Genomic DNA, 57,671 nt, shown 5'->3' with positions numbered 1-57,671 from the left:
CGACCACATGGACTGGATGACCACTTCGCCCGAAGCCATCAGGTTGACGCTTTCGTCGAAGGATTTCCAGAAGGCACGGAATTGGCCGTCGCCCTTGGTCTTGATCAGGAACTCGATGGTCTTGTCGATTTCCGCCTTCGTCATGTTGCCCTTGTCGGCATATTTGATCTTGCCGGCGGCTTCCATGATCATCGCGGCATCCATGATGCCGATCGACGGGATGTTGAGGATCGCGGTCTTGCCCTTGAAGGCGGGATCGAGAATATCGGCCCAGCTGTTGATCGGACGGCCGGTGAGATCGGGACGAATGCCGAGCGTATCGGCGTTGTAGATGGTCGGGACCATCGTCATCCACTGCGTCGGCTCCTTGGCGAACTTGCGGGAGGCCTGTCCCTCGACGAAGCCGACCGTGTGCGGCGCCGTGCCCTGTGCAATCACGCTATCGGGCTTCAGCTTGCCATTGATGAACAGTGGCACGATCTTGTCGTAATATTTCAGCTTCTTGACGTCCATCGGCTGCAAGACGCCGGTCGGGAACACCTTCTTGGCGATCCAGTATTCGATGTCGGCGATATCGTAGCTGTTCGGCTGCGTCACGGCGCGCTGGGCGGCGGCATCGGAATCGGTCGCGGTCATCTCGAGCGTGATGCCGAGATCGGCCTTGCACTTCTCCGCAATGGCATTGATGTTCGAAACGCCGGTGCCGAACTGGCGCAGCGTGATGTTCGATTGCGCCCAGATGGTCGGAAAGCCGGTGATGGCACCGGAGCCGGCCATGGCGCCGAGCGCGGCCGCGCCGGTCTTCAGTAGCGAGCGGCGGGAAATGCCTTTCGTCGTCTTGGTAGTCTTGGTTTCAGTTGTCATGTCAGTTCCCCTTTTTTGATGCTTCGGATTTTCATGCGGACATACGGCCGAGAAGGATCGCGTCCTCCTGGGCCCAGCTCAATGAGACGGCGTCGCCGACCGTTATGGATTTGGCGGCGTCATCGTCATTGCTTGCGATCACTGTGAAATCGTCGCTTCCCGCACCGATAACGGTGATCTTCAGCGTCGCACCGCGATATTCGACATTGGAGACCACGCCGTTGAAGCCGAGGCCTTTACCATCAGCCTGCGAAAGCCGGACACGATCGGTGCGGATGGCGATATCCACGGCTTCGCCGGCCTGGCGTCCCGTTCCTCTCACGGAAAAGCCCTGCCCTTCGGGCACGGCCATGGTGATGAGGCCGTCTTCGCTCGCGGTTACCCGCCCCGACAGGACGTTGTGGTCACCCATGAAGCGGGCGACGAAGGCCGTTGCGGGGTGCTCAAAGACCTCCCGTGGCGAGGCGGCCTGCTCGATCCGCCCGTCATTCATGATGACCATGATATCGGCGAGCGCCATCGCCTCTTCCTGGCTGTGCGTGACATGGACGAAGGTGATGCCCAATGTCTTCTGCAGCTTCTTCAGTTCGGCGCGCATGCGGATCTTCAGGAATGGGTCGAGCGCCGACAGCGGCTCGTCCAGCAGCAGCGCTTCCGGATCGGTGATCAGCGCGCGTGCCAGCGCGACACGCTGCTGCTGGCCGCCTGAAAGCTGTGCCGGGCGCCGGGTCGCATAGGCTTCCATCTGCATAAGCTTCAGCATTTCGAGCGCCTTGGTCCGACGCTCATCCTTTGCGACACCCTTCATCTTCAGGCTGAAAGCCACGTTGTCGATGAGGTCCAGATGAGGAAACAGCGCGTAAGACTGGAACATCATCGCCGTGCCGCGCCTGGCGGGCGGGAAGTCCGTCACGACGGTGTTTCCAAGGCGGATGTCGCCGGAGGAAATGCCTTCGTGGCCCGCGATCATGCGCAGCGTCGAGGTCTTGCCGCAGCCGGACGGCCCCAGGAAGCAACAATAGGAGCCAGCCGGGATTTTCAGGCTGATCGCATGAACGGCCGTGGTCGCCCCGTAGACCTTCGAAACGGACACTATATCGATCTCTGCCGCTTTCGACATCATCTTCCCCTTTGGTTTGGGAAAGACACTGCATCAATCGTGCCAGTTTCGCTGCGATGCGCTAAATTACTGAAATATTTGTCTTATTCTGAGAGGAATGGTATTCTGCCTTTCTTGAGGCAGTTCGGTGTCTGCTCATCAAATAGGCTATTGTGCTCGATTTGTGCAAATTATTGTATACAATTTAGCATCGTCTTTGCATAAGATTTCATTTAACTTCGGGCCGAAACAAGTTATCATTTTTGGCGACCATTCAGGTAGGCGATTATGGATTCTTCAGCAGACGGGCTTCTGACGCCCATCGACTCCACGGAGACGGGCGCACAGCAAATCCGCGACGCCATTCGTGACGCGATCGTCGAGCGCAGGCTGGCACCCGGTACGAAGCTCTCCGAAAGTGATGTTGGCGGCCTATTCAATGTCAGCCGCACTCTGGCGCGCGCCGCCTTGCAGGCGCTTTCCTATGAGGGGCTCGTCAGCGTTGAAAAGAACAGAGGCGCTTTCGTCGCCTATCCATCGCCCGAGGAAGCCAAGCAGATATTCGCCGCGCGCCGCCTGGTGGAGCCGGGCATATTGAAATCGGCGGCCGAGCGGATTACCCCGGTTCAACTCAGGCAGCTGAGACAGCTTCTCCTGGAAGAAGGCCGCCTGATGGGCGAGCGCGGCCAATCCGCACGCCGCGCCGAGATCAAGGCTTCGGGCGATTTTCATCTGATGGTGGCGGCCATTTCCGGCAATCTTATCATGCAGCGTTTCATGGAGGAGCTTGTCGCCCGCTCGTCATTGGTAATTGCGCTCTACGGACAGTCGAGCGCCTCCAGCTGTGGCCATTCCGAGCACGGTGACATCATCACCGCTCTGGAGCAGAAGGATATCGACACGGCCTGCGATCTGATGCTTCATCACATCGCGCATATCGAGGCGGATCTCGATCTGCGCGAGCGCAAAAGCTTCGGGCTGAAAGAAGCGTTCGAGCGGTGAGACCGCCGTCTTGCAGGCAGTTGCGCTCGGATCGCTGTCTATCGGTTGAAGGGGGAAAGTTGAGTATGACGGAAATCCTCTTTGCCGAGGCCAAGCTCGCTAATGGCTACCCCACTGCAATGAGCGAGGCAGCTTCATGCTCGATCTGGTGATTTCGAATGTCCGTATCGCCGGGCGGGACGGTTGCTACGATATCGGTCTCAGGGATGGCAGGATTGCCGCGATCGAGCATGAGTTGACTGTGGATGCGCCGCGTCACGATATGTGCGGCTGCTTCGCCTTCGGCGGCTTTGTCGACAGCCACATCCATCTCGACAAGGCCTGCATTCTCGACCGCTGCTTCATATGCGAAGGCACGCTGGAAGAGGCCGTCCGCGAGACCGCCAAGGCAAAAGCCGCCTTCACGGTCGAGGACGTCCATGCGCGCGCCGCCCGGGTGGTCGAAAATGCGATCGTCAATGGCACCACGGCGATGCGGACTTTCGTCGAGATCGATCCACGCGCGGCTTATCGGTCATTCGAGGCAATCAAGCAAATCAAGCGCGCCTATGCCTGGGCGATCGATATCCAGATTTGCGCCTTCGCGCAGGAAGGCCTGACCAACGAGGCCGAAACAGAGGGCATGCTGGATCAGGCGCTCCGCGACGGAGCGGATCTCGTCGGCGGCTGCCCTTATACCGATCCCGATCCCCCAGCTCATATCAGCCGGATTTTCGATCTGGCGGAACGTCATGATGTCGACGTCGATTTCCATATCGATTTCGATCTCAACCCATCGGGTTCCGCAATCCCCGCCGTGCTGGCGGAAACGAAGCGGCGGAACTATGGCGGCCGCGTTTCCATCGGCCATGTCACCAAGCTTGCGGCCATGTCGTCCTTCGAAGCCGGCGAGATTGCGAAGCGTCTTGCCGATGCCGGAATCGCGGTGACGGTTCTGCCGGCAACCGATCTCTTCCTGCTTGGCCGGGACAGCGATCATCTTGTCCCGCGCGGCCTTGCCCCGGCGATGCTGCTGACAGGCAATGGGGTTACCGTGACGGTGGCGACAAACAATGTCCTCAATCCGTTCACCCCCTTTGGCGATGCTTCCCTTGCCCGCATGGCCAATTTCTTCGCCAATACAGCGCAGCTGTCGAGGGATGAAGACATCGCCGCGGCATTTGACATGGTCACCATCAATGCCGCGCGAGTGATGGGACGCGACTATGACCTCAAGCTAGGTGTGCAGGCGGATATCGTGGTGGTGGATGCTGCCGATCCGTTGTCGCTGGTTCGTGAAATCCGGCACCCGATTGCCGGCTGGAAGAACGGCAGGCAGACTTTCATGCGCCCACGGGCACGCCTGCTCACACCGGAAGGCTGAAGAGCATGATGCCGAAAGTGTAAGCGGCTTTCGGACAACGTCATGCTTCATCGATCGAAGGCCGATCGCGTCGCGATGCGCCTATCGCTTCAATTCGCGCTCGAATTTTTCGATCTGCTGAAGAACCCACGGATCATCGGCGGAATGTTGAGTTACGTCCTGCTGCAGCCGCGTTTGGCGGCGGCGCAGGATCCAGTCGACGAAAGCGCGAAGCAGCCGCATGCCTATATCCAAGCTCATTTCAATATCTGCGAGGCCCGGCCACCAGGCCCGAAAGCCAATCGGAAGCCGAGCCTCGACAACCGCAAGGCGTTGCGGCCATTGCCTTTCTGCCCGCGCGAAAATGAACGCCAGCTGAACAATGTTGCACGGTAAAATGGTTTACACTTATGTTTCTCGTTAGAGGCAAGTACCCTCTTCCGTGAGTTCGACGGCGTTTACTTCAGAGGAATTGCCGGGATTGATTGCCGATATTTTCCACCAGCTTTCAGGTGTGATTCACGAATGAAAAGCTTTTTTACGCAAGCGTACCGTTATCGGCAAAACTGACCTAGCCGGGAGAGAAGACGACCGTTAGACAATGCCGCGTCGCTTCCGATTTCCCCGGAGCGGCACAAGCTTAGCCTCGCCTGTGCGGGGCTTTTTTCTTTTCGGCCTATGCCTTTCTGCGCCGCGGCTCGCCGCCTGGTGCATAGATCGTGTCCTGCTCGAAAGGAAACACCGAGCCGCACCGGCAGCGGACCATATGCTTGCGCGGATCGGTCGATGGCCGCTCCGTGGAAAAGCCGCGCGGCATCTCGTCTATCTTGAAATCGCGGCTCGTCGCCCGACGATCGTCAGTTTCGGAAACTTCGGCGAAGCCGGTGTGATCGCATTTCGCGCATTCCAGCTTTCGTGAATATCGATCTCTTGCGGCCATTCTCTTCCAGCCCGGGACTCACAACACGTTCCTTCTATCAGCGCTATCGGTGCTCTTGAAGGCCGCAAACAACCTTCGTTGCCGCTCGCTTTGCGTCCTTAAAATTTAAGGGCCGGAAAAATGCGCGTGCCAAGAAAAAGAGATTGACCTGATGGCAGATGTCAGACCAATTTATCGACCCATGACCAAACCGATGCTGACACCCCTTCCCTCCATCGACCGGACGCGGCAAGTCATCGACGCGCTGTCGACCTTCATCGAATCGTCGAAGCTGCAGGCGGGCGACAGGCTGCCGACCGAGCGTGAGCTGATGGCCGCGCTTTCGGTGGGGCGTTCGACCATTCGCGAAGTGCTTACCTACTTCCAGGCACTCGGCGTCATGGAGACGCGCAAAGGCAGCGGCACCTATCTGCTGAAGCCGGTTTCGAAAGCGACGATCCATATGCCGCTTTCCTTCAACCCGTCACATCTGCGCGATGCGCTGCTGCAGACGCTGGAGGTCCGCCGCGGCATCGAATGCGAGGCCGGCATGGTGGCTGCAAGGAAGCGCACCGACGAAGACCTCGTCATCATTGAAGAGAAGCTCAACGAGATGGAGCGCGTCCATATGGCCAAGGGCACATCCGGGCCCGAGGATCTGGCTTTCCATCTTGCCGTCTATGACGCCACCCACAATCCGCTGTTCCGGCAGCTTCTCGAACAGATGCGCGAAACTTTCGAGCGATTCTGGGAGCATCCCTTCGATCGGCAGGATTTTGCTCGCCGGTCCTTCCCCTATCACCGCACGCTGTTCAACGCGATCGTCGACCAGGATCCTGAGGCTGCGCGGGCCGAAACACTGAAAATTCTCGACGTCGTCGAGGAAGACATCAAGGAAATGTCCCAATGACCGACGGGCTAGAGCCGTTCGAACTCGCATCCCTCATTACTGCTCACGACGGCGGCAATTTTGCCGAAGCCGTCGTGCCGCCGATCTTCCAGACATCGCTCTTCACCTTCTCGAACTATGACGAGATGATCGCCTCCTATCGCGGCGAAAAGGTGCGTCCGATCTATACGCGCGGCCTCAACCCGACCGTGCGCATGTTCGAGGAGATGCTGGCAAAACTCGAGGGAGCCGAAGATGCGCTCGGCTTTGCCAGCGGCATGGCGGCGATCTCGTCGGCCGTCTTAAGTTTCGTCGAGCCGGGAGACCGCATCGTTGCGGTCAAGCATGTCTATCCCGATGCCTTCCGCCTCTTCGGCACCGTTCTGAAGCGCATGAAGGTCGAAGTCGCCTACGTCGACGGCCGCGATGAGGAAGCCGTCGCGCGAGCGCTTCCCGGCGCCAAGGTCTTCTACATGGAAAGCCCGACCAGCTGGGTCATGGAAGCGCATGATGTCGGCGCTCTGGCCGCCCTTGCAAAGCAGCACGGCGTCGTCTCGATGATCGACAATAGCTGGGCCACGCCCTACTTCCAGCAGCCTTTGAAGCTCGGCGTCGATCTCGTCATCCATTCCGCCTCCAAATATCTCGGTGGGCACAGCGACGTGGTCGCCGGCGTTGTCGCCGGCTCGAAGGAGATGATCGCGCGGCTGAAGGCGGAAGCCTATCCCTATCTCGGCGGCAAGCTTTCGCCCTTCGACGCATGGCTCCTGATCCGCGGCCTGCGCACCCTGCCGATCCGCATGAAGGCGCATGAGGCGGCGGCGATGACGATCGCCAGGCGGCTGCAGGAGCTCGATGTCGTCGAGCAAGTCTGCCACCCGGGCCTGGCCAACCGGCTGCCATCCGGACTGAATGGCACCTCGGGCCTGTTTTCTTTCATCTTCCGCGAGGGCGTCGATATCCGCGCCTTTGCCGATCGCCTCACGCTATTCAAGCTGGGTGTGAGCTGGGGCGGACATGAGAGCCTGATCGTGCCGGGCGAAGTCGTGCTGCAACAGAAGGCGCAGCCAAACTCAGCGCATACTTTTGGCATCAATCCGCGCTCCGTACGTCTCCATATCGGCCTCGAAGGAACCGAGGCCCTGTGGAAGGAACTCGAGGAGGCAATCGCCGCCGCCTCGTGACATCGTCAATCTGAGAGGAAAACCTAAAAAGGGGGAACCGACATGAAAAGACTGATAACAGCAGCACTCTTTACCGCTCTGATGGGCGGCACCGCCTTTGCCGACACGACGCTCAAGCTTGTGGAAGTCATCACCAGCCCCGAGCGCACCGAGACGCTCAAATCGATCGTCGCCAAGTTTGAGGCCGCAAATCCCGGCACCAAGGTCGACATCATCTCCCTGCCCTGGAACGAGGCCTTTCAGAAGTTCGCCACCATGGTTTCGGCCGGCGATACGCCGGACGTGATGGAAATGCCTGATACCTGGCTGTCGCTCTATGGCAATAACGGCATGCTCGAAAGCCTCGAGCCCTACCTCGCCAAGTGGGAGCATACGGGTGAACTGACGCCCCGCGCGCTTCAGCTCGGCCGGGATGTCAAGAACACCGCCTACATGCTGCCCTACGGCTTCTATCTGCGCGCCATGTTCTACAACAAGAAGATCCTGAAGGATGCCGGCGTCGCCGAGCCGCCGAAGACGTTGGACGAGTTCGTCAAGGCATCCGAGGCCATCTCCAAGCTGCCCGGCAAATACGGCTACTGCATGCGCGGAGGTCCGGGCGGTCTCAACGGCTGGATGATCTTTGCCGCCACCATGGCCGGGGACAATAAATACTTTAAGGATGACGGCACGTCGACGATGAACAGCCCGGGCTGGGCGAAGGGCATCGAGTGGATGGTCGATCTCTACAAGAAGGGCTATGCGCCGAAGGACAGCGTCAACTGGGGCTTCAACGAGGTCGTCGCCGGCTTCTATTCCGGCACCTGCGCCTTCCTCGATCAGGATCCTGATGCGCTGATCGCCGTCGCCGAACGCATGAAGAAGGATGATTTCGGCGTAGCGCCGCTGCCGAAGGGGCCGGATGGCAAGTCCTTCCCGACTATCGGTTATGCCGGCTGGTCGATGTTCGCGACGAGCCAGAACAAGGATCTGTCCTGGAAGCTGATCGCGACCCTTGAAGGCAAGGAAGGCAATCTGGAATGGAACAAGAAGATCGGCGCACTTCCAGCCTATACGGCCGCTGAAAAAGACCCATTCTACGCCGGCGATCAGTTCAAGGGCTGGTTCCAGGAGCTGGCCGACAAGGACACCGTTCCCACTGTCATGCCGACCTATCTTGAGGAATTCGCCTTCTTCAAGGATTCGCTGGCGATCAAGACGTCGCAGCAGGCATTGCTCGGCGATATCTCGGCCAAGGATCTGGCCGACCAGTGGGCCGATTACCTGACCAAGGCCCAGCAGAAATTCCTGGCCAAGAAATAGAACGCACATGCGGCGGCGGAGCGATCCGCCGCCATCTCTGCCCAATTGAAACAGACGGCGTTCGAACGCCGCGAATGGGAACTCTTGCAGATGACTTCGATCACCGACACGCTCGACAGGCGTCACGACCGCAGGCCGTGGCTGAAGCGCCTCGCCGACGCCTCGGAACCCTATCTCTACAGTGCCCCTGCCCTCATCCTCATCATCGCCGTGATGCTGGTGCCGCTGGCAATCGGCATATCCTACGCTTTTCGCGATATTCAGCTGCTCAATCCGTTTTCCGGCGGCTTCATCGGCCTGGAACACTTTCGCGATCTCTCCAAGGATAAGGCCTTCTACTGGGCACTGAAGAATACACTTTGGTGGACCGGCGCCTCCGTGGTGTTGCAGTTCATCTTCGGGCTGATCCTGGCACTTCTGTTGGACAAGCCGTTTTTCGGCAGATCGATCGTTCAGGCGCTGGTATTCCTGCCCTGGGCCGTTCCCTCTTTCCTCGCCGGCCTCAACTGGTCCTGGCTGTTCAATCCGGTCATCGGCCCCATCCCCCATTGGCTCTATGCCATGGGTCTGATGAGTGAGCCGGGCAATATCCTGTCCGATCCGAACTATGCGATGTGGGGGCCGATCATCGCCAATGTCTGGTGGGGCATTCCCTTCTTTGCCATCACCCTTCTGGCTGCTCTCCAGGCGATCCCGCGCGATCTTTATGAGGCGGCTTCGATCGATGGCGCTGGTTGGTTCGAGCGCTTTCGCTCGATCACGCTTCCTTTCCTGGCGCCGACCATCGCCATCACGGTCCTCCTGCGAACGGTCTGGATCTCCAATTTCGCCGATCTGATCGTCGTCATGACGGGCGGCGGCCCGGCGGACCGCACGCAGATCGTCGCCAGCTACATCTTCACACAAGCCTTCAAGCGGCTGGATTTCGGCTATGCCTCGGCCATCGCGCTGGTGTTGCTCATACTCCTGCTTGCCTATTCCATGCTGATCATCCTGCTGCGGCAGACACTGCTGAACAAGGATTGAGCCATGAGACGATCCGTCCTTCCCACCATCGCCCATCGTCTGGCCATTCTTTGCTACGTCGCCTTCGCGCTCTTCCCACTCTTCTGGTTGCTGAAAGTGTCGGTGACGCCGAACGATCTGCTTTATACCGAAGGCGTTCGCATGTGGCCGTCGCGCACGACCTGGGAACACTATGCCTTCGTGCTGCAGCACAGCGACTTTCCGACCTTCTTCAAGAACAGTCTGATCGTCTCCGCCTCGACGGCGGTTGCGGTCACCATTTGCGCGTCGCTCTCCGGCTATGCGCTCTCGCGCTTCAAATTCCGTGCCAAATACTGGATCGTGGCGCTGATGCTGCTGACGCAGATGTTTCCGCTGGTCATGCTCGTCGCGCCGATCTTCAAGATTCTGACGCCGCTGCATCTGACCAACAGCCTGACCGGCCTCGTCATCGTCTACACGGCCTTCAACGTGCCTTTCGCCACCTTCCTGATGCAGTCCTTCTTCGACGGCATTCCGAAGGATCTGGAAGAAGCAGCCATGATCGACGGTGCGACGCAGTTCACCGCCTTCCGGCAGATCATCCTGCCTTTGACGCTTCCCGGCATTGCGGCAACGCTCGGCTTTGTCTTCACGGCGGCATGGAGTGAGCTGCTTTTCGCGCTGATGCTCATCAACGGCAATCAGGCAGCGACCTTCCCGGTCGGCCTTCTCACCTTCGTCTCGAAATTCTCGGTGGATTTCGGGCAGATGATGGCAGCGGGCGTCATGGCGCTCATTCCGGCCGCGCTCTTCTTCCTGCTCATCCAACGCTATCTCGTGCAGGGCCTGACGGCCGGCGCGGTCAAGGGTTAGTCATATGGCATCGATCGATATTCAGAACGTCAAGAAAGCCTACGGCCATGTGCAGGTGCTGCACGACATCGACCTTCGGATCAAGGATGGCGAGTTTGTCGTTCTTGTCGGCCCCTCGGGATGCGGCAAATCCACCCTGCTTCGCATGATCGCCGGCCTCGAGGATATCAGTGGCGGCGAAATCCGCATTGCCGACAATCGCGTCAACGAACTTCATCCGAAAGATCGCGATATTGCCATGGTCTTCCAATCCTATGCGCTCTATCCGCACATGAATGTCGCCGGCAATATGAGCTACAGCCTGCGGCTGCGGAAGATGGCGAAGGACAGCATTTCCAAGGCAGTCGCCAGTGCGGCATCCAAGCTCGGTCTCGACCCGCTGCTGGAGCGCCGGCCGAAGGCGCTCTCGGGTGGCCAGCGCCAGCGCGTCGCCATGGGTCGCGCCATCGTGCGCCAGCCGAAAGCCTTCCTCTTCGACGAGCCGCTATCGAATCTCGATGCTCGCCTTCGTGAACAGATGCGAGCCGAAATCAAGAAGTTGCACGGCGATCTTAAAGCGACGTCGATCTATGTGACGCACGACCAGATCGAAGCGATGACACTGGCGGACCGCATCGTTGCGATGCATGGCGGCGTGGTTCAGCAGGTCGGCAGCCCGCTTGAACTTTACGACCGTCCCGCCAACCTCTTCGTCGCCGGCTTCATTGGCTCGCCCGGCATGAATTTTCTCGATGCAATCTACGAGGGAAATGGTGTCAAGCTCAAGGACGGAACAGTCATCCCGCTTTCGGAGCCGTTGAAAATGGCTGATGGCGCGAAGGTGACGCTCGGCATACGGCCCGAGCATGTCGCGCTATCGTCAGATCAGTCCGGCATGTCCGCCAATGTCGAACTCGTCGAACCCACGGGCTTCGGCATCATCCTGCATCTTTCGCTGCATGGCCTGCCGTTCAAGGTATTCACCCTCGATCGTGGCGCATTGAGCGCCGGCCCCCTCGTGAATGTCGTCTTTCCGGCGCAGCATCTGCATGTCTTCCGTGAGGACGGAACAAGGGCGGCATAGGTCTGTCGCTTTGACCGTGTTATCGCGGCGGCTTCGCAGCCTCCACGGCGTTTCCTATACCAACGAGCGGGCAAAGCAGCCCGGGCCAACCATTCCGTTCCAGGGCTGAGAGTGCCGGCGAATGCAGAAAGCCGATATCGGGGCATTGCCCGGCGCTCGAGCGCCGGGCTGGCCTCTGCCATCAGGCGAAAGGCTCGGTCGGCCCCTTGGACGGCTGGGTAAACCAGCGCGGGCCATCCGCCGTCATATAGATATGATCCTCCAGCCGAATGCCGAATTTCTGCGGAAAGACGATCATCGGCTCGTTCGAAAAGCACATGCCGGGCGCAAGCGCCGTCGCATTGCCGCGCACGATGTAAGGTTCCTCATGGATGTCCAGTCCGAGGCCATGGCCTGCGCGGTGCGGCAGGCCCGGCAGCTTATAGTGGGGGCCGAGTGCGTATTTTGCCAGCACAGCCCGTGCCGCATCATCCAGGCTGGAACAGGCAGCACCCAATTTTGCCGCATCGAAAACCGCTTGCTGTGCCTCGCGCTCGATCGCCCAGGCATCTTCGAAGGCGCTATCGCCGGCCTTCAGCTTGTATGTTCGTGTCAGGTCGGAATGATAGCCGTCGATGCGTGCGCCTGTGTCTACCAGGATGACATCATCTTCACCGAGCGTCTGATCGCCGTCCGCACCGTGTGGCAGCGACGTGGCCTCACCGAAGGACACGATGCAGAAGGTCGAGCCACCATGGGCGCCGGCCTCGCGATGCCGCCGGTCGATGAATTCGATCAGGTCCGAGGCGCGGATGCCGGGCTTGAGCACGGCATGAGCCTGCCTGTGCACGTCAAGCGTCAAGTTCATCGCACATTGGATGAGCGCGATTTCCGCGGGAGATTTGATCCGGCGCAGCCCGTTGATGAGCGGTCCGCCATTGGCCAGTCTTTCAGTTCCAAGCTCGGTCGCCAACGCGTTGTAGAAATAGAGCGGCATATTGTCGTCGAGCGTCAAAACGCCTGAATGTCCAAGCGTGCGAGCGATCAATGCCGCACTGCTCTCCTCCTCCTGCCATTCGAGGATTTCGGCGGGCAGATGCGGCAACGTCTCCACGCGGCTGCGCTCGAAGTCGGGAACGATGTAATAGAGCGCGGTCGGCGTGACGAGTGCGCCCAGAAACCGCTCGCTCGCATGCCAGACGAGCCCGGTGAAATATCGCAGGCTTTCCGTCGGCCCGAGCAGCATACCGGCCAGTCCGTGCGTATCGAGAAGCTGACGAAGCCGCGATAGGCGCTGCTGCCGTTCCTCGTCAGTGATCCGGGATACGGGATGTTGCCACGACATTTTCACTCTCCCTGGTAGACTTGGCCTTACGCTGGTTGGCCTCGACACTATCGTCGCTGTGGGCAAGATGTCGACAATGAAAATACTGGCGTTGCCGCCACTATCCACGATTGTTTGTCGCCATCGCCCACATGGGGTTCGTCGCCCTCGGCTGCCCTGTCGATCGCTAAATTATCTGACAGCGCGGAATCCCTCCCAATGGTTCACTGTCTTCATCGAAACAAGCGGTGGAGTATCGCCATGCAAGTCGCAAACATCACAATTTTTTCCGAGCGCAGCCGTGCCGTCCGCAAGGCCCAGCGTATGCCTCTCTCGATCTTCATCGATATAATGCGCTTCGTCGCGCGCAAAATCGCCGAGAGAAGAAATCGCAATGCGCTGCTTGAGCTTTCCGACGACCAGCTGAAGGACATAGGGCTTTCTCGCGGGCAAGCCGGAAGCGATGTTCATATTTACAGCCGCTACTAAAAATATGAAGCGGAACGTGCTAGGCTCAGGCCATGCAACCTGCTGAAGCGGTGGGATGAGGATTTCGGCATGCTACAATTTTCGACAACCGTACTGCTGAAGACGAAAAGCGTCCTCATCCGCGATGTCGTCTGCAATGGTGAATGTCGGCACAAGAGCGATGAAGAATGCGCCCATAAGACAAGCCTCGTCTATACCTATCGCGGGGTCTTCAAGCGTCACGTCGGCCAAAGCGAGGCCGTTTCGGAAGCCAATCAGGTTGTCTTCTTCAATCGTGGCCAGGACTACAGGATCAGCCACCCCATCGAGGGTGGCGATTCCTGTCTCGATCTCATGATCGATGAGGCCCTGCTTCACGAACTCGCGCCAAAGGAACAGATACAATCCGGCGAAGGCGTCGTTTTCCGCCGCCAGCGCCGTCGTATCGATCCGCGAGCGCAAGCGCTTGTGGCGATGCTTCGTCACGGGCTCAGCCGCAATATTGCCGAAAGTCTGGAGGGCGAAACGCTGGCGTTGACGCTGGTGCGCCGTTCGCTTGGCGAGCGCACCTCGCATGAGGCGGGCGCAAGCTTCGGCCGGCAGAAACTCGTCGACCGGGCGAAGCTCGTGCTGACCTCCGATCTCGCCCGGCGGTGGACGCTTGCCGAGATTGCCAAGGAGGTCGGCGTCTCGCCGGTGTACCTCACCCAGGTTTTCCAGCAGGTCGAAGCCATGCCGCTCTATCGCTATCAGTTGCGGTTGCGGCTGGCGCGAGCGCTCGATCTTCTGGGCTCTTACGACGATCTGACCATGCTCGGGCTCGATCTCGGCTTTTCCAGCCACAGCCATTTCAGCGCAGCCTTCAAGCAGACCTACGGGCAGACGCCGGCGGAATTTCAGCGCTCGGCGCAATTGAAGCCGAAGCGCTACGCGGTTCGCTAAAGATTTTGACAGCACCTATCCGGCAATCGATGCTTTCATGATCCTGCCCCGGCAAGGGGAGAAATCGGGAAAGGATCACGACATGAGGAAAACAACATGCGCCGCCTGTGACTGCGAACTTGGCGCAGACACGATCAAGGTCAACCTTGGCGGCAAATCGGTGGAGGTATGCTGCGAGGAATGTGCGGCTGCCTTGAAGGAAGCCGGGCAATCGACGTCAGCGGCTGCAAGTGGCAAGGAATAGCAAAGCTGCCCCGCCGGCCCGGAGCGGCACGTCGATCAAGTCTCAAAAGAGCCGTATCCAAGGGTGCGGCTCTTTTCATGTGTGACGGCCTCGCTGCACCGAGATCCCTACCTTACGAACTGCAGCTGTTTCGCTACTGCATCCGGCCTTGATGCGGTTGCGATGTTCGCTTTGCGCCTGTTGCGTCAAGAAAAGTTGTAATGAATTGTTGCCGCCGCCGCCCTTGGCAAACTTCGTTCGCAACTTTCCTCCGAGAAGAAATATTCGGAAATGTCGGGACCTATTGCGTTCATATGGCCCCGCTAGCCTCAGCATCCGTCAATCGCAATGAAGGCACTGATCATGAGGCAACGATATATCGTCGCAACTTTGTTGATAACGGCTATCGGCGGCATTGCCGCTTCGGCACTCGCCGGCGAGCCGGCCGCCACGCCAGACGCTCAGACCCCACCCATCGCCCAAATGGCATCGCCACCCCCGCCTCCCCTGTTGCCGGAGGGCTGGGGCTTCCCCGGTCCGCATCCCCAAGGCCCGATGATGGCTTTCGGCGGCGACATGCCCATGCCGCCGCGTGGCTTCCCTTATCCGCCGGATCCCGCCCTGGAACTGGCAGGCAGGTTGTCGGCGATGGAAACCTCGATCGGCATTCGCAGCGCTCAGCTTGATGCCTGGCGGGATTACACCAACGCGCTTATGGATTTTCTGGCCTTTCCTAAGCAACACCCCTCCGGGCTGCCGCCCGCGAATGGTGACACCGTGCAGCAGCCCGATCACGATGCGGACCGGTCGAAAGGGCTTCTTGGCGAGCGGATCGCCGAGCGCTTTCTTAATCGTGCCGCCAAGGCCACGGTCCTCAAGGACAAGGCTGCCGCCCTTCGCAACGTTCTGACAGCAGATCAGCTTGCGAAGCTTGCGGATGCCGAACGATCGCTCGTTCCCGGTCCTCATGCATTCCACTGATCGCAACAGAGGTTCGGTCAGGGAAAAGGCCGCTGCCTAGCAAATTCAGACCATGTCCTCTCCACTTCCAATCGATCGAGATCCCCCCGGACGCGTTGTCGGTTGGAAGGAGCGGCCCCTCCGGGGCTGAATGGTCCGGGAGCGCCCCGCCCGGTGCTCCCGGACCTTCGCGTGCAGCATCGCCAATATCGGCGATCGGGCGAAGAAATCCTCCATCGGATGGACGCCCGGCCCGACGCCGACGATCGTCCATAGCAGCCGGCTGAAAGTCGCCGCCGGCGTGTGTATGGCAGTTGGTGTAGGACGCCAGGACAGCCTACAGCAATTCCTCCTTGAAGCCGTGCGGAATTGCCTGCTCGGCGCTGTGTTCAATTATTTCAGATTTAATTTTACTTTGGTCCATTCTGCGGTCCGATTATCTCGCCGCCACCTGTTTTTGCGCGATGAGTCTTATCTTCAGCGACCTGCCCGCTTGGGCAACGTTCGCTGCCCGCCCGCTGTAGCAACACCATCAAAGTGACTGATTATTCGAGATAAAAATCACGGCAGCATTGCCGGAAAGCAATCCGGCTTCGCCATTCGTGTTGGGGGCGTCATGGCGAAGCCGGGTATGCGGGGCGATCAAAGCCTGCTCGAGCCAAGCTGCTGATCGGCTATAATTTTACATAGGTTGAAGCTCGAAACATTTCCGAATGTTGCTGAATCAGGGCATTTTGACGAATTTTAGTGTCTCGGCTTTTCTATTAGAAAAAACGTTATTTAGTAAGTTCTATGATCTTACTGCAAATACTATTGTTCGTAGAATTTCGAAAATTCTACGTAAGTAAATCCTGTTTAAGGAAAACTTCGCGTACGACCTTGGAGCGTGGCCGAATTTGCATGCTGCTGATTTGTTCGGCCTGTTCCGCTTGATCAGCTCGCGGCCTTGGCCTCGGCACTCTTGAACGATACGACTTGCTCCAGCCCCCGCGGCTGGCGGTTTCGAACGGTGATTTCGCCCTCGAATCGTGTGACGATTTCACGCGCAATGGCCATGCCGAGGCCGGCGCCGGGGAAGGATCTCTGCCTTGCGATGTCGATTCGGAAAAAGGGCTCGAACACCTGATCCAGTCGATCCTCGGGGATGCCGGGACCCGTATCGATAATCCTCACGACGGCCCGGTTGCCAAGGTGCGTGACCGTTACCGTCGCTGACTGGCCATGCGTTGCGGCGTTGATGAGCAGGTTGCGCAAGGCGCGGGTAACGGCCAGCGGCCCCGCGCAGATCGTCGCCTGCTCCAGATCGCCGCTCGCGACGTTCATATCGATCGCCCTCAGTTCCGTGACGATACCGTCGACAATCCTGTCGAGCCGGACCCGCTCCAAGCTGTCCTTGGAAATCTCTTCGCGAACGAGGCCGATGGCGCTGTCTGCGATCCTGTCGAGTTCCTCCAGATCGGCAAACCATTTGCGCCGTTCCTCGTCATCCTGGATGAATTCGGCGCGCAGTCGCATGCGGGTCATCGGGGTTCGCAGATCATGGCCGGCAGCGGCAACGAGCCGCATCCGGCTTTCCGTGGCCGCCTTCACCCTGGCCGAAAGGCCGTTGAGCGCTTGTGCGGTGGCGCGAATTTCACCCGGGCCGCTTTCCGGTATGTGCGGCAGCGTGCCGTCCGGATTGACTGCCGCCACCGCCTGCTCCAGCAGGCGCAGCGGTTTCATGATCTTCGAAGCGGCGAAGATGGAAACGAGTACGCTGCCGATGATGATAAGGCCAAGCCAACCGACAAGGATTTTCCAGCCATCCGGAGGCGGGCCGTGCGGCGTCATCGGCATGACCAGCCATTTGCCGTCGGAGAGCTTCAGCGACGCGATCAACTCGCCTGTCGACTGGTGCGATATGATTGCGTCGCGCATGCCGGAAATGCGAAGCAGCGCCTCCATGAGAAAGCGGGAGAGTTCTTCGTCGGGCGGGCCGCTGGGCGGCATGGGAGCGATGATCAATCCTGCCGATTCCGCCAAGGCTCGATCCTTCTCCGCGAAGGTCGCGAGAATGGCGAGCTGCCGGGCCGTCCGATCGATCGTCATGTCCGGTCGTGGCCCCCGCATGACGAGGCTTGCCACGAAGGAGGAGGAAATGACGACCAGGACGATGGCTGTCAGCAGGAGTAGCGCCAGGCGCGCACCAAGTGACCTCATGAATCGCCTTTGATAGCCGTTACCGGGACAACGAGTTGATAGCCGCCGTTGCGGATCGTTCTGAAAATGGGATCTTCCGTCGTTTCTCCCAGCTTGCGGCGCAACCGGCTCATCAGGACATCGATCGAGCGGTCGGCAGGGTCGCGATCACGCCCCTGCGTCAAGTCGAGCAGCTGATCACGCGACAGCAGCCGGCCGGCGCGCTCGAGAAACGCCTTGAGAAGATCGAATTCGGCACCCGTTAGCGCAATGACCTCGCCATTATTCCGGCTCACCCGACGAAGTTGCGGATCGAGCGTCATATCCGCGAACTGATAGCGCCTTTGCTCGGGCTCTGCCGAAGGGTCCTCGTTCGTACGACGCAGCACGGCACGAATGCGCGCAGCCAGTTCGCGCGGATTGAACGGTTTGCCGAGATAATCATCGGCACCGATCTCAAGACCGAGGATGCGATCTATGTCCTCCTTCAAGGCGGTCAGCAATATGACGGGAATCCTTGGGCGGCGGTTTCGCAGATCACGGCAGAGATCGAGACCGGATCCATCGGGAAGCATCACATCCAGCACGATCAGGTCGGGCTGGCGGCGGTTCAGCGCGTCGTTGCATCCGCGAAGGTCGCTTGCCGTCGAGACGCGGAATCCCTGTTCCTCGAGATATCGGCTCAGGAGCGAACGTATCTCATGGTCATCATCCACGATCAGAATATCCGGCGGTGCGCTGGCGTTCATGGGCTTCATTCCGTTTTCTCAACCCTTATACAAACTATCAATTCGCTGAAAAGAAGGGTTTTACGGCACCAATACGGAATTTCGGCGCAGGAAACGTTGGTTTACAAAATTCCTGGAGCTGGAAATATTCAGCAATAGAATATTGTTCGGCACAGCAGAATAAGACGGCAATCAAGATACCGTCGCCGGCCGGAAGCATATCTTGGCTCATTGTGTGCGAAGCCAGCACGGCGCTCGGATCAGGCGGCTCGCTGCCACTCGACGCTCCAGGCGGAAAGTCGTCCCTCGATGGCGCCGCTATCCATCATCAGGCGAATTTCGATTGGAGCACGCGGATCGACGACATCGACCGGCACTGCCGCTTCGAATGAACCCGTGCCTTGCGGACAGACCCGCAGCTTCCCCAGCAATTCGGTGGCATGAATTTCTATTGTGAAGATCTGCCCGTAACAGTCCTCGTCCACATCGAAATTGAGTTTGGCATTCCAGTGGCCGATCGGCAGGTGCAGATAAGGGCCATAGATCAGACACCGGGCTCCTCCGGTCAGGTCCACGAGCTCGTCCAGACCCTGCTCCAATCTGTCGCCCGAAAAAAACGTCTCCTGCGGCCAGAAGATGGTGCTGCCCTCCCCCCTCGCCGCATCGAACTGCAACGGGTGAAGAACTTTTCTTGCTGTTTCACGCAGGGACTCGCTGAGCTCGGGCACCTCTTCCTGCGGCGTCAGATATCCCGCGATGACCGCCGCCGCGGCCTCCTCCAGCTCCGGCGCTTCGGCGAGCGACAATTGGCCCGACGGCGCCATGCCGACATGCCGCAGCGCCTTTGCAATTTGCTCCAAAGTCAGATCGGTGCTGAAATGGTCATCGATTTCCCTGAGTAGCCGATCGATGCTGCCCTTTTGACTGACGTCGTTGCGGCGCAGGACTAGTGCTGCGGAGGCGTTCGCAAGCGGCTCCAGACAGGCAAGGCTAGCCGACACGGCCCTGACCAGGCCGATATCCCGTTGTTCGGTGGCGCGTGCGAGATAGGAGACCGCGTCGATGGGATCTTCGAGGAACAGCAGAAAGGGCACGTTGACCCTGAGGATCAGTTCCGACAGCCTGGCTTCCGGAAATTGCGAGACGAGCACGGCATGCATCCCGGATCGGCTCTGGACGTGTCGCTTGAGATCCTCGATCGTGTCGGTTGCGATGATTGCGTAGTCGCCGAAGGCTTCGCGTGCGAGCGCGTGGACGGCGGCCACGCCCCAGGAGGACATGACACCCGGCATACCGAAGGCGAAGAGGATGGTCATATCCACGCGCTCCCGTGATCATCCATTGAAAAGCGTGTCATAGAGCGCGCTCACCTTCTGCTGATACCGATCCGGCGAGAAGCGTGCCGCCTGCCTCGGGCCGGCCTTGGCAAACGAGGCGCATAGCGCATCGTCCTGATCCAGGCTGACGATCGCCTTGCGCATTTCTTCGGTATTGTACGGATCGACCAGAAGCGCGGCATTCCCGGCAATTTCCGGGATGGATCCTTCCGTGGAGCTGAGAACCGGCGTTCCGAGCTGCATGGATTCGAGCACCGGCAGGCCAAAACCTTCGTAGAGCGAAGGAAACAGCACGGCGCGCGCGCCTCTGATCAGGCTTATCAGCAAGGGATAGGAGACGAAGTCGAAGCGCTGGATCTGCCGCTGCGGCAGAATGCGGTCTTCGGCACGAAGATAGAAGCGGAACCGATCATCATCGATGAGCTGCTGCGTTTCCGCGCCCTTCCATCCCGGAGCGCCGACGATGATGAGCGGCTTGTTCGTCTTTGCGGCAAGATAGGCTTCGACCAGCCGCGAGATGTTCTTTTTCGGTTCGAAGGCACCGAAGAAGAGGAAATATTCCTTCCAGTCGAGATGGAAGATGCCGGCTATCTCGTTGGCAACCACATCGGCCGGCTTCGCGCGAAGCTGTTCCGGCACGTGAACCGCCTGATAGGTATTGCTGACCCGCGCCTCGTCGGCGCCGAGAACCTTGATGATATCGGCGCGAGACGTCTCGGACACGGTCACGATGTGATCGGCCCGCCGCACGAGGGACCGAAGCATCTTGTAGTGATAGCGCTTGTCGTCCTCGGTGAGATATGGCAGCCGCAACGGAACCAGATCGTGGATCGTATAGATGTTCAATGCCTTCTTTGCAGCAATCGGCATGGGATAGGTGCAATGCAGAAGATCCGGCTGCGTCTCGAACTTCATGGCAAGATTGTTGCCGTAGCGCTTGAAATGATACCTCGCGAGCTGGAACAGGTCATTGGAGGCGTAAACCATGGCGGAATCGCCGAGCTGCGCTTGAAGCGACTTCAGAATGACGGTTCCGCTCAGCGGAATCGGAACGGGCTTGATGCCGAATGGTGCGGCAACGCGCCGGCGCAGCCACCGCTTTGCAGTGGAAAGCGCGCCCGGTACGCGGGCGCTGGTATCGTCAAATAGCAGCACCTCGCGCAATATCGGATCCTTCGGAACGTTTCCGGGCATTCCGTGGACGACTCCGGTCTGATAGCCCAACGCACGCGCCGTCGACATCAAGCTCCTGGTGTAGGTCGCCACACCGGTGCCCTTCTTCAGCGAAAGATTGAGGCCATCGTAAAGGATCGTCTGGCTCACTCCCGTCTCTCCTTCGCCATCTTGCATCCCTCCCCGTCCTCAGGCCGGCTTGTCGCGGGAAAGGACGAGGAGCGAGTCGTCGGCCCCGTATTTCGAGAGCAGGTCCGTAGAGGCGATAGGGACAGCTTCGCCACTGAAGTCGAGACGCCGAAGCGATCCGTAGATGCCGGCAAGGCGCTCGAGAAAACCGCGCGCATCGGCATAGCGGGCGGGATTGAATTCGACGACAAGCATCGGCTTGTGACGGGCAATGGTCTCGCCCATCCCCTCAAGGATGACTTCTTCGGCCCCTTCGGCGTCGATCTTTATGAAGTCGACGCGCGTGCAGGATGCGCTCAACCGGTCGAGCGTCGTTACCGGGACCTTGATGAGGGCCCCATCCTGGGGATGGGGCAGGAAAGTCTCTGCAACGATCAGCGCGTTCTTCGGTTCGCTATGGGGAACATAGAGGGATGCCTCGCCTGATGCCGCGCTGCCGAGCGCCAGCCTCTCGACCCGCGTCCGTCCGAGCAGTCCGTTCAGCTCGACGCTGTGGCGCAGGAAATCCGCAGCATGCGGGTTGGGTTCGACGGCGATCAGTTCGCCCTTGGCTCCGACGAGCTCGGCCAGCAGAAGTGAGTAATAGCCGAAGTTTGCACCGACATCGATCGCGGTCATGCCGCGCCTGACGTTGCGCGCGCAGAACAGGGTCAGCCAGATTTCCCAGAAACCGTCCAGGAGGACATGGGACCCGAACCCCCTGTCGCGGGTATCGATATAGAGCTTATAGCGGCCGAGCACGCGCACTAGAGCCGTATGGTTCCCGAGATAAGCGCTGCTCACTCGCTGCAAAATAGCAGCCTCGGCCTGATGCCGATCGAAAGCCATCAACTCGTGAAGGTGCAGCAGCGGCGAAGAACTCATCTTATCCCTCTCGATCCGGCCTTGATCCGGCATGCCGGCAATGCAATCTGGAGACCGGACAACATCATGAAACTTCCTCGATTCCCGCAGCTCTCTCGCTGCGGGCACGGCTTTCCAGCGATATCCTCAGTTTGCCGTCGATGCGGCTATGCCGACCGATGCGGCAGACAATGCAGTTCCCGTGACGCCCTGGAAGAGACCCATGAATTTCTGAATATCGATCGAGGAAGCATTGGAAATGTAGATGATGTCGCGCGGCTGAACCTCGAAGCTCTGCATGGCGAGCAGTGTCGAGCCGTTTTTCAGGTTGAACCGATAGACGATCGGGACTGGTCCGCCGCGTCTCAGCAATGGATTGTTCGGTGCGACGATGCGGCGGGCAGTGTCGAGCGGCTCATACCGGAAGAGAAAGATGCCCGAAGCATCGGCACGGGCATCCTGAAGGCCTCCCGCACGTGCCACCGCGTTTGCCATGGTCAGGTGTTGCGCGCTGAAGGGCACTTCGCCATTCTGCGCCGATGCGCCAAGGATCGTATAGGTGGTCGGTTCGCGCATGACGGTGACCACATCGTCAGGCCGCAATCTTATGTTCTCGCGCGGGTTCTGGACAATCGCGGTGAAAGGCATGTGCATCGTCCGGCGTCCCCGCGTCAGATAGACGACGCTGTCGTTGACGCTGGCGCGCAGGCCTCCTGCCGCGGCAATCGCATCGAGTACCCGGTCGCCGGCCGGCGACAGCGCGACACGTGCGCCGCCTGCAACCTCGCCCGTAACTGTGACCGTGTTCGAGGCGCTCTGCTGCACCGTCACCAGCGCTTGCGGCTGCACCGCTTTGCCGGCAAGGCCGGAGATTACGGCGCGCTCGACGGAGGCAGGCGTCCGTCCAGCCGCATTGATGCGTCCCACATAGGGAATGCTGATCGTTCCATCGCTATTGATGGTTTGCGGCGGGATCGTAACGGAACTGCCCGTCGCCTGCTGCTGCCCGGAGGTGCTAGCTGCCATTCCGAACAAGCTTCCAGGCGGGGCCTCCCAAAGGCTGACCGAAACGACATCACCGACGGCGATCTTCAGGCCCGGATCACGCGTACCTTCGCCGAAATAAGCCGCCAGACTGGCCTCCGGCCGCGCGGCGCTCCGGACTATTGCCGTCGATATCACGTCGACCAGCGCAAATGGTGGAACGGTACGCGCCGCCGCCTCCTCCAATATGCGGGAGGCCTTGGGTCCGGCCTCCGGCAATGCACAGCCCGTAAGAACGCAGGCGAGAACACACAATAATCCGAACTTCACCGGCATCGACAATCCTGAACGGCATGGAGGCAGTTTTGATGAGGCATCATTGCTCTGAGCACATTAAGCCGTTCCGGCATCGTCACTGCGCTCACGGGTAAACCGAAGGATCGATGATGGGCTGGAGCCATAGGCGTGCTTGTAGAGAACGGAGAACCGCCCGGGATTGGAAAATTGCAGGCTCATGGCGAGGTCGGTGATGCTCTCGGCCTGGCCGCCCTTGATCGCGCCGTGGGCCGCGGCTAGCCTATAGTTGCACAGGATTCCCATCGGTGTGTCACCGCGATAGGTCTTGAACATGCGTTGCAGTGCGCGCGGGCTGCAGCTTGCGGCCTGGGCAAGGTCTTCCAGCATGATCGCGTTATGCAGGTTGTCCCGCATGAAAGCCTCCGCCCTCAGAAGCTGGCGCGGCGCGCTTTCCAATGTTCCGCGATGGAAGGCATCGGAAAGATTGTGCGGAAGCTTGGCAAACAACTTGACGAGAAGAAGCTCGCTGTAGGCCTTTGCGAGCATCACCCTTTCAGCCGGACGAGCTGTCATGAGATCCTTTTCGGCCTGGCGAAGGGTCTGGTATAGCCCCTGCGCGCCGCCTTGACGGAAACTCACCGGTGCCAGGGCGAATTCCTGCACATAGGGCTTGCCCGTCAATTCCTCGAAGTGCTGCCGGATAACCGATTCCGGAATTTGAAACAGCAGCCAGGAACTTCGCGGCTTTATCTCCAGCCGCTTGCCGGCGCGGTCGCTGATGCTGGCGACATTATTGGCAGGAATGCGCAGCGATTTATGCATCCGCTTGTGATTGATTTCCAACTCGCCTGCCAGGACGAATACGATGCTGACACGCGGCACGTCGTGCTTCGCGATAGCCTCCAGGCCAGCAGAGTGCTCCGCACTTATGATGGACGTCGATTGAACGGGCTGCTTGCTGAATTTAAAGGAGTAATCTCCACTGGCTTCCGACGGAACACCCCATTTCCAGTTTGGTTCAAGTACATCGAGATTGCGAACAATTGCATCACGAGAATACACTTCAAAAGTGCCAACGCATTGTTCGGCAACTTTTTCCAACATCGCCATCCGCTATCCTACTCAATATCTCAGATTGCATATTCGCAATCGCCACCACATGATTTTATCGAGCCAGATTTTTTCCAGCGTTCGTTACGAGGACTTCATGGTCTTGCCCCTTGACCACTCCAAATCGTATGATCATTCATCTTAAGTTGTATTATCTGAAAGTAAATTAGCACGACGAATTTTAGCGCGACAGTACAGATAATGACGGCGTTATACAGATTCCTACACCTCCATGCGCTTGCTCAAATTCAGCCTTCGGACGCGACGCCATCGGACAAAAAAGCTTCTACCCGTATAGCCATTATCCCTGTGATATACCGGTGCTGGTTGCAGAAGTAGTTACTGATTTATGCTCCACACTCACCGCGTAATGGTTGTGATGGGGGCATATGTCGTACGCTGCAGAAATATGTGGCGAGAATCGCCGTAATTTCGAAAGCAATCAAAAACGATTTAATTTCGATTAGCCTAATGTATTGGGTGTTTTGACCGGGCGAACCGACGGGATCCGAGGCGTAACGGCATTGTTTCAATGGCTGACGAGAAGATGAGACAATGCCGGCTGACGGGCTTCCGATACTGTCTCATTTTGCAAAATCTGCGCGTGATGTTTGCCATCGACGCTCGAAAAATACAATCAAAGCGGAAGATCTACAATGTAGAGTAGATTCGAAACGCCGTTTCTATGTCATCGAAGACGCGGCCGCGGCCATTTTTCAGGACGAGTGCCGACTTGCACAAATCGCCGATCACATTGAGGTTATGTCCCACGATGATCATTGAACGATCCTTCCGTTTGACAAAAAGTTCTTCGAAGGAGCGCAGCTGGAAACGTTTGTCGCCAACAGCAAGCACCTCATCGATGAGATAACAGTCGAAATCGATCGCAAGCGACATGCCGAAAGCCAATCGCGCACGCATGCCGGACGAGTATGTCCTGATGGGCATGCGCAAATAGCGACCAAGCTCGCTGAAATCCTCCACCAGATCGCGAATTTCGTCGAATGGCTTGTCGTAGATCCGTGAGAGGAAGCGCATGCAGTCAAAACCGGTCATCGAACCGCCGAAGCCGCCGCTCAGCGCTATCGGCCATGACATCGACATATTGCGCACGACCTTTCCGGACGTCGGCTCCTCTATGCCGGCGATCATCCGGACGAGCGTCGATTTTCCCGCGCCGTTATGACCGAGAACGGCGATCTTCTCGCCGCGGCCAATCTTGAAGGTCACGCCGTCAAGCACGCGGCGCATACGCCCATTCACTTCATATTCCTTGACGAGATCGAATACGCCGACAATGCCATCTTCGTGCCAAGGCGCCTCGACCCTCTGGGCCGCGACTTCCGACGGTGCGAATCGCGCGAGACTGGAAGGAAGACTAGTCATTGCTGAGCCGCATGCTCATAGACCTGGATGACGAAGAAGCGCACGATCCAGAATATGGCGAAGCAGATCGCAAGCAGCAGGAGGAATGACTGGAGGCGCTTCGGATAGAGCGCATGGTCCGGCAAGTTCGGATCGGCAATTCGTTCGAGATAGAGTTGCTGCCGTTGCGCATCGATTTTCGCGTTCTCCAGAGAAGCGGTCGCCGAGGTCAGCATTTTCGCGGCCATTTCCCGCTCCAGCAGCAGCTGTTCGTATTGAGCGATACGCGGCGCCATCGAACCGTCGCTGCCGACGATACGTGCCCGTTCGTCGCTGATCTGCCGCTCCATCGCCGCCACTCGTGCCCTTAGCGCGTCATTCTGCGGGCTCCGCGGGGCTTGCTCGTCAAGCGCGGCAAGGCGTGTCTTGCTGTCGGCCAGATCGTCCGAGAGCCGGGCAATCATGTCGAGCGCCGCGGACGACTGCTTGCCCGGATCGACAAGAGCCTCGCGATTGCGGAAGTCCGTCAGTCTCTTCTGCATGTCGGACAGCCTCACCTGACTGTCATTCACCTCGACCTGCGCATAACGGATCGCGTCCTGCCGGGCGCGATCATTCAGGCGATTGATGAGCTCTTCGGCGTGCTGAACCAGGGCGTTCGCCAGACGATAGGCATCATCGGCCTGAAATGCCCTCACATCCAGCGTCGTCACGCCGCTACCACTGTCGGTATGGACGTTTATGAACCGGAGATAATGCTGAAACAGCTCCTCGCTGTTCGCCTCGCGCCACGGCAGAGGATAGCGGTTGAGAAAGTCCGCCTCGGGTCTGGAGAAAATCTCCTTCAGGCCGTCCTTTTCGACGAGCGCGTCAACGGCCGCACGGGACTTGATGAATTCGGTGACGATATAGCTGTCGTCCTGAGCACGAACGAAGCCGGTGCTCTGGAGGAAGCCGCTCAGCAGGCCTGCCGCATTCCTGTTCGGGCTGCGAACGACGAACTGCGTCTCGGAAACATATTGATCGGCAGATATGAAGGCATAATAGACGCCGCCGAGCAGGCCTGGAATGACGACGATCAGTAACAGCAGCAGCTGGGATCTGATCCATCTCACAATTGAAATCGGCCTGGAGACAGGCCGGCCGGTGGTGATGCCGGACGAGCGCGCCGTTACCAATGTGACGAAATCGACAAAATCCTGGTTATTCTCGATACGGCTCATCTGGGACCATCAATCTCTCGGAGAATGGCCGCAACCATTCAATAGTCATCTTGCCGAAGCTCCGCGCGCATCGCGGCAGACTTCCCATTCCGCCTCTCCCAATCGCCACCCCGCCGAGGCGCATGACGCTCGTGACGGCATTTAGTTTCGCAAGAGATTCACATATATCCTTTGAAAGTCAAATATAATTCTCGGTCTATTTGATATTTAACGTATGATCTCAAGAATAATTTGCCTTCTGTCGCAATTAATACTTTGGCGGCGCGATCCGTATGGCGGGGCGAAATTGCGGCGGTGATAACTGCCATTCAATTCGCCATTTCTCCCTCATTGCTGGCTCAAGGAATTCGGAATGGGAAAGCTTGGAGGCATCTTGAACCCTGTCAGCAATCGTGCCGGGCCGAATCGTCGCGAGCGCCCGTGGCTGCAACGCGCAGCCATGAGATATCGGACTGCCATCCTGCAATTGGCGCTTCCCATCTCTCTCGAACCGATCCCGTTCAGGCAATCGGCCGCAGTCCGGCATTGCAGGTCGCTTCGCCCGGGCGGCCGTGACCGCCTCTAGCTTGCATTGGGGGATCTATGCATTTGGATTCGACGATTTTCTCCCAGGACATGCGGGTCTCGACAACAGATACAGGTGAACGGCCGTCCTGGCTGCCTGTGGCGAACGCACAGCTGCTCGCCTTCCTGGCGACCCGGCGGCGTTTTCCCCTGATCGGTCCGGCGATTTCCGCCTCTCTCAGACCGATCGAGCTGATGGCGGGCGCAGCCGCGGATGGCGTCGTGGGTTGGGGGGATGGGCCGCTCGCCCGGATGGCGCGCCTTTATGCGCGCATTCACCGTCTGCCCTTCTGGACCGTCTCCGGCGGCTTTCTGCAATCGCCTGGCGCAAGCACGGCACCGCCGGTTTCCATCGTCACCGACGATCTCGGAATTCATTTCTCCGCCCACCAGCCGTCACGGCTGGAAACTCTGCTCCAGGCAGGGCCGCGGCATAAAGATATTGGTCGTGCGAGCGATCTGCGGCAACGGATCGTCCGCGAGCGGCTTTGCCAGGACAACCATCTGCCGGAGGGTGCCGTACTCCTTCGCCGAAACCACCGCAGGCGTCTGCTGCTCATCGACCAGGCCATCGGAGATCGATCCATCGAAAGCGCCGGCGCCGATGCCGGTGCCTTCGCAAGGATGTGGGCCGCAGCGCGTGCGGACAGAAATGCTGACATCATCATCAAGTGCCATGCCGATGTCGTGGCGGGCCGTGCCAAAGGTTTTCTTCAACCCTATATCCACACAGGCGGAGTGCAGTTCGTCGACAAGGCCGTCTCCCTGCATTCGATACTGGATCTGGTCGATGAGGTCTGGACCGTGTCGAGCCATCTAGGCCTCGAGGCATTGCTGCGCGAAATACCCGTCGTGACCTTCGGCATGCCTTTCTATGCCGGCTGGGGACTGACCGACGATCGCGCCGAAGGCGCTGCAGCAATTGCAGCGCGCGCCCGGCGGACACGGCATGTCAACATCGACGAATTTGCCGACGCGGCATTCCTTCAATATTCCCGTTATGTCGATCCGGTCTCGCGTCATCCGATCACGGCCGAGCAGGCCGTCGAGCGGCTGCTCGAATGGCGCCACCATGCCCGCTCCCTTTCGGGGCGCTATCTTTGCGTCAACTTCTCGCTTCACAAACGCTCGGTAATGCGTCGTTATCTGAGCAGCCCCAGATCCGAGGTGCGGTTCGCCACCGATCCGACGGCCATGCAGATCCAGAATGCAGACACGATCGTCCTGTGGGGGAATGCCGATCCGCCGGAAGAAAGCCTTCTATGGAAAGGTGGCAAGAGATTGCCGATCATTCGGGTTGAAGACGGCTTCATCCGCTCTTCCGGCCTCGGCAGCTCGCTCGTTCCTCCATCCTCTCTCTGCTTCGACAGGCAAGGCATCTACTTCAATGCCTCTGCCCCGAGCCAGCTCGAAACGATCCTGAACGGGACGAATTTCGATGAGGCGCTCCTCGATCGGGCAAAGCGCCTTCGGCAGGCGATCGTCTCGATGGGCATCACCAAATACAACCTGCCGCCGCAGGCCGCGCCGGACTATCGTGCAAAGGCCAAGGGACGGACGATCGTTCTGGTTGCCGGGCAGGTTCCGAACGACGCCTCCCTGCGCTTCGGTATGCCAAGCCATGCGTCCGACGTCGACCTGCTAAAGGCCGCCCGGCGCGCAAGGCCGAACGCGTTCATTATCTACAAGCAGCATCCCGATCTCCTGGCCAGGAATGAAGGCCGTCACCCGCCTTCATCCCCATCGATGAATGCTGCCGATCTTGTCATCGGCAATGTCGGTTTCGACGATCTCCTGCAGGCGGTCGACGAAGTTCATGTCGCGACATCGTTGATCGGCTTCGAGGCTTTGCTGCGCGAAAAGCCGGTATGGTGCCATGGCCTGCCCTTCTATGCCGGCTGGGGTCTAACCCATGACACCGTCGTATCGCTCCGGCGCAAGCGGCTGTTGAGCCTCGACGCTCTCGTTGCCGGCGCGCTCATCCTCTACCCGCGATACTGGTCGAATATCACCGATCTTCCCTGCGAAGCGGAAGATGTGGTCGCCGAGCTCTATCGCGCCCGCCTGGGGGCGGCTCCCAACCCATCAAAACGGCGCTGGCTTGCGCAAGTCATCCACATGCTTGAGGCGAGAAAATCGTGATGAAGCCGATCGTTATGGATATTTCGCGGCTGATGGAGCGGGCGCATTGCCCGACCCCCACAGGCATAGATCGCTACGAGCTTCACTATGCGCACTGGCTGAACGAGCGCCGCAAGCGTGCCGCTATGACCAATGCTTTGGGGGCACCGCAAGCATCCTGGTTTGTCGAAACGGGGCATCACGGCGCGGTATCCGTTGCCACCGAGCGAGCGGACAAGCTCGTCTCCACGCTTGCCCGCCGCTGGGCGGCGAGCGAAGTATCAACCTCTCAGGCTGCTCTTCTCGATCGCATTTTCGCTGCCATCGACGGCAAGATCCAATGGCAGGCGACCGAGGCTAAGCCCGGCGAAGCTCACACCCGGAAGCTGCGCAAGATCGCGCATGTCGTCGCCAATCATTTTGCCCAGGGGCGGACGCTGCCCGGCAACGCATCCTTCGTCCACGTCTCCCATAGTCGGCTGGAGCGAACATCGGCTTTTTCCTGGCTCGAGCAAACCGGGCGGAACGGCGTTTTTTACGTCCATGATCTCATCCCGCTTTCGCATCCCGAGTTCGTCCGACCGGAAGAGCCGGAGCGTCATCGTCGAAGGATGGCGACGGTGCTGAAGCACGCCTCCCTTGTGCTGTGCAATTCCCAGGTGACGGCACGGGCGTTACGCACCTTCGCCCAGGAGTGCAACAGCGCGCTCCCCTCCATCGCCGTGCTGCCCCCGGGGGTGGAGCAATGCTTTTTGTCTCCCCCCGATGACATTGCTCGCACGCAAATTCCCTATTTCGTGACGATCGGCACCATCGAACCGCGCAAGAATCACATTCTGCTGCTGCGTCTATGGCAGTATCTGGCAGAACGGGACGGCCCTAGGGCACCTCGTCTGGTGATCGTAGGCAAGAGGGGATGGGAAAACAGCCATATTCTGGCAATGCTCGAACGGTGCCCTGCCTTGCCCGGGCTCGTTATCGAAGTACCGGGGTTGGAGGATGCCGCCTTGGCGCGGCTGGTCGCCGGCGCCGCCGCTCTCCTCGCCCCCTCGTTTACCGAGGGTTATGGCATGCCGATCGCCGAAGCGATCGCTCTCGGCACGCCCGTCGTCGCATCCAACATCAGCGCGCATCGCGAGGCTGCAGGCGGACATCCGGCAATTTTCCTCGACCCTCTTGACGGGCTGAGCTGGAAAGCCGCGCTCGACATGATCGCCGCCTCGCCCCGGCACCGAACCAGACCGGGGCGGCCAGGCGGATGGGACACACATTTCGATGACTTGGAGGCACTGATCGAGGCCGATCTTTCCGCCCGGCGCTATGCGGCCCAACGAGCGCCGCGGCGCGTCGAAACGATATCACCATCGGCAATTCTACAATGATCGGACGGGGAATGACGCACGGGAATGCAAGTGAAAATCAACAGCAGAATAAGTTCAAATCGTCAGAACGACGGGGGAGCAGCGACGTGACAAGTTTTTACGACATCGAGAACTGCTACAAATTCATCCTCGGCCGTCCGATAAACGACGACGAGCGCAATGCCATCGGGCAGAACCTGCTGCAGCTGACGGACATTCCGCTGGACGAGCATCGCCGACGCTTTCTCAGTTCCAACGAGTTCCACCAACGCTATAGCGAATTGCTGTTCGACAATTTCGTACCGAAGTCGATTTGCGTTCTCTTTGAAACGCAATACGATTTTAAGCTGTATCTCGATTTGCGCCAGTACCATATTTCCTTCGGAATCATGAGTGGAGAATATGAGAAATTCGACATCGAACTTGTCAAAGCCATTCTGCCCGAAACCGGACAATTCATCGATGTCGGCGGTAATGTCGGATATTACTCGCTTTCCGTCGCGGCCCATCCGACTTTCAAAGGGACGATCCTTGCCTTCGAACCCCTCCCCAGACTTTGGGGTCTGTTCAACCGATCGATCCTGGAGAATGGCTTTGAAAATCGCCTGAGCGTCCGCCAGCTCGCCCTTGCCGATGCACCGGGAGAGCTACAGCTGAGTGATGCCGAGGATACGGTTAATGCCGGCGCGACGCGGCTGGTCATGAATACGGCCGATACCAAAGCCGGCCGCATGGCGAAGGTCGAGACATTGGATCATGTGATCGGCAGTCTGCGGCCTGATGTCATGAAAGTCGACATTGAGGGGGCGGAAGGCCTGTTCCTGAAGGGCGCGCGTGAAACCATATCGGCGCATAGACCCTCGCTGCTTATGGAGATCAATCGCGACGTGCTCGCCGTTCTCTCGAAAACGACGCCCGGCGCAATTCACCGTCAGCTTGCCGAATTCGGTTACGGCATCTGGACCAGCTCACAAAATCAGCTGACCAGGATCGAGACGTCGGACGAGCTCGATCGGAGTTTCCAGATCGGCACGGTCGCGAACATTCTTGCAGTTCATGAAGATCGCGCAGAAAGGGTCGGCGAGCGCCTTCAGCGCCTCGGATTGGCGCTAGCCTCATCCAAGTCCCAAAAGCATCGGCAGCAGGAGATCGCACTCTGAAAACAGCGGCAATTGATCTTGCGACTTCGACCTGAAATGCCCGCGCATCGCGACTTTACATGGAGACCGACAACATTTGCCGTCGATTTCGGCCGCAGTACTGCACCCCCGGATCGGGCCGCCGTCATGTCATTCGAACTTGATGTGATTGCGGGCCATATTCACCAGGAAAAGCCCGACGGCCGTGGTGAAGAGGCAGCATTTCGTGATGTAGCCGATATCGTAGAAAGTCTGCACGGTATCACCGAAGAAGCCGGCTCGGAAAAGTTCGAAGCAGTGGACGGTGGGAACGTAGAGGGCCAGTTTCTGCGGGCCGCTCGGCAGCCAGGCCACCATGAAGAACATGCCGCCGATCGGGAGTGTGAGATACTGGAACGGCGAAACAAATTTCTCCACGAACTCGAAGCGCTCGGAGCCGGCGGCAAAAATCAGCCCTACGGCGAAAGAGAACCATGCCATGAACAGCCAGCCCGCCAGAAGCGGGCCGAGGTCCTGATAAGGCGGTATGATATTCGCGAGACGAGCGACCGTGTAGACGATGATGAGCGCCGCCGTCGTACCCGCCACCTCCAGAAGCCCGCGCGCGATCAGCGCGTCGGCGAGACGGATCTGACGATGATACATCAAGGGCAGATTCTGACGCAGACACGAGACGGCATGGCCGCTTATGTGGCGCCAGAGCGTCAACGGCATGTAGCCGCTCAGGACGAAGGCCGCGATCGTCAATCCATGTGCTTCGTGACGCATCAAGGTCCACATGACCATGACGCCGGCAGTCAGAATCATCGGCTCCAGCGCAAGCCAGAGGAAACCAATGTTTTCCCGCCCATAGCGGATGAGCATTTCACGCATGATGAGTGCGCCGAGCACGCGCGCCTGGATCTTCAAGCCGGTTATAAACTGCGAACGGCCGCGAGCGTTCGTCGATACGTGATGCATGCGGAGGCCTCCTGTTCGCCATCCCATCTCCGTCGGATGGTGGAACAACGATACCGGCGAAGGCCGCTTGCTCAATCTTCATTGCGTCGGGCCTGGACAATTACCGCCCCCGGTGCACAGGCGCCGACAGATAACGGCAGGCAGTCATCAGTGGGAACGCAACCATGGCTCTGATAAATTCCGAAACGCAAAGCAAGAAGGTCGATGCACGGCAGCCTCGGTTGCCTTTCCGCGAGATGATTAAGCGATCGATCATCGGGCCGGCAAAAACGGGAAAGCACCTCAGGCGCTCAACGCGCCTGCGCGTCTACATGCTCGCGGTCGTCGGTCCTACCCTCGTCGTGAGCGCCTATTATGCCTTCATGGCCGCGCCGATCTACGTATCCGAAGCCTCTTTCGTCGTTCGTATGGCGGCTCCGCCATCATCGAACGTCTTCGGTTCGCTGCTGCAGAATAGCGGCATAACCCGCTCACAAGACGACACTTTCTCCGTGCAGGAATATATCCGCTCGCGCCAGGCACTGAAGGAGCTCACCGAGCAGCTTCCCGTGCGCACCATTTTCGGCAGCCGGCAGGCGGATTGGCTGACACGCTTTCCGCGGCCTTGGGAGAACAGCAGCGAGGAGGAGCTCTATAACTATTACTCGAATCGCGTCTCGGTCATCCACAACGATACGACAGGCATCACCGTGTTGCGCACGACAGCCTTCCACGCGCAGGATGCCGTAGATCTGAATATCGCGTTGCTTTCGCTCGGCGGCAAACTGCTCGACCGTTTGAACGACAGAGCCCGCGGCGATGCGGTTCGCTTTGCCGACAATGAGGTACAGGAAGCGCAGCAGCGGGTCATAGATGCGCAGAAAAACATTACGAATTTCAGAAACAAGGAACTGATGATCGATCCCAATGCCAGTTCCCTGTCGATGGTCGACCTCATCACCAACCTGACTGCCGAGCTGGCCAACACGCGCGCTCGCCTTGCCGAGACGCGCAAGACCGCGCCCGACAGCAACGCTATCCCCTTCCTGACCAGCCAGATCGCGGCGCTGGAACAACAGATCGAAAACGAGCGCGCCAAGATGGTCGGATCGGACAAATCCGTTGCGCCCAGGATTGCCGATTATGAAAGTCTTGTCCTGATGCGCGAATTCGCCAACAAGGCGCTCGTCGCCGCCCTTGATTCGCTGGAAGCAGCCAGGGCCGATGCCCGCCGGCAGCAGCTTTATCTTGAGATCGTCGTACCATCGCACCTGCCTGACGAGGCGGAGATGCCTTATGCGCTCAAGAACATCGCCGTGGTTTTCCTGTCATTGAGCCTCGCCTACCTTCTGGGCTGGCTCATGCTGACCGCCGTCAGGGATCACGAAAGTGGTTGATCCAGGCTTTAGTGCAGTATCGGCCGGCAATGGCAACCCGTTATCAATCGGCGTGCCAGAAGCAGGTATAGATTTCCGACATGCAGGCGCGGATCTCCTGCCCGGCGGTCGAGTCCGCGGTAATATGGCCATAGAGGCTGAACTCCGCATCGCGTGCGCGGATGTAATATCGCAGGGCCGCCTCCATATCCCGCATGGCCTTATAGAGATGTCCGGTCTGGATCTCGACATCGATGACCGCCGCTGCATCGAGATTTTGCGCATATTCGCGATAGACCTCATAAAGCTTCAATGCCTCGTCGAAATCGCCGGCCTCCTTAGTCACGTTCGCATAGACGGCAATCAGGTCGATTTCTCCGTCCGTAATCACCAGGTCGCGCAATTTCGCCTGCGCTTGCCCCCAGCGTCTCGACTGAACCAATTCCATGGCATTCTGACGCTTGCGCTCGATATCGACACGCGAAAGCCGTAAACGCGCCGTTTCGAGATGGCCGGTTATTTCAGCGTCGTCCGGTGCGAGCTCATGGGCACGTTCGTACCATTGCAGCGCGGCCTCAGGCTCATGCATTCGATTGTAGAGGTGGCCAAGCTGCAGATGGATATCGATATCGTCCGGCTCCTCCTTCAGGAAGCGCCGGTATGCCTCCAGCGCCGCCTCGAAATCGCCATTCTCCTTGTGAGCATGGCCAAGCTGCACGAACAACGAAATCCGCGCGGGATACTGCTCCACTGCCTGCTGATAGTAAAAGGCTGCAGTCGCCCAATCACGACGGTCGCGCGCTGCGTCGGCCTCCGCAAGGGCATTGACAGGTGTACGGGCATCGGCTGTGCCGGCTCTGGTCTGTCCGACACGCAAAAGCGTCGATGCAAATCGCAGCTCCCTTCTCATGACACATGCCGCATCGAGATGTTTCGCGGGCGCAGCCAGCAGTCTTCGGGTGGCCGCTCATGAATGCGGATACGCAATTCTATGAAACGATGCTCTCTCTTGATAGTCACGCATACGCTTCCCGAGAACGAGCCGACCAGCGTCATGGCCTGCAGAAAATCGAGACCGGAATTGGCGACGACCTCGATATCGAGCTTGGCCTCCTTCGGTTGGATAAGCTCAAGATCCAGCAGCCAGTCGCCTTCCTTGAAACTACGTTTGGGGCCTGTCAGCAGCCAGCCCGGCTGGACGCTCCAGTTGCTGTCGTTGATCTGCGGCGGCTGCCGCAGGAGGTCGGAGCCGATCATCCAGCCGGCATTGTCGACCTCCCGTACGAAGATGATCGTCGCCTGCCCCTCTGAATCGACCAGAAATCCGGAGGGGGTAATGCTCGCACGGGAGGAATCGCCGACATCCCGCGGCTCGCTGTCGCTATCGGGCAGCAACGTATCCCAGTAGGCCGTCTGGCCTTCCCGACGCGCAATGGCGACGATCCGCTTCACGACGGTGGCGCGGGTGACGACGCCGCGCCGGAGATCGAACTCCAGTCCAAGTCGCTCGGCGGACGTCGGATCCCTTCCGCAGATGCGTGAGAAAGCATAGCGTAGAAAGGCCGCGTCGTCCTCTCGTGCAAAACGCACGAAGTTCTCCACCATGGCGAACTGATCCGGTTCCCTCCGAAGTGCCTGCATCAGGGAGGGACCGCTGAGCGCTGACGGAATGGGGCGGCGAGCCTTCAACGCGTCGACGATGCGCAGCCGATTGGTACCGCCGCGAATGGCATTTGCAAGCGAGAGACGGTCATCCGATGTGAGGTCAGATTCCGTCAGATCCAATGCCTTTGCCCAGGCATCGACGAAGGATTCCGCAGGCAGGGAGAACACGTCTTTCGGCAGAATACTCAAGGGCTGTCTATGCAACTCGGCGATGGTCAATATTGCCCCCCAACATCTTTTCGATGGCTGTGACATGCCGCGCGGCGGTGCGCGGATAGGAATACCAATGGGCTGCCTGGCTGCGATCGCGATCCAGCATCGACAGCAACGCGGGATTTTGCGCGAGGCTCAGCAATGCCTCCGCTATGCACTCTATCTCGGTGTTTTTGACGACATGGCTGATCGGCCACAGGTCCCGCAGGACCGGCGAGCGGGAGCACAGCAGGGGGCGATTGACGCTCATTGCGATGCGCGCCGCCCCGGTCGCCGTCTCGGTCGAATGACCATACAGGAACGAAAGCAGGTCGCACGTCATCAATTCACGACGCAATTCTCCTTCCGGAATGAAATCGAAACGCGCCGTGACCTTCTCGGATATTCCAAGATACTCGATCAGGTTTTCGATCACGGCGCGCGTTGCCCGGGATTCGTCGTTCGCAACCATGCAGTTGAACAGTTTCAGATGCAGTCGAGGCTCGTAGTTCAATGCCTCCGCGAAGGCCAATACGAGACGGTCGATGTTCTTGTGCGGCATCAGGAACCCGAAGGAACCGATCGTAAAACGCGACAGGTCTGGTCCTGGCGCATCTTCCGGCTCAGAAAGAACGCCATGCGGCAAGACGATCGGGTTCAAATGCCCTGAAGCCGAAAGCGCTGCCGCATCTTCCGCCGAATGCACGAAGACCATGTCGAATGCGCGGGTCCAGTCGAGCGTGCCGCCTCGCAAGGCCTCCTTTACGCTGTGCATGGTCAGCACGCGCAGTCGATGAGCCGTGGCGGAGATCGGCTGGATCAACAGCTCCATGTCCGCCGTCGAAAAATGTCCCGGATGATGCTGCATCCATAAGACATCGCCTCGCCCCTGCTCCAATCGCCCCGCCAGGCGCTTGAGCGAAGCGAGGTCATAGCCCCATAGCCTCGATATGCTGCGGGGAATGTTATCGACGATGTTCGAAGGCGTTTCCGGCAAGGCATCGTCCATGATCCGCCGTGCAAAGACGTGGTCAAGCCTGCCCGCGAAGGCCGGTGTGGCGTACAGATGCTGAGAATAGGTAGCGATGCCGCATTGTTGCTGCCAGGAGGAAATGAGATCCATCGTCCAGTCACGCCGCGCTTCGGCAGCGGTAGGGGCGGGTTTGGCAAGGGCAGCCAGCGTGCGGACGGCAACTGACCTCCAGCTGAAATGTGTCTTCAGAAGGGCCTTTGCTTTCTCCGCTCGGCTGGTGGCTTCAGCGGGACGATCAAGCACCGCGCGCATCTGCGAGCCCAGGTGTTCCACCGATGGTTCTGCCCATAGGCTGTGGGAGCCCGCTACATGAGCCTGGGATGCGGACATGTGGCAATCGACCAGCCAGGCCGTATCGGGGCGGCAGAAATCGAGCTGGCCGCTATAGTTCGTGGTCACGACTGGAACGTCGAGCAGCATGGCTTCGGCCAAAGGCAGGCCAAAACCCTCTCCCCTGCTGGGTGCTACCAGCATCGCGGCGGAACGATAAAGCGCGCTCAGCTGGCTGGCATCATAGTGCTGTTCGATGATGTTTATGGGCGGCGCGTCGGCAAGTCTGTTGCGTTTTTCCGCAAGGATCGATGCCAGTACGTTGTTTGGGTTCGGAAACGTCTTGATCACCAGTTCGACCGGTTCATCCGCGCGGAAAGTGCTCAGGAATGCCTCGATCAGGACATCGACACCTTTGCGTGGAAAACAGGAAGAGACATGCAGGATGCGCCGACGTCCGTTTTCCGGCGGCGGCGAAACATCATTCATGGTGTCGGACAAATGATCGCAGCCGGTGCCAATTACCTCAACCGGTATGGTAATTCCGGATCGCTCGAAGCTGTCGTGAATGAAATTCGAGATTACCGTCACGAGGTTAAGATCGCGATTGAAGCGATCCACCAGATATTGAGGGAATTCAAGCTCTTCCCAGGCAAAGGCGATATAGGCGTTCTGCCGCCCGACCATGTCGTGGGTTGCCGGCGGCCAGGTATTTCGCAAATGAATGTCGAAGGTCTCTTTGAACGGATAGTCATCGCGCATGCGGCGCATGACGTCCGTGGCCGCTGAAAGGTTTGCGTCACCCTGCCAGTCTTCCTCGGCGGTGTGGCAGGTCAGATTGACGCCCAAATCTATGAGCGCCTGCGCGAGATGACGATTGACGATCGCCAGACTGTAGTCGCCCTTGAAAACGCCGTCATAGAAAACAGTCTTGCCGGCAAATCTCTCGATCAAAGACCGTTCGTCTATGCGCCCCGCGTCGAGCGGATAGGGCGAAACAGCATCGTCATGGTGCATCCATTACTCCCAGGCACTGGAGACAAACAAATGAGCGATATGGCAAACGGGCAAACTCGTGGACGCATCACTGATACGGATGACGAGAATGCCGGCTTGCGCTTATCGCCTGCTTCAGCTCCGGGCAGCCGTCGCCGTCCGGAGCTTGCTGCTCGGCTGTATGTCAGGATGCCTGAGCTTCTCGGACGAAATAGCCCATTTCCTCGGCCCGCTTTTCAAGAGACGCGCGCGCCTGTTCAAGCACCTTGCCCGCATAGACCGGAGGATAGCACCAGTCATTCCAGGTCCGCGTCGCCGCATCGGCAAGAGAGCCGAACCGCAATACGCCCGGCTCGAGGAAGGAAAGACGCCCACCAAGATCGAGATAGGTTTCGGTCTGTGCTCCCTCGGCAAGGACGATCGCATGCTGCTCCAACTCGATATGGAAATATTCGAATGGGGCCAGCGTCGCCTCCTGCGTGATCGTCGAGCCGTTGATGAGGAACTTGGCCGGGATCAGCGATTCTTCCAGGAACATGCAATGATCGGGAGAGACATAGAGATCGCGAGCGGGAATATTTTCCGCGATAGCGCCCGCCTGGATACGGATCGGGAGCGTGTCGCGGGGCTTGTCGATCGCCTTGGGATCAATCCGGCGACGGCCGACCCATTTGATCTCAGCCACACCCTTGTGAGTGACGACGAGATCGCCGACCCGCAGATCCTCGACCGGAATATTATCTTCCGGCGTCCGGATGAGTGTGCCGCGCAGAAAGCAGCTCGTAAACGTCAGCGTATCTGTGCTGGGGTCGTAGGTATAAGTGACGCCCGCCGGGATCGTATAGGAGCCGAGCGGGCTCAGGATACCCAACGCGCCGTAAAAGGTGACGGTATTGCCGGACTGCTGGACCGAGTTTGAACCCACGATTTCGATCCTGTCGCCGCTCTGAACGTTCGTGACATTCGGTGGCGTCGAAATGTTCAAATTGACGAGACCGGGATCGTATGAGAACAAGCCGGTGCCATTGGCATTGGCAAAGTCCACGGTGACGCCGTTCAGCAAACCGACGTTGAGCGCACTGGCTTCGACGTTAATGCTGGAGCCAGCGCCGATCGCATAAGTATAGGTCGAACCGGCTCCGATATTCGCAAGGCCGGCATTGAGCGTCACATTGGCACCGTTGATGGCTTCGATCGTTGTGTTCGAAAGCGCGCCAGTACCAACAAGACTGCTGATATTGACGTCCACGCCATCGACTATGACCGTGCCGTTGGAAACTAGGTTCAGTTGGAGCGTGTCGGACGAGTTACCGGCATTGCTGCTATTGATGGTGGTCGTGCCGCCATTGATTAGATTTACGTCAATCAAAGCCATGCTATTGTCCTCTCTCTTAGGCTAACATTTTGTCTTTCAAGGCAAAATGAGTGTCAGAACTTATAGTTCAAGCCGACACGGATGGCGTGAAAGTCGGGGCTGGCCTTGGTAGAGAGCGCGTCACCGCCCATGTTCTTGCTCCCGAAATCCACATACTGATACTCGAGTTTTGCCGTGATGTGGTCGGTGAAGGCGTGTTCGACACCTGCGCCAACGGTCCAGCCCGCCTTGGTTGCGTCGTCGTCGAAGCTGCCGACGCCGGCTAAAGAGCCCTTGTACTTGATGTGACCGTAGGCAAGACCGCCGGTGCCGTAGATCAGGGTATTGTCAAATGAGTAACCGATGCGGGGACGGACTGTGCCGTACCAGTCGATCTTCGATGAGGCGCTCGCTATATCGCTTCTGAAGGAATCACTGATGTCAGCGCCCTGGAAATCGGCTTCGAGGCCGATCACCCAGTTGGGATCGAACTGATAGTTGTAGCCGATCTGGCCACCGCCGAGGAAACCCGATCCCTCGATCTTGCCAAACCTGCCGAGATAACTCCCGAACGAGTGGAAACCAACATTGTCATTGCCGCCAAAACCACCGCCCGCATTCAAACCGACATAGAAGCCTGTCCATGAAAATACCGGTGCCGTCTCGGCGGGAGCCTCTGGCGGTGTCGAGACGGCAAGATCGGCCGCATAGCCCGCACTTGCCGCAACCATCGTCAGAAGGAAAGCGGTAGATCCCAAAAACTTGCGCATTCGAAAATTCTCCTCGAAGGAATTCACGAGATTCAACATGTAACTGGTGAAAGTCCACGTCGACGCCATAATATAGGCGTGTTTATAGCTGTAAATACGCCATCACTAATATATATTTTCGGAATACATACTTAATTTGTACAGAATTGTCGTAATATGTATTGAAGTATGACTTCATATTTACTTGTGAGTCGCGATGGATTCCTTTGTTGCCATAGACCGCAACGGAAGGGGTCGATTTTACACCGCGTCGTTCCAGCATCCTGGAATCAGGATGCAGCAGTTCGCAACACCCCTTCTCGATCAGAGAAAGCCGATTGTTTGTGAGCACTTAGTGGTGACGCAATCCGATACGCGCTGTCGCTTTCGATATGGACAGACGCCGGACTGATCTGCAGCTTTTTGCTGCTACTGCAGACATCGATCCGCTGCAGTGGGAGGCTCGACGGGGCGGACCCTTGAAGGTACGTCGAGCCTCCCCAACGGCCATCCACCCTATTCGTCATCTTCACTGAGGATCGATCAAAGATCGCTTCGAGCAATCCTGGCGCGAACATAAGGCCGTATCATGCGCCATCGACCGGCCGCTGTGACGTTGCGAAACAAACAAGCAGCCAGGGTTAGGTTATTGCTCACTCTAATGTCGGCTTTCCAAAGTCAGGCGCAATCAGACTTCTCACGTCGTTTCGCGTATGGACGATATGCCAGTAGCAGGCGACATCTTTGCAACTATCGCAACCGCCAAATTGCGATGGTCGGGAGGTTCGGTCGTCTGCAACATGCATCGGCCGGACCTCCTCGTATCCCTATGGCCAATTCCCGTTCGGCCGCCTTTTGAAGAGAACCGCCAAGACGGGCCAATGGGCAGTCGGCATCGCTGAAAAACGGCTGGCCGCTCTTCATTCAGAGTTCACGAGGATGCCAGCCGCCTTGGCGGCCGCGATGAATGCAGATCGAACCTGCTGCGGCGACGCCCTGCCCGCGATGCCGTCTATGCAGATGTGAAGCGCGTCTTCGAATGCCTCTCCATAGCGCACCGGCCATTGTGTCGTCAGGCACTCCACCGCACGCGTGACGGAATCGACAATCTGAACTTCGCCATCGTCGTCGAGGCTGATTTCGATCGGCTCGAACGCAAGATTTCGGAGATTGCCGGAATTTTCGCCGGAGAAATCCTGCCGATCCTGAACGGCAGTTCGTTCGATCCCTGCGTATCTTCTTTTCATGACCAGCTTGCTCAACAACGTCATGTCGCGAGCGATATCATCTGCCTTTGGCGCAGGGCTAGGAGTTCTAGAGGGATTCGAACGAACAAACCGTCCGCCGACATCAGGGCCGGCGCCAAAATTCTTACCATTCCGCCCCATGCCAACTTGCCCTATTTAGCGTCCTCAACCCCAGCCCATCACAGGCCTATGCCGCGATACGTTGCATCGATAAAAGTATTACTATTAGAAATCAACAATTTAACGTGACCAAAGTAGAGCCCCAAAACGAGTTTGACCAGTATCGCTACAACAAAAACCGTGAATATCAGCTATGGAAACGTTCCCTGCTTGCTTTATAGTGTATAATTATGGAAATTTCGCCTAAAGGCTCCATGAACGGATTTCCTTGTGAGCTAAGCTACATGTCCCCGAGCTACATTTCTCAGAGCTACATGGCAGCGGACATGTTCTGATGGCTACTAACCACGCACGGCCAACCGCCTTCATCGGAGCCCGGTAAAAAACATATGCGCTTCGCGGATCTGCGAATTCGACCGGAAAGGCTTTCACGCCAATCCGGATCGCAGAACGAAGGTGGGAAGGAATACGAGAAAATGAACATCGCCCTGCGCTATGTCGTGCGCGGCCATATTGCAAGCGAGCTAGAGGCCGGTGTTCTGCGATTTTCCGCGAGAGAAATGAAGGGGCGCACCGAAGTGCGCCGCTTGTTCAGACGACGAAAAAAGTCGATGGCGGAACCTGCAATGCGGTGGCAATGCGGCGAAGTTTCGCCGAATCCGCTTCTGCACCAGCCTCGATTTCAATGATTTCCTCACTGGTGAGACCACAGGTTTCAGACAGATCGTCAACCGTATAACCGATGGCTTCACGCGCCTGCCGTACGGCAGCTGCGATTTCCCCATGGGGAACGGTAGAAACCTTTGAACTATCGATATTATTCGGAGTAATGGACATGAAATTTCTCCTTCCAAAGTCCGCCGGCCAGCTCGTTGCCGGGTGAAGGCAGCTATTGCAGCCATGAGGCATATCGACCTAAACAGACACGGCCGAACGCTGGGTCAATATAGGCATCAATGCGGCAAGGGCAAGCATGGAAGCGCATAGCTGCCCGTCGTCTGGCTCTCGGCTCATGTCATATTTTAATATTAGGTGATACCGCTGCACGTTACGGTCACAAATAGCCGAGTGCTTCTGGAGACCTAGTTTGCGATCGTTCACAGCCACGAAATCCGATGGGCCAGCACCATCCATGGCCACGAAGGCTACTTTTTGCTTCTTGCCTTGCGTATCTTCCGTTCGGCCGCAAGCAGGAGACCCTTGAGCTCCGGCTCGCGCACGCGATTGGCCGCTTCGGTGAAAGAAACCCATTCGACGCGGCGCTGGCCTCGCTCCGGGAAGTCCTGCAGCACCTGATCGACCTCAAGCAGATGCAGCTCGACGATGCAGGGAACGCGATTGCCGTCGGCAAGCTGCTTCAGATAGGTGAAGTAGCCGAAAGGCTTCTTCTTCACTTTTCCGCGCACGCCGGCCTCCTCATAAGCCTCGATGGCTGCGACCTCATGGGGTTTCTTGCCCTTGATCGGCCAACCCTTCGGAATGACCCAGCGCCCGCTTTCCCGGCTGGTGACGACGAGCATCACGGCATCGTCGCATTCGACTTCTTTCCTATAGCAGATCGCAGCATATTGTTCGTGGACGCGGCCATGAAGCAGCGCATCCGCATGGGAAGCAAGTTCTGACAGGAAACTCTCCGAACGCCTCAAGGCCTTATGCTGCGCTGATATTGAAGACGCCATGCGCAGCTACCCGCGGCAAGGCCGATAGAGGCAAATCCGCCCCAAAACCGGCAAGTGTGCGCTCATAAAATCCGTCTCCGACACGCTGCCTCCTGTCCTGCGGCTCCGTCGAATTACACAACTGTCAGTATGATGCTGTGAGCCGTTGCAGTGACAGTTTTATGAAGCCTGCTGTTGATGAGGACAGTTGCACGGCTTGTTGCGGTCGATACACGAAACTGTGACCGGCCGGCTGCCGGAGCTGAAACGGCCCCCGAAGGGGCCGTTCCATCCTTGGGAGGATGATGCGAAGCCTACTCGGCCGCCTGCAAGGCAGGCACCTCGATTTCCTCGCTCAATTGCCCCGCCATGGCGGCCGCAAACTTGGTCTGGTCGAGCTCGTTTTCCCAGCGGGCTACGACGATCGTGGCAACTGCATTGCCGACGAAGTTCGTCAGGGCGCGGCATTCCGACATGAAACGGTCGATCCCGAGGATCAGCGCCATGCCGGCGATCGGAACCGAAGGCACGACCGCAAGCGTGGCGGCAAGCGTGATAAAGCCCGCACCAGTGATGCCGGCGGCCCCCTTGGAGCTCAGCATGGCCACCAGCAGCAGCAGCACCTGATCCCCGAGCGACAGCGGCGTATCGGTTGCCTGGGCGATGAACAGCGCCGCCAGTGTCATATAGATATTGGTGCCGTCGAGGTTGAAGGAATAGCCCGTCGGGATGACAAGGCCGACGACGGAACGCTTGCAGCCTGCACGCTCCATCTTGTTCATCAGGCCCGGCAGTGCGGCTTCAGACGATGAGGTGCCAAGCACCAGCAACAGCTCTTCCTTGATATAGCGGATCAGCGCAAGGATCGAAAATCCGTTATAGCGCGCGACGGCGCCGAGCACGACGAGCACGAACAGCAGCGACGTGGCGTAAAAGGTACCGATCAGGAAGGCCAGATTGGCGATGGTGCCGATGCCGTACTTGCCGATGGTGAAGGCCATGGCGCCGAAGGCGCCGATCGGCGCGAACTTCATCAGAAGCGCGACCATGCGGAAGATCGGGGTGGTCAGTGCCTGCAGGAAGTCAGTCACCGGGCGGCCACGTTCGCCGGCGGCGCCGAGCGCAATGCCGAAGACCACCGAGAAGAACAGCACCTGGAGAATATCGCCCTTGGCGAAAGCGCCGACGATCGTGTCCGGGATGATGTTCATCAGGAAGCCGACAACCGACGCGTCATGGGCTTGTGCTGCATAGTTGTTGACGGCCTTCGTATCCAGCGTCGCCGGATTGATGTGCATGCCGGCGCCCGGCTGCACGACGTTGGCAACGATAAGACCGACGATCAGCGCCAGGGTCGAGAAGGTCAGGAAGTAGATGAACGACTTGCCGACGACGCGGCCGAACTTCTTCAAGTCCGACATGCCGGCGATGCCGGTCGTAACCGTCAGGAAGATGACGGGCGCAATGACCATGCGCACCAGTTTGATGAAGGCATCGCCGAGCGGCTGCAACGATGTGCCGAGCTGCGGATAATAATGGCCAAGCAGGATACCGGCGGCAATGGCGGTCAGAACCTGCACGTAGAGATGCCGGTAAAAGGGAAGTTTGCCGCGCGTTTCGGCGGCAGCGATGGGAGCAATCATGATATCCTCCTTTAAGCCCAACCGATCTCTCGGCCCTCCGGGCGACGACTAGAATTCAACAGCCTCCGACTGTTCCGTTCGCCGTTGCAACGGGCATGCCAATTGAGGGACATGGCATCAACTATTTGATTTCATATGATTTAAATTTCTCGAGCGCGAGCATATCTTAAAACATGTGCGGCAATCCGCACATGTTGAATTGCGGTCAGCGCGAAAACATGCACAATATGGCGATGCTACAACGCGCCGCCACAGATCGACTTTTGACGCCAGAGCAACTGAGCCGGCGCTCCCGTCGCGTTTGGCTCGCCTTCGCATTCCTGTGCGCCGCTATCATTGGAGTCGCCCTTTATGGTGCAAGCTTCTACGGCCGTGTCTCCGCGATCGAGGCACTGCAGAGGCAGGCACATACGGACGCCAATCTCAAGGTCGCACTTTTGCGGGCGGTCCTCGAGCGTCCCCGCGCCTTGCCGCTCTTGCTGGCGGATGATCAGCAAGTGCGTGAGGCGCTCGCGGGACGGCGGATCGACGACATCGTTGCTCTGGACCGCAAACTGGAGAACCTCGTTTCCGGCACCAGCGCTTCGGTCCTCTACGTGATCGGCAAGGACGGCGTCACGATGGCCTCCAGCAACTGGCGGGAGCCCTTGAGCTTCGTTGGCAATGACTATTCCTTCCGCGACTACTTCAGCAAGGCTATGGAGGCGGGAACCGCCGAGCACTACGCGCTTGGTACGATCAGCAACCGCCCCGGCCTCTATATTTCGCGCCGCGTCGGCGATGCCGGTTCGGCACTGGGCGTTGTCGTGGTGAAAATGGAATTCGATCAGTTGGAGGCCGATTGGAGTGAGAGCGGCCGTCCCGCTTATGTGACCGACGAACGCGGCGTCATCCTCATCACCAGCCTGCCTTCATGGCGCTTCATGACGACGACGTCACTTGGCCGAGAAGAAGCGGCGGCCATTCGCAAAAGCTTGCAATTCGGCGCCGCTCCGCTCTCGCCGCTGCCGGTCAGCCGTCCGGAGGCCGTCGGCCCGGATGCGACCATCGTTCGCGCCGTCCTGCCCGGCAGCAGCGCCGCCGAATATTTGCGGCTGACGACCTCAATCCCTTCGACGCCCTGGCAGCTCGGCTATCTCATCCCGACCGATCAGGCCATTGCCTCTTCCATGCGCGAGACGCGCTTCCTGACTTTGACCGTCCTGCTGCCGATCCTTGCCTTCGCCGCCTTCCTGTTGCGGCGGCGCCATGTCTCCGTCATGCAGATCGCCGTCAGCAGGATCGCCCGCGAGGAGCTGGAGCGCCGCGTCCTGGAGCGTACCGAGGATCTCAGCCGTGCCCGCGATCGGCTGGAAGCGGAGATCGCCGACCACCGGGCGACGGAGGCCAAGCTGCAGGGGGTGCAGCAGGATCTCGTGCAGGCCAACCGTCTCGCCATTCTCGGTCAGGTCGCCGCCGGCGTCGCTCACGAGATCAACCAGCCCGTCGCGACGATCCGTGCTTATGCAGAGAATGCGCACATCTTCCTCGACAGGCAGCAGACGGAGCCGGTCAAGGACAATCTGTCTGCGATCGCGGCGCTGACCGAGCGCATCGGCACGATCACCGAAGAACTGAAGGCCTTTGGCCGCAAGGGAAGAACCGCGCCCGAGCCGGTTGACATCAGAAGTGCGATCGAAGGTGCCGTCGTCCTGCTGAGGAGCCGGTTTGCCGGCCGTCTCGACGCCCTGAAAATCGACCTGCCGCCGACAGGTCTCCTCGTCGTCGGTACGCGCATCCGACTGGAGCAGGTCCTGATCAACCTTTTCCAGAATGCATTGGAAGCTCTGGAAGGTCGGGAACAGGCCAAGGTCGAGGTCTCGGTACGTGAGACGTCAGACGATGTCGAGATCGTCGTCTCGGATAATGGGCCGGGCATTCCCGCCGCAATCCTCGATCAGCTGTTCACGCCTTTCAATACATCCAAGGAAAAGGGCCTCGGTCTCGGCCTCGTCATCTCCAAGGATATCGTCGTCGATTATGGCGGCCGCATCGATGTCGAGAGCACCGGCATCGGTACCCGCTTCACTATCCATTTGTGCAAGGCCACAGCATGAACGAAAGCTCCCCCGTCTTCCTCATCGATGATGACAAGGATCTGTTGAAGGCGACAAAGCAGACCCTTGAACTTGCTGGCTTTATCGTCTCCGCCTTCCCTGCTGCGACCGAAGCGCTGAACGCTCTGGATGCCGGCTTTGCCGGTGTCGTCGTCTCCGATATCCGCATGCCGCAGATGGATGGCCAGCAGCTCTTCGCCCGCATCAAAGGGTTCGACCCGGATCTGCCTGTCATCCTGATGACGGGCCATGGCGATATACCGATGGCGGTTCAGGCGATCCAGGACGGCGCCTATGATTTCATCGCCAAGCCTTTCGCCACGGATCGATTGGTGCAGAGCGTGCGGCGCGCGGCCGAGAAGCGGCGGCTCGTTCTGGAGAACCGCGCTCTGCGGCAGGCGGCGGAGCAGGCCCAGGGCGATCTGCCGCTGATCGGCCAGACCCCGGCAATTGAGCGGCTGCGCCACACGTTGCGGCAGATCGCCGATACGGATGTCGATGTCCTGGTGACGGGAGAAACGGGTAGCGGCAAGGAAGTCGTGGCAAGCCTGCTGCATCGCTGGAGCCGCCGCGCCAAGGGCAATTTCGTTGCGCTGAATTGCGGCGCCCTGCCCGAAACAGTGATAGAGAGCGAACTCTTCGGCCACGAACCGGGCGCCTTCACCGGTGCGCAGAAGAAGCGCATCGGGCGCATCGAGCATTCGAGCGCGGGAACATTGTTTCTCGATGAAATCGAAAGCATGCCGCCGGCGATCCAGGTGCAGATGCTGCGCGTGCTGGAAATGCGCGAGGTGACGCCGCTCGGGACGAACGAAATCCGCCCCGTCGATCTTCGCGTCGTGGCGGCAGCAAAGGTCGATCTCAGCGATCCAGGCCAGCGCGGCGATTTTCGCGAAGACCTTTACTATCGTCTCAACGTCGTCACGCTTTCGATCCCGCCGCTGCGGGAGCGGCGCGACGACATCCCCCTGCTTTTCGGTTATTTCGCCGAACGTGCCGCCAGCCGCTTCAAGCGCGATGTGCCGGCTGTTACGGCCACCGTGCGCCGCCATCTGCAGCAGCACGATTGGCCGGGCAATGTTCGCGAACTCTCGCATTTTGCCGAACGCTTCGTGCTTGGATTGGAGGCGAGCGTCCTGCCGAAATCCGGCGACGCGCCGACGGTCGAGGCAGGGCTTTCATTGCCCGTCCGCGTCGAGCGCTATGAGGCAGAGCTCATCCGCGAGAGCCTGCAGCAAAACAATGGCGACGTCAGGAAGACGATAGAGGCGCTGGGTATTCCGCGGAAGACTTTCTATGACAAGCTTCAGCGCCACGGGATCGTGAGGGGCGATTTCGCCGGCCTGGACGGTGACGACCGCAGAAGCTGACGGACCAAGGAGATGTCGGGACCACACCTAGGCGCTTGCAAGCCTCAAGTCCGGCATGGAAGCATGCCGTGCCGCAATCTGCGCCGTCCGGTCAAGCGCCAGCATGGCCTGATCGATAACGTCTGCAAGTGCGTCTGCGCTCTTGGCAGCCTGCACGACCAAGGGCGCGCTCAGGCAAATTCGAAGGGCGCTGGCCGGCATCTCGCCGAAAACGGCGCAGCCTACAGGCTGGCCGATATGCACGGCCGCGAACCCATCTTCCTCAATGACCAGTTCCTTGTAGACCGCCGCGGTCTCTACCGCGTTCAAGACACCTGCATTGCCAGCGTCGCGCAGGTAGAACGAAAAGATCGAAGGGATTTCATCCCAACGGCGCACCGATGGAACGCTCCACAGGCAGCGCCGATCAATGGCACGGCTGTCCAGCAACGCAAAGGCAGGATCGTTGGCAAGCCTGGCTGTCACGGCTTCGGCGAAGGCGGAGAGAACGACTGTGAGCTGCTCCTCCGGAAGAACGACGAAGGATTGCAGCTCGAACAAGGCCGCCTTCCAGCGCAGAAGCAGGCCGAAATTGGCGCGTTCGGGCAAGATTTCACGCGCCGCCCAACCCTGTGGCCATTCGGCCCTGCCGCAATAGTCGGCCAGAGCCGCCGGCAGGGGGCGGTGCTTAAAGCGTTCCGACATCTGCGGCGGGCACAGAAGAGCGCCGCTGAAAATCGGTCCGGCAAGGAACTTCGATCCTGTCAGGGCCACCATGAAGCCATGCGCGAGGTAGGCGCGAATCGTTGCCGCCGAAAGGCGGAACTGGCAGCCATCGATCATGATGTCGAGCACGTCGCCGAAACGTGCCTTGAGGCGCAGCACGCTTTCCAGGCTCGGCGCGAGAAGGCTGGTTTTCGACACATCGGTCACGACGAGCAGGCATCTCAAGCCTGCGGCGCGGCCGAGCTCGATCAGGCCACGCAATTCTTCCTCGACTTCGCTATCGGCACGAAGGGAGCCATCCTTGGTGCGGACGGCGATGGTCGCATTGCGCGTCGCATCCCCGGGCCGCAGTTCCTCGCCCTTGGCAACAGCCCTGTCGCTGCTGACGCGGGCCATGAAGTGGCGGCCGGCCGAGGCAGTCATGACGCCGCTGCCGGTCTCGCTGCCCATCAGCGTGATGGTCATCAAGGCGCGATCATCCTCACGCGCCAGAAGCGATGCAGCAAAGAGATGGATGTCCGTGCCCGACGTTGCGAGGATAACGTCGACATGCGGCTGTCCGGCGACCTGATTGAGACCGAGCAGCCGCAGGAGGTCCTGACGTACTCGTCCAATTTCACGCTCATAGATGGTTGCGGCCGATCCGTTTTCCATTTCGCGGACCAGATCGGCGTAGTAGCTTTCGACTTCGGCAAAGGCAGCGGCGGAGATGGTCGATGCGGTGGAAGAGCCGAAAGCAAGGTCGCTCGGACGAGGTGCCGGGCCGTAACCATACATATTGAGGCCGGTGACGATATCGCAATCCAGTCGCTCGTCACCGCCAGAAACCAGGCACTTTAAAAGCGCCTCTCTTTTCTCGCTCGATTGCTGCGACGACGCGCCTGCGATGACATTGTTGTCCAGGGCATTATCATCAGCAACTTGCTGCATGGAGAAGCATTCCTTTTGCGTCATCGGTAAAACGCATTGCAGGAGCGCCTTGCGTTTTCTGCCGGGCGATAAAGCCTCGGCAGCAGGACATTAGACCCGACAAGATGGAGCGAGGCTGACGTGGCCGCGTGACGAAGATCGCTGGCAAAGCCAATAAAAAACCCGCGATCCGGAGACCGCGGGTTCGAAGAAATAACGCGCAAAACTGCCTGTCAGCTTGCGGCTTCGATCTTATCCTGCGTCTTGGTCTCGAAGTCACTGGCATCGTGGCGCTCACGCAGCTGCTCGGACGGATCGCCAGACATGCGATTGACCATGCGGCCGCGCTTGACGGTAGGACGCGAGTAGACCTGTTCGGCCCAGCGCTGAACATTCTTGTAATCCTGCACCTGCAGGAACTCGGCCGCGCCATACTGCCAGCCTTTGACCAAACCGCCGTACCACGGCCAGATGGCGATATCGGCGATCGTATAGTCGCTGCCGGCGATATATTCGCTTTCGGCAAGACGACGGTCGAGCACGTCGAGCTGGCGCTTCACTTCCATGGCGAAGCGATCGATCGCATATTCGATCTTTGTCGGGGCATAGGCGTAAAAGTGACCGAAGCCGCCGCCGAGATAGGGCGCGCTACCCATCTGCCAGAATAGCCAGGAGAGGCATTCGGCGCGAGCCGGCTGCTCGCTCGGCAGGAAGGCGCCGAATTTCTCGGCGAGATACACCAGGATCGAGCCGGATTCGAAAACGCGGACAGGCTTCGGGCCACTGCGGTCGAGCAAGGCCGGAATCTTGGAATTCGGGTTGACGTCGACGAAACCGCTGCCGAACTGGTCGCCCTCGCCGATCTTGATCAGCCAGGCATCATATTCCGCGCCGCTATGACCGAGTGCCAGCAGCTCTTCGAGCAGGATGGTGACCTTCACGCCATTCGGCGTACCAAGCGAATAGAGCTGGAGAGGATGACGTCCAACAGGCAGTTCCTTTTCGTGGGTCGGTCCCGCGATCGGGCGATTGATATTAGCGAACTGGCCGCCATTGGCCTTGTTCCAGGTCCAGATCTTCGGCGGCGTGTATTCGGCAGAACCGGTCATGGGCATCCTCCTGTTTCGGGGAATCACGTTGGGGGTTGGTCTTCGATGTAGCGCGCTACAGGTGTCGCACATAGTGGCGACTGTTCATTTTTGCGAGAGGTGGTCTTCGGTTTTCAAAACAAGCAGCGATCGGAGGTGGCGCAACGGCAATGACCGCGTCCGACGCGCGATGGGGCCGGTGACGATGAAGCGGAAATCGGTTGAATGCGGCCTGAAACGAAAAAGCCTGCCGCGGGAGGAGGAGCGGCAGGCTTTCTACAAGAACCGAACAGCGGACGGGAGGAGGAATGCCGCTGTTCCCGCAGTCGTCCCTGGGAGGAGGAGAAGGACGTCTGCAAAAACGAAGGGATGCGGGAGGAGATGCATCGCTTCGATGAAAAGCATAATAGCCGATTCTTGCTCATAGGATAGGCATTTCTTTGCAGGGCAGTTATGCGCTATGCGAAAAGCGGCTGGCTTTGCAGATCTGCATGCGGCCCGGGAAAAGAGCCTGGACCGTCCCCTCCCCCGGCAAAACAAAAGCGCCTGCTCGGGAAGAACAGGCGCTGGCATAATGCAGCTTTATAAGGAGCCGTCGAGGCCGTTAGCGAGCGATCGCTGCGCGGGCCACATTGCGGATATCACCGCGATCGATACCCAGATCATGCAGTTCGCGCGTGGACATACGGCCCAGTTCGGCGACCGTCTGACGATACTTGCGCCAGTTATTGAAAGAGCGTGCTACGTTCATGATGATCCCCTTTCCTTGGGCTTTCGAAGCTGAGCGGCCGTGCTTGGCGCTCCCGTCGCTTCGATGAGAAATATATAGTCGAACCCCTCAATCTTTTGCAGAGCTAAGAGATCACTGCACCCATGCGCTAGCTGCATGTCTCGCCCGGAAATAAGGCGCTTCCAATTCGCGACCATCGCGGAGGCCTTTGTGATTTGCTGATGACATCGGCGTCTTTGTCTGCGAAAAGAAGGAGGATGAGAGACAGGGGCGTCCGCTTTCCGGCGGGCTGAGAAGAACCCTTCGAACCTGAACCAGATCATGCTGGCGGAGGGAGTCGCTCGGGACCTTGCAACGCTCAGCACGTCGTCCCTTCGCGTCTCGCCCGCCTGAAAGGGGCGATATGCAAGACCAAATCACAGCCGGCAACCTGCTCGCTGCCGTGCGGGCAAACCCACCGCTGGTGCAATGCATTACCAATTTTGTCGCCATGAATATTACGGCCAATGTGATGCTCGCCGCCGGTGCGTCGCCGGCGATGGTGCATGCCGAAGAGGAAGCGGGCGAGTTTGCCGCGATCTCCGGCGCGCTGACGATCAATATCGGCACGCTCTCGTCGGGCTGGCTTGCGGGCATGCTGAAGGCAGCGCAATCGGCCAACAATGCCGGCAAGCCCTGGGTTCTCGATCCCGTCGCCCATTATGCGACAGAGTTTCGTCGCAAGGCGGTAGCCCAACTGCTGGAGCTGCAGCCGAGGATCATTCGCGGCAATGCATCCGAGATCATCGCCCTTGCCGGCGGCACCAGCCGCGGTCAGGGCGTCGATAGCCGCGACGCCGTCGAGCAGGCGGAAGAGTCCGCCCGGCAGCTCGCGGTAAAGCACGATTGCGTGGTCGCCGTTACCGGCGTCACGGATTTCGTGACGGATGGGCGGAAGGCGAAGCGGATCGCCGGCGGTTCGCCATTCATGCCGCAGGTGACGGCCCTCGGCTGCTCGCTGACTTGCCTCGTCGGCGCCTTTGCCGCAGCAACGCCGGATGAGCCATTCGATGCGACCGCGGCAGCACTCACCGTCTTCGCCGTCGCCGGTGCGCAGGCAGGAGCGGCAGCCGATGGTCCCGGCTCTTTCTCCTGGCGCTTCCTCGACGCCCTCGCAGCGCTTACGCCGGAACTGCTGGATCGCGACGCAAGGATATCGGCAGCATGAAAGACTTCGATCTCTCACTCTACCTCGTCCTCGATCCCGTGCTGTGTGGTGACCTCGGCATGATCGAAACGACCCGTGCGGCCGTTGCCGGCGGTGCCACGATCGTACAGCTGCGCGACAAGCATGCTCCGACCGCAGCCGTGATCGAGACAGGCCGCGCTCTCAAAAAGATCCTGCAGGGAACCAATGCCCGGCTGATCGTCAACGACAATGTGGAAGCCGCCATCGCCATCGGCGCCGACGGTCTCCACATCGGACAGGAGGATATGAACGCCGCCAAAGCACGCCGCCGGATCGGGCCGGACATGATCCTCGGCCTCTCGGTGGAAACCGAGGTCCTCGCGACCCTCATAGACCCTGGTATCGTCGACTATGCCGGCATCGGTCCGGTCTTTGCCACACCGACCAAGCCCGATCACAAGCAACCGATCGGCTTCGACGGTCTTGCCCGCATCGTCGGGCTCTGCCCCGTTCCATCGGTTGCGATCGGCGGCCTCAAAGTGGAGCATACGCGAGAGGTTTTCTCGGTAGGCGCGGACGGCCTTGCGGTCGTCTCCGCCATCTGTGGCCAAGCGGACCCGCGAAAGGCGACGGCCCTCATCGCGAACGCCATCAAGGAGGCTCGCCAATGATCCGCAATGTCCTGTCCATCGCCGGCTCCGATCCCTCCGGCGGCGCCGGTATCCAGGCCGACCTGAAGGCCTTCTCCGCCCGCGGCGTTTATGGAATGGCGGCCCTAACCGCACTGACGGCGCAGAACACGCAAGGCGTCGTCGGTGTCCATCCGGTGCCACCCTCTTTCGTGGCGGATCAGATCAATGCGATCTTCGCCGATATCCGGGTCGATGCGATCAAGATCGGGATGATTGCCAACGCCGCGATTGCGGATGCGGTCGCGGACATTCTGGCGCGACATGGCGATGTGCCCGTCGTGCTCGATCCCGTGATGATCGCGAAAGGTGGCGCCGCCCTGCTTGCCGCCGATGCCGTCGACGTGCTGACCATGCGGCTGTTACCGCTTGCGACAGTCATAACGCCGAACCTGCCCGAGGCGGCAGCGCTGTTGCATGACGTGGAGGCCTCAAACCGCGAAGACATGGCACGTCAGGCGCTTGCTCTGGCAGCGTTTGGGCCTTCGGCCGTCCTCATCAAGGGCGGTCATCTTGCGGGTGACGAAAGTCCGGATGTGCTGGCGGGCGCCGGCGGCCTGACCTGGTTCGAAGCCGAGCGGCTGCCGACGAAGAATACGCATGGGACGGGTTGCACGCTTTCCAGCGCCATCGCCGCCGAGATCGCCAAGGGACTGCCGCTGCCGAAAGCCGTCGCCGCCGCCAAAGCCTATCTCGCCGCCGCGGTCGCCGCCTCGGGCCACCTTTCCGTCGGAAGCGGCCACGGACCTGTGCAGCATTTTCATGGGCTCTGGCACACAAACAAGGAGTAGAGAAATGAGCCTGTCACTCAAGGATCAGATCGTCATCGTTTCAGGTGCCGGGCGCGGTCTCGGCGCGGCCATAGCGACGGCCTTTGCTCGGGAGGGCGCAAAGGTTGCCATCAACTATCGTGCCAGCCGTGAGCGGGCAGAGGCGCTGGCGGCAGACCTTGGCGATCATGCGAAAGCGTTTCGGGCCGATATCCGCGATCCTGGAGATACGAAGCAGCTCGTTGCCGAGGTAACTGCGCATTTCGGCGCGCCGACAACAGTCGTCCATAACGCGCTCGCCGATTTCAGCTTCAATGGCGATGCGCGCTCGAAATTGCATGCCTTGAGCTGGGCGGAAATGGCGATACAGCTGGAAACCGCACTGCAAGGCGCTTTGAACCTGATACAGGCGGCGCAGCCGGCAATGGCAACGGCGGGCTTTGGCCGGATCGTCACGATCGGCACGAACCTCTTCCAGAATCCGGTCGTGCCTTATCACGATTATACCGCAGCCAAGGCGGCACTGCTGTCGCTGACCCGCACGGCTGCGTCCGAACTCGGCCCGCTCGGGATTACCGTCAACATGGTCTCCGGCGGCCTTCTGCGCACGACCGATGCCAGCAGTGCCACGCCGGAAGCCGTCTTCGACATCATCGCCGCCAATACACCGCTGCGTCGCGTCACCACACCCGAGGAAGCTGCCGATGCGGTGCTCTTCTTTGCCAGCCCCTGGGCGCGTGCCGTCACCGGACAAAATCTTATCGTCGATGGCGGTCTCGTTTTTGGATAACGGCCCGGAATGAAAAAGGCGCTACCATGGAGGCAGCGCCGATATTGAAGCTTTGCAGCCGACGGTTCGGACAGCTCAAGCCCATCCCATGGTCAGCACGCCGAAGAGAATGACGACGCCGAGCATGATACGGTAGATGACGAAAGGCCAGGTCGAGAAACGCTCCAGAAAGCGCATCAGTCCCCAGATGGCGACGAAGGACGATATGCTGCCCACAATGAGGCCGACGATCAGGATGGACCAGGCTTCCATCGGAATATGGGCCTTGTAGAGTTCGAACAGCTCCTTCAGGCCGGCAAGCGCGATGGCCGGTAAGCCGAGCAGGAACGAGAACCGTGCGGCTTCATCACGCTTCAGACCGAGGAAGAGTGCACCGGTCAGCGTCGAACCCGAGCGCGAGACGCCGGGAACCAGCGCACCGACCTGGGTGATGCCGACGAACAGGGCATCCATCAGCGTCATCTGCTCGATGCCCTTCCTATGACGGCTATAGAGTTCAGCGACCGCCAGAAGCAAGCCCATGACCAGGCAGGCGATGCCGATCACCCAAAGGCTGCGGAAAGATGTGCCGCAGGCATTCAACGACTTCGAAAGCAAGAGGCCCGCGATTGCGATCGGCACCGTTGCAATGACGATGGCGATCGCAAGCCGCATCGCGGGGGAGCGCCAATCCCTCTGCCTGATGGCATCGAGCGATCCGAAGGTGACGTAACGAACGTCGCTCCAGAAATAGGAGACGATGGCGGCAAGGGCCGCAAGCTGCATAGCGGCCGAAAAGGCCGAACCCGGATCCTGCCAGCCGAGCAAGGCCGGCACCAGGCGCATATGGGCAGTGGAGGAGACCGGCAGAAGCTCGGTCAATCCCTGCACGACACCCAGTATCGCGATCTTGGCATAGCCCAGGGCAACAAAGCCCGTGTCTACGCCTTGTGTACAAACATCAGCCACGTTTTGACATCCTCAGTTCTTCATGGGGCTTGGCACCGGAACGGTGCGATGAACTTGCTGTGGAACCGTTTTCCGACACGAAACCAGCGGCAATCTTGTAGGATGCCGTCAACTCCGCACTATGACAGGACGAGGATATAGCCGCGCAGGCTGAATGCTATCTGAAATTGCCGGTTTTGATTTCCGGGTTTAACGGATTTCTAGCCTTCCTCATCCGGCAGCGACTGCATGTGGCGGATGATGGCATAGAATGCGGCAAGGAGGATCAAGGCACCCACCGCGCGGTGGAGATCATGCAATATCGTGTGATGGTGCCTGACCATGAGGCAAGCCAGATTATAAAGAGTTATGGCGACCGCCGTCAGAATAGCGGCCAGAAAAAGCGGCATATTCCGGTGAATGAAATTGACCATCACGCACACCTCGTTTGCATGCGGCCAGATTTCACAAGGAATGGGGAGGAATTAGGACAATTACCCCTCGCCTGACAGCTGCCGAGGCGAAGATCACTTCGTATAGAGCGCGCGCGACCTTTCAAGATGCTTGAGCATCGCCTGCTCTGCTCCGTCGGCATCGTTCTCCGCCATGCGCGCGAGGATCTCCTCGTGCTCGACCAGCGTGAACTTTTCCTTGCCGGTCCAGATCAGCATGTCGGTATGATAGGCCTTCAGCCATGCCAGCATGGCCTCGCTCACAGCGGCGAAAATCGGATTGCCGGAAATCTGGGCAATGCGCGTGTGGAACTGCATGTCGGCCGAAATGAACTCCTCGGCATCCCCCAGGGAAGCGCGTTGACGTTCGATAATGTCGTAAAGATCGGCGATATCTTTTTCGGTTGCGCGCTGCGCCGCTTCGCGCGCCATGCCGCGCTCGAAGAAGATGCGCGCGCTCTTCAAATGTTCGAGCGAGTCGGACGATTGCGAGAGCATGATCTTGGCGGTCAGGTCGACTTGCCGGAAGATCGACTTCGCCGTGAGCTGGAGCACCTTGGCACGCTCGCCGTGCGAGATATTCACCAACCCCATATTGGCGAGCGCCTGCATGGCTTCGCGAATCGCCGGCCGGCCGACGCCGAAACGCTCCATAAGGACTCGTTCGGACGGCATCTCGTCGCCAGGTTTGAGTTCTCCCGAT

Annotated in this window: 52 protein-coding genes and 1 riboswitch (2 of these 53 running past the window's edge); of the genes, 23 read left to right on the top strand and 29 right to left on the bottom strand. The window is 59.1% G+C overall.

The genetic code is table 11. The annotated features are described in order from the left end of the window. On the bottom strand, positions 1-864 hold the 5' portion of the coding sequence (locus FHT84_RS03135; protein ID WP_112345023.1) for a PotD/PotF family extracellular solute-binding protein. Its footprint begins 435 nt before the window's first position; the window shows 864 of its 1,299 coding nt (coding positions 1-864); the start codon lies at positions 862-864; the stop codon falls past the left edge of the window. A gap of 31 nt (positions 865-895) precedes the next feature. Further along, positions 896-1,984 carry an ABC transporter ATP-binding protein gene (locus FHT84_RS03130; RefSeq protein WP_112345022.1) on the bottom strand — a complete coding sequence of 363 codons (1,089 nt, stop codon included), beginning with the start codon at positions 1,982-1,984 and terminating at the stop codon, positions 896-898. A gap of 267 nt (positions 1,985-2,251) precedes the next feature. Here FHT84_RS03130 and FHT84_RS03125 point away from each other — a divergent pair, with 267 nt between their 5' ends. The 3 genes from FHT84_RS03125 to FHT84_RS03115 all read left to right on the top strand — a co-directional run bounded on the left by FHT84_RS03125 (position 2,252) and on the right by FHT84_RS03115 (position 4,703). Beyond that, positions 2,252-2,965 carry a GntR family transcriptional regulator gene (locus FHT84_RS03125; protein ID WP_112345021.1) on the top strand — a complete coding sequence of 238 codons (714 nt, stop codon included), beginning with the start codon at positions 2,252-2,254 and terminating at the stop codon, positions 2,963-2,965. Positions 2,966-3,101: 136 nt separating this feature from the next. Continuing rightward, positions 3,102-4,328 (top strand): amidohydrolase family protein, encoded by a 1,227-nt coding sequence (locus FHT84_RS03120; protein ID WP_112345020.1) that lies wholly within the window; start codon positions 3,102-3,104, stop codon positions 4,326-4,328. A gap of 42 nt (positions 4,329-4,370) precedes the next feature. Next, on the top strand, positions 4,371-4,703 hold the full coding sequence (locus tag FHT84_RS03115; RefSeq protein WP_162736996.1) for a hypothetical protein: 333 nt from the start codon (positions 4,371-4,373) through the stop codon (positions 4,701-4,703). 280 nt (positions 4,704-4,983) lie between these two features. Here the strand turns inward: FHT84_RS03115 and FHT84_RS31335 are convergent, their stop codons facing one another. Further along, positions 4,984-5,247 carry a hypothetical protein gene (locus FHT84_RS31335; RefSeq protein ID WP_112345019.1) on the bottom strand — a complete coding sequence of 88 codons (264 nt, stop codon included), beginning with the start codon at positions 5,245-5,247 and terminating at the stop codon, positions 4,984-4,986. Positions 5,248-5,440: 193 nt separating this feature from the next. On the opposite strand from FHT84_RS31335, the gene FHT84_RS03110 reads away from it, so the two are divergent. The 6 genes from FHT84_RS03110 (at position 5,441) to ugpC (ending at position 11,524) form a co-directional block, all read left to right on the top strand. Continuing rightward, positions 5,441-6,136, top strand: coding sequence for a FadR/GntR family transcriptional regulator (locus tag FHT84_RS03110; protein ID WP_112345219.1), 696 nt, complete (start codon positions 5,441-5,443; stop codon positions 6,134-6,136). After that, entirely contained in the window at positions 6,133-7,299 is a 1,167-nt protein-coding gene (locus FHT84_RS03105; protein ID WP_113250246.1) for a PLP-dependent transferase, read from the top strand. Before FHT84_RS03110 ends, FHT84_RS03105 begins: the two co-directional genes overlap by 4 nt. Positions 7,300-7,341: 42 nt before the next feature. Then, a complete protein-coding gene (locus tag FHT84_RS03100; RefSeq protein ID WP_112345017.1) occupies positions 7,342-8,601 on the top strand; it encodes a sugar ABC transporter substrate-binding protein in 1,260 nt (419 codons plus the stop codon). Positions 8,602-8,691: 90 nt separating this feature from the next. Beyond that, entirely contained in the window at positions 8,692-9,627 is a 936-nt protein-coding gene (locus tag FHT84_RS03095; RefSeq protein WP_112345218.1) for a sugar ABC transporter permease, read from the top strand. Positions 9,628-9,630: 3 nt separating this feature from the next. Next, positions 9,631-10,461 carry a carbohydrate ABC transporter permease gene (locus tag FHT84_RS03090; RefSeq protein ID WP_112345016.1) on the top strand — a complete coding sequence of 277 codons (831 nt, stop codon included), beginning with the start codon at positions 9,631-9,633 and terminating at the stop codon, positions 10,459-10,461. A 4-nt stretch (positions 10,462-10,465) separates the two neighbouring features. Then, positions 10,466-11,524 carry a sn-glycerol-3-phosphate ABC transporter ATP-binding protein UgpC gene (gene ugpC / locus FHT84_RS03085; protein ID WP_112345015.1) on the top strand — a complete coding sequence of 353 codons (1,059 nt, stop codon included), beginning with the start codon at positions 10,466-10,468 and terminating at the stop codon, positions 11,522-11,524. Positions 11,525-11,705: 181 nt separating this feature from the next. Here the strand turns inward: ugpC and FHT84_RS03080 are convergent, their stop codons facing one another. Next, positions 11,706-12,848: a Xaa-Pro peptidase family protein gene (locus FHT84_RS03080; protein WP_112345014.1), complete on the bottom strand. Its 1,143-nt coding sequence runs from the start codon at positions 12,846-12,848 to the stop codon at positions 11,706-11,708. Between the two features lie 240 nt (positions 12,849-13,088). On the opposite strand from FHT84_RS03080, the gene FHT84_RS03075 reads away from it, so the two are divergent. The 4 genes from FHT84_RS03075 (at position 13,089) to FHT84_RS03060 (ending at position 15,441) form a co-directional block, all read left to right on the top strand. After that, the gene (locus FHT84_RS03075) at positions 13,089-13,316 is read left to right on the top strand and encodes a DUF1127 domain-containing protein (protein WP_112345013.1); all 228 of its coding nucleotides are present in this window, start codon (positions 13,089-13,091) and stop codon (positions 13,314-13,316) included. 69 nt (positions 13,317-13,385) lie between these two features. Then, complete coding sequence (locus FHT84_RS03070) at positions 13,386-14,237, top strand: AraC family transcriptional regulator (RefSeq protein WP_112345012.1); 852 nt, start codon at positions 13,386-13,388, stop codon at positions 14,235-14,237. An 82-nt stretch (positions 14,238-14,319) separates the two neighbouring features. Then, entirely contained in the window at positions 14,320-14,481 is a 162-nt protein-coding gene (locus FHT84_RS03065) for a hypothetical protein (protein ID WP_169643208.1), read from the top strand. Positions 14,482-14,823: 342 nt separating this feature from the next. Beyond that, positions 14,824-15,441 (top strand): hypothetical protein, encoded by a 618-nt coding sequence (locus FHT84_RS03060; protein ID WP_112345010.1) that lies wholly within the window; start codon positions 14,824-14,826, stop codon positions 15,439-15,441. Between the two features lie 912 nt (positions 15,442-16,353). Here the strand turns inward: FHT84_RS03060 and FHT84_RS03055 are convergent. The 9 genes from FHT84_RS03055 to FHT84_RS03015 all read right to left on the bottom strand — a co-directional run bounded on the left by FHT84_RS03055 (position 16,354) and on the right by FHT84_RS03015 (position 26,847). Next, positions 16,354-17,619, bottom strand: coding sequence for an ATP-binding protein (locus FHT84_RS03055; RefSeq protein ID WP_112345009.1), 1,266 nt, complete (start codon positions 17,617-17,619; stop codon positions 16,354-16,356). Next, positions 17,616-18,347: a response regulator transcription factor gene (locus FHT84_RS03050; protein ID WP_112345217.1), complete on the bottom strand. Its 732-nt coding sequence runs from the start codon at positions 18,345-18,347 to the stop codon at positions 17,616-17,618. The genes FHT84_RS03055 and FHT84_RS03050 overlap by 4 nt, the downstream gene beginning before the upstream one ends. Positions 18,348-18,586: 239 nt before the next feature. Beyond that, the gene (locus tag FHT84_RS03045) at positions 18,587-19,642 is read right to left on the bottom strand and encodes a hypothetical protein (RefSeq protein WP_112345008.1); all 1,056 of its coding nucleotides are present in this window, start codon (positions 19,640-19,642) and stop codon (positions 18,587-18,589) included. A gap of 18 nt (positions 19,643-19,660) precedes the next feature. Beyond that, positions 19,661-20,986, bottom strand: a complete 1,326-nt coding sequence (locus FHT84_RS03040) for a glycosyltransferase family 1 protein (protein ID WP_245430476.1) — start codon at positions 20,984-20,986, stop codon at positions 19,661-19,663. Between the two features lie 39 nt (positions 20,987-21,025). Continuing rightward, positions 21,026-21,889, bottom strand: a complete 864-nt coding sequence (locus FHT84_RS03035; RefSeq protein ID WP_112345216.1) for an FkbM family methyltransferase — start codon at positions 21,887-21,889, stop codon at positions 21,026-21,028. A 126-nt stretch (positions 21,890-22,015) separates the two neighbouring features. After that, positions 22,016-23,188, bottom strand: coding sequence for a polysaccharide biosynthesis/export family protein (locus tag FHT84_RS03030; protein ID WP_183760849.1), 1,173 nt, complete (start codon positions 23,186-23,188; stop codon positions 22,016-22,018). Between the two features lie 57 nt (positions 23,189-23,245). Further along, positions 23,246-24,031: an AraC family transcriptional regulator gene (locus FHT84_RS03025; protein ID WP_245430475.1), complete on the bottom strand. Its 786-nt coding sequence runs from the start codon at positions 24,029-24,031 to the stop codon at positions 23,246-23,248. An 879-nt stretch (positions 24,032-24,910) separates the two neighbouring features. After that, a complete protein-coding gene (locus FHT84_RS03020; protein WP_210260432.1) occupies positions 24,911-25,645 on the bottom strand; it encodes an ATP-binding cassette domain-containing protein in 735 nt (244 codons plus the stop codon). Next, positions 25,642-26,847, bottom strand: a complete 1,206-nt coding sequence (locus FHT84_RS03015; RefSeq protein WP_112345004.1) for a Wzz/FepE/Etk N-terminal domain-containing protein — start codon at positions 26,845-26,847, stop codon at positions 25,642-25,644. Before FHT84_RS03015 ends, FHT84_RS03020 begins: the two co-directional genes overlap by 4 nt. Positions 26,848-27,429: 582 nt before the next feature. Between FHT84_RS03015 and FHT84_RS03010 the strand changes: the two genes are divergently transcribed. From FHT84_RS03010 to FHT84_RS03000, 3 genes are all read left to right on the top strand, one after another. Further along, entirely contained in the window at positions 27,430-29,553 is a 2,124-nt protein-coding gene (locus tag FHT84_RS03010) for a capsular polysaccharide biosynthesis protein (protein WP_169643210.1), read from the top strand. After that, positions 29,553-30,914 carry a glycosyltransferase family 1 protein gene (locus FHT84_RS03005; RefSeq protein ID WP_183760852.1) on the top strand — a complete coding sequence of 454 codons (1,362 nt, stop codon included), beginning with the start codon at positions 29,553-29,555 and terminating at the stop codon, positions 30,912-30,914. Before FHT84_RS03010 ends, FHT84_RS03005 begins: the two co-directional genes overlap by 1 nt. 86 nt (positions 30,915-31,000) lie before the next feature. Then, positions 31,001-32,053 (top strand): FkbM family methyltransferase, encoded by a 1,053-nt coding sequence (locus FHT84_RS03000; RefSeq protein WP_113250397.1) that lies wholly within the window; start codon positions 31,001-31,003, stop codon positions 32,051-32,053. A gap of 129 nt (positions 32,054-32,182) precedes the next feature. On the opposite strand, the gene FHT84_RS02995 is transcribed toward FHT84_RS03000, so the two are convergent. After that, complete coding sequence (locus FHT84_RS02995) at positions 32,183-32,992, bottom strand: ABC transporter permease (protein ID WP_112344999.1); 810 nt, start codon at positions 32,990-32,992, stop codon at positions 32,183-32,185. A 164-nt stretch (positions 32,993-33,156) separates the two neighbouring features. On the opposite strand from FHT84_RS02995, the gene FHT84_RS02990 reads away from it, so the two are divergent. Further along, positions 33,157-34,368 carry a capsule biosynthesis protein gene (locus tag FHT84_RS02990; protein ID WP_112344998.1) on the top strand — a complete coding sequence of 404 codons (1,212 nt, stop codon included), beginning with the start codon at positions 33,157-33,159 and terminating at the stop codon, positions 34,366-34,368. 43 nt (positions 34,369-34,411) lie between these two features. On the opposite strand, the gene FHT84_RS02985 is transcribed toward FHT84_RS02990, so the two are convergent. The 9 genes from FHT84_RS02985 to FHT84_RS02945 form a co-directional block, all read right to left on the bottom strand. Beyond that, positions 34,412-35,257, bottom strand: coding sequence for a tetratricopeptide repeat protein (locus tag FHT84_RS02985; RefSeq protein WP_112344997.1), 846 nt, complete (start codon positions 35,255-35,257; stop codon positions 34,412-34,414). Continuing rightward, entirely contained in the window at positions 35,254-36,201 is a 948-nt protein-coding gene (locus FHT84_RS02980; protein WP_245430474.1) for a hypothetical protein, read from the bottom strand. The genes FHT84_RS02985 and FHT84_RS02980 overlap by 4 nt, the downstream gene beginning before the upstream one ends. Positions 36,202-36,208: 7 nt before the next feature. Beyond that, positions 36,209-38,524 carry a glycosyltransferase gene (locus tag FHT84_RS02975; RefSeq protein ID WP_183760855.1) on the bottom strand — a complete coding sequence of 772 codons (2,316 nt, stop codon included), beginning with the start codon at positions 38,522-38,524 and terminating at the stop codon, positions 36,209-36,211. A 163-nt stretch (positions 38,525-38,687) separates the two neighbouring features. Then, positions 38,688-39,878, bottom strand: a complete 1,191-nt coding sequence (locus tag FHT84_RS02970) for a Hint domain-containing protein (RefSeq protein ID WP_113250398.1) — start codon at positions 39,876-39,878, stop codon at positions 38,688-38,690. Between the two features lie 53 nt (positions 39,879-39,931). Beyond that, the gene (locus tag FHT84_RS02965; RefSeq protein ID WP_112344993.1) at positions 39,932-40,627 is read right to left on the bottom strand and encodes an outer membrane protein; all 696 of its coding nucleotides are present in this window, start codon (positions 40,625-40,627) and stop codon (positions 39,932-39,934) included. 899 nt (positions 40,628-41,526) lie between these two features. Then, positions 41,527-41,853, bottom strand: coding sequence for a DUF982 domain-containing protein (locus FHT84_RS02960; protein ID WP_246698446.1), 327 nt, complete (start codon positions 41,851-41,853; stop codon positions 41,527-41,529). Positions 41,854-42,564: 711 nt separating this feature from the next. Beyond that, positions 42,565-42,810: a helix-turn-helix transcriptional regulator gene (locus tag FHT84_RS02955; protein ID WP_112344991.1), complete on the bottom strand. Its 246-nt coding sequence runs from the start codon at positions 42,808-42,810 to the stop codon at positions 42,565-42,567. Positions 42,811-43,118: 308 nt separating this feature from the next. Beyond that, positions 43,119-43,652: an NUDIX hydrolase gene (locus FHT84_RS02950; protein ID WP_113250400.1), complete on the bottom strand. Its 534-nt coding sequence runs from the start codon at positions 43,650-43,652 to the stop codon at positions 43,119-43,121. A 293-nt stretch (positions 43,653-43,945) separates the two neighbouring features. Then, positions 43,946-45,274, bottom strand: coding sequence for a dicarboxylate/amino acid:cation symporter (locus tag FHT84_RS02945; RefSeq protein ID WP_112344988.1), 1,329 nt, complete (start codon positions 45,272-45,274; stop codon positions 43,946-43,948). Positions 45,275-45,492: 218 nt separating this feature from the next. Here FHT84_RS02945 and FHT84_RS02940 point away from each other — a divergent pair, with 218 nt between their 5' ends. Together FHT84_RS02940 and FHT84_RS02935 are read left to right on the top strand one after the other, a co-directional pair. Further along, positions 45,493-47,370 (top strand): sensor histidine kinase, encoded by a 1,878-nt coding sequence (locus FHT84_RS02940; protein WP_112345214.1) that lies wholly within the window; start codon positions 45,493-45,495, stop codon positions 47,368-47,370. Next, complete coding sequence (locus tag FHT84_RS02935) at positions 47,367-48,740, top strand: sigma-54 dependent transcriptional regulator (RefSeq protein ID WP_113250401.1); 1,374 nt, start codon at positions 47,367-47,369, stop codon at positions 48,738-48,740. The genes FHT84_RS02940 and FHT84_RS02935 overlap by 4 nt, the downstream gene beginning before the upstream one ends. A 27-nt stretch (positions 48,741-48,767) precedes the next feature. Here the strand turns inward: FHT84_RS02935 and FHT84_RS02930 are convergent, their stop codons facing one another. The 3 genes from FHT84_RS02930 to FHT84_RS02920 form a co-directional block, all read right to left on the bottom strand. Beyond that, a complete protein-coding gene (locus FHT84_RS02930) occupies positions 48,768-50,375 on the bottom strand; it encodes a hypothetical protein (RefSeq protein ID WP_112344986.1) in 1,608 nt (535 codons plus the stop codon). A gap of 212 nt (positions 50,376-50,587) precedes the next feature. Continuing rightward, the gene (gene yghU / locus FHT84_RS02925) at positions 50,588-51,463 is read right to left on the bottom strand and encodes a glutathione-dependent disulfide-bond oxidoreductase (protein WP_112344985.1); all 876 of its coding nucleotides are present in this window, start codon (positions 51,461-51,463) and stop codon (positions 50,588-50,590) included. Positions 51,464-52,046: 583 nt separating this feature from the next. Further along, entirely contained in the window at positions 52,047-52,193 is a 147-nt protein-coding gene (locus FHT84_RS02920; RefSeq protein ID WP_112344984.1) for a DUF1127 domain-containing protein, read from the bottom strand. Positions 52,194-52,428: 235 nt separating this feature from the next. Beyond that, a riboswitch (TPP riboswitch) is annotated at positions 52,429-52,525 on the top strand. Between the two features lie 50 nt (positions 52,526-52,575). On the opposite strand from FHT84_RS02920, the gene thiM reads away from it, so the two are divergent. Genes thiM through FHT84_RS02900 form a run of 4 tightly spaced genes read left to right on the top strand, consistent with a single transcriptional unit; the run spans position 52,576 to position 55,589 of the window. Beyond that, positions 52,576-53,379: a hydroxyethylthiazole kinase gene (gene thiM, locus FHT84_RS02915; protein ID WP_112344983.1), complete on the top strand. Its 804-nt coding sequence runs from the start codon at positions 52,576-52,578 to the stop codon at positions 53,377-53,379. Next, the gene (thiE, locus tag FHT84_RS02910) at positions 53,376-54,011 is read left to right on the top strand and encodes a thiamine phosphate synthase (protein WP_112344982.1); all 636 of its coding nucleotides are present in this window, start codon (positions 53,376-53,378) and stop codon (positions 54,009-54,011) included. Before thiM ends, thiE begins: the two co-directional genes overlap by 4 nt. After that, entirely contained in the window at positions 54,008-54,820 is an 813-nt protein-coding gene (thiD, locus tag FHT84_RS02905) for a bifunctional hydroxymethylpyrimidine kinase/phosphomethylpyrimidine kinase (protein ID WP_112344981.1), read from the top strand. Before thiE ends, thiD begins: the two co-directional genes overlap by 4 nt. A 4-nt stretch (positions 54,821-54,824) precedes the next feature. After that, complete coding sequence (locus FHT84_RS02900; protein ID WP_112344980.1) at positions 54,825-55,589, top strand: 3-oxoacyl-ACP reductase; 765 nt, start codon at positions 54,825-54,827, stop codon at positions 55,587-55,589. 75 nt (positions 55,590-55,664) lie between these two features. Here FHT84_RS02900 and FHT84_RS02895 read toward each other — a convergent pair whose 3' ends face one another. The 3 genes from FHT84_RS02895 to FHT84_RS02885 form a co-directional block, all read right to left on the bottom strand. After that, positions 55,665-56,537, bottom strand: a complete 873-nt coding sequence (locus FHT84_RS02895; protein ID WP_112344979.1) for an undecaprenyl-diphosphate phosphatase — start codon at positions 56,535-56,537, stop codon at positions 55,665-55,667. Positions 56,538-56,737: 200 nt separating this feature from the next. Next, the gene (locus tag FHT84_RS02890; protein WP_112344978.1) at positions 56,738-56,950 is read right to left on the bottom strand and encodes a hypothetical protein; all 213 of its coding nucleotides are present in this window, start codon (positions 56,948-56,950) and stop codon (positions 56,738-56,740) included. A 93-nt stretch (positions 56,951-57,043) separates the two neighbouring features. Further along, a protein-coding gene (locus FHT84_RS02885; RefSeq protein WP_112344977.1) for a transcriptional regulator NanR crosses the window boundary here: on the bottom strand, positions 57,044-57,671 show its 3' portion. Its footprint extends 77 nt past the window's final position; the window shows 628 of its 705 coding nt (coding positions 78-705); its start codon lies beyond the right edge, outside the window; its stop codon occupies positions 57,044-57,046.

The sequence above is a fragment of the Rhizobium sp. BK289 genome, assembly GCF_014193575.1.
Classification (GTDB): domain Bacteria; phylum Pseudomonadota; class Alphaproteobacteria; order Rhizobiales; family Rhizobiaceae; genus Rhizobium; species Rhizobium tropici_C.
Note: the sequence above shows the minus strand (reverse complement) of the source record. Positions and strands in the feature narration are given on the sequence as shown.

Excerpts from the sequence above, each read along its gene's own strand:
- thiD (WP_112344981.1), top strand. The coding sequence starts at position 54,008 with ATGATCCGCAATGTCCTGTCCATCGCCGGCTCCGATCCCTCCGGCGGC.
- FHT84_RS03045 (WP_112345008.1), bottom strand. The coding sequence starts at position 19,642 with ATGACCATCCTCTTCGCCTTCGGTATGCCGGGTGTCATGTCCTCCTGG.
- thiM (WP_112344983.1), top strand. The coding sequence starts at position 52,576 with ATGCAAGACCAAATCACAGCCGGCAACCTGCTCGCTGCCGTGCGGGCA.
- FHT84_RS03115 (WP_162736996.1), top strand. The coding sequence starts at position 4,371 with ATGCTTCATCGATCGAAGGCCGATCGCGTCGCGATGCGCCTATCGCTT.
- FHT84_RS03010 (WP_169643210.1), top strand. The coding sequence starts at position 27,430 with ATGCATTTGGATTCGACGATTTTCTCCCAGGACATGCGGGTCTCGACA.
- FHT84_RS03060 (WP_112345010.1), top strand. The coding sequence starts at position 14,824 with ATGAGGCAACGATATATCGTCGCAACTTTGTTGATAACGGCTATCGGC.
- FHT84_RS02955 (WP_112344991.1), bottom strand. The coding sequence starts at position 42,810 with ATGTCCATTACTCCGAATAATATCGATAGTTCAAAGGTTTCTACCGTT.
- FHT84_RS02950 (WP_113250400.1), bottom strand. The coding sequence starts at position 43,652 with ATGGCGTCTTCAATATCAGCGCAGCATAAGGCCTTGAGGCGTTCGGAG.
- FHT84_RS31335 (WP_112345019.1), bottom strand. The coding sequence starts at position 5,247 with ATGGCCGCAAGAGATCGATATTCACGAAAGCTGGAATGCGCGAAATGC.
- FHT84_RS03125 (WP_112345021.1), top strand. The coding sequence starts at position 2,252 with ATGGATTCTTCAGCAGACGGGCTTCTGACGCCCATCGACTCCACGGAG.
- FHT84_RS02935 (WP_113250401.1), top strand. The coding sequence starts at position 47,367 with ATGAACGAAAGCTCCCCCGTCTTCCTCATCGATGATGACAAGGATCTG.
- ugpC (WP_112345015.1), top strand. The coding sequence starts at position 10,466 with ATGGCATCGATCGATATTCAGAACGTCAAGAAAGCCTACGGCCATGTG.
- FHT84_RS03105 (WP_113250246.1), top strand. The coding sequence starts at position 6,133 with ATGACCGACGGGCTAGAGCCGTTCGAACTCGCATCCCTCATTACTGCT.
- FHT84_RS03065 (WP_169643208.1), top strand. The coding sequence starts at position 14,320 with ATGAGGAAAACAACATGCGCCGCCTGTGACTGCGAACTTGGCGCAGAC.
- FHT84_RS02890 (WP_112344978.1), bottom strand. The coding sequence starts at position 56,950 with ATGGTCAATTTCATTCACCGGAATATGCCGCTTTTTCTGGCCGCTATT.
- FHT84_RS03015 (WP_112345004.1), bottom strand. The coding sequence starts at position 26,847 with ATGAGCCGTATCGAGAATAACCAGGATTTTGTCGATTTCGTCACATTG.
- FHT84_RS03110 (WP_112345219.1), top strand. The coding sequence starts at position 5,441 with ATGCTGACACCCCTTCCCTCCATCGACCGGACGCGGCAAGTCATCGAC.
- FHT84_RS03020 (WP_210260432.1), bottom strand. The coding sequence starts at position 25,645 with ATGACTAGTCTTCCTTCCAGTCTCGCGCGATTCGCACCGTCGGAAGTC.
- FHT84_RS03070 (WP_112345012.1), top strand. The coding sequence starts at position 13,386 with ATGCTACAATTTTCGACAACCGTACTGCTGAAGACGAAAAGCGTCCTC.
- FHT84_RS02985 (WP_112344997.1), bottom strand. The coding sequence starts at position 35,257 with ATGAGAAGGGAGCTGCGATTTGCATCGACGCTTTTGCGTGTCGGACAG.
- FHT84_RS02975 (WP_183760855.1), bottom strand. The coding sequence starts at position 38,524 with ATGCACCATGACGATGCTGTTTCGCCCTATCCGCTCGACGCGGGGCGC.
- FHT84_RS03005 (WP_183760852.1), top strand. The coding sequence starts at position 29,553 with ATGAAGCCGATCGTTATGGATATTTCGCGGCTGATGGAGCGGGCGCAT.
- FHT84_RS02930 (WP_112344986.1), bottom strand. The coding sequence starts at position 50,375 with ATGCAGCAAGTTGCTGATGATAATGCCCTGGACAACAATGTCATCGCA.
- FHT84_RS02920 (WP_112344984.1), bottom strand. The coding sequence starts at position 52,193 with ATGAACGTAGCACGCTCTTTCAATAACTGGCGCAAGTATCGTCAGACG.
- FHT84_RS03130 (WP_112345022.1), bottom strand. The coding sequence starts at position 1,984 with ATGTCGAAAGCGGCAGAGATCGATATAGTGTCCGTTTCGAAGGTCTAC.
- FHT84_RS03090 (WP_112345016.1), top strand. The coding sequence starts at position 9,631 with ATGAGACGATCCGTCCTTCCCACCATCGCCCATCGTCTGGCCATTCTT.
- FHT84_RS02995 (WP_112344999.1), bottom strand. The coding sequence starts at position 32,992 with ATGCATCACGTATCGACGAACGCTCGCGGCCGTTCGCAGTTTATAACC.
- FHT84_RS02945 (WP_112344988.1), bottom strand. The coding sequence starts at position 45,274 with ATGATTGCTCCCATCGCTGCCGCCGAAACGCGCGGCAAACTTCCCTTT.
- FHT84_RS02940 (WP_112345214.1), top strand. The coding sequence starts at position 45,493 with ATGCACAATATGGCGATGCTACAACGCGCCGCCACAGATCGACTTTTG.
- FHT84_RS03075 (WP_112345013.1), top strand. The coding sequence starts at position 13,089 with ATGCAAGTCGCAAACATCACAATTTTTTCCGAGCGCAGCCGTGCCGTC.
- FHT84_RS03080 (WP_112345014.1), bottom strand. The coding sequence starts at position 12,848 with ATGTCGTGGCAACATCCCGTATCCCGGATCACTGACGAGGAACGGCAG.
- yghU (WP_112344985.1), bottom strand. The coding sequence starts at position 51,463 with ATGACCGGTTCTGCCGAATACACGCCGCCGAAGATCTGGACCTGGAAC.
- FHT84_RS02900 (WP_112344980.1), top strand. The coding sequence starts at position 54,825 with ATGAGCCTGTCACTCAAGGATCAGATCGTCATCGTTTCAGGTGCCGGG.
- FHT84_RS03055 (WP_112345009.1), bottom strand. The coding sequence starts at position 17,619 with ATGAGGTCACTTGGTGCGCGCCTGGCGCTACTCCTGCTGACAGCCATC.
- FHT84_RS02960 (WP_246698446.1), bottom strand. The coding sequence starts at position 41,853 with ATGAAAAGAAGATACGCAGGGATCGAACGAACTGCCGTTCAGGATCGG.
- FHT84_RS03035 (WP_112345216.1), bottom strand. The coding sequence starts at position 21,889 with ATGAGTTCTTCGCCGCTGCTGCACCTTCACGAGTTGATGGCTTTCGAT.
- FHT84_RS03095 (WP_112345218.1), top strand. The coding sequence starts at position 8,692 with ATGACTTCGATCACCGACACGCTCGACAGGCGTCACGACCGCAGGCCG.
- FHT84_RS03030 (WP_183760849.1), bottom strand. The coding sequence starts at position 23,188 with ATGCCGGTGAAGTTCGGATTATTGTGTGTTCTCGCCTGCGTTCTTACG.
- thiE (WP_112344982.1), top strand. The coding sequence starts at position 53,376 with ATGAAAGACTTCGATCTCTCACTCTACCTCGTCCTCGATCCCGTGCTG.
- FHT84_RS02965 (WP_112344993.1), bottom strand. The coding sequence starts at position 40,627 with ATGCGCAAGTTTTTGGGATCTACCGCTTTCCTTCTGACGATGGTTGCG.
- FHT84_RS02970 (WP_113250398.1), bottom strand. The coding sequence starts at position 39,878 with ATGGCTTTGATTGACGTAAATCTAATCAATGGCGGCACGACCACCATC.
- FHT84_RS03100 (WP_112345017.1), top strand. The coding sequence starts at position 7,342 with ATGAAAAGACTGATAACAGCAGCACTCTTTACCGCTCTGATGGGCGGC.
- FHT84_RS02990 (WP_112344998.1), top strand. The coding sequence starts at position 33,157 with ATGGCTCTGATAAATTCCGAAACGCAAAGCAAGAAGGTCGATGCACGG.
- FHT84_RS03120 (WP_112345020.1), top strand. The coding sequence starts at position 3,102 with ATGCTCGATCTGGTGATTTCGAATGTCCGTATCGCCGGGCGGGACGGT.
- FHT84_RS03050 (WP_112345217.1), bottom strand. The coding sequence starts at position 18,347 with ATGAACGCCAGCGCACCGCCGGATATTCTGATCGTGGATGATGACCAT.